Here is a 57671-nt window from a genome sequence, read left to right on the forward strand (position 1 = left end):
CGAATACCTGCGTCGAAAATAAACTCAATGCGTAAAACCGGTTGCGATCCGGCAATCAATTGGAAAAATGGAACACCATTATCCAACGTTCTGCTCTCGGGATGGAGGAGGTCGACTTTATTAATGGATTTTGCTTCGGGAGCAATGGTTCGGTCGATTTTCATATTATTTTTTTGCGAGGTAATACAAAGTGGAGCAATTTTCGGGACGAATCATTTTCTGTGCCGCATTCAGGATTTCTGCCGATGAAACCTTTCTGTATTTTTCAATTTCAAGATTCACCATGGCAGCATCTCCCAATAATTCGAAATAACAAAGTTCCATCGCTTTATCGAGCACTGCCATGTCGTTAAAAACCTTGGTCGTTTCTGCTTTGTTTTTCACTTTTTCCAATTCATCTTCCTGAATGGGTTCTGTGATGATTTCGTTTAAAATCTGATCAATTCCTGCCTCCGCTTTTTCCATAGAAACACCTTCGATAAGCTTACCGGAAATGATGAACAATCCATCATCCAGATCGCCGGAAATAAAGGCGCTGACTTCAGAAAATAATTTCTGTTCGCGAATAAGCGCATGGTATAAACGCGATGATTTCCCTCTGGATAAGATATCCGAAAGCAGATCCACTGCATAAAAATCTGCAGAATTTCTGCTACCCATATGCCATGCTTTGTATATGGCATCGAAAGGGACATCACGTTCAACCGTTAATGTTCTGACTTCTGTTTGAGCAGGTTCTTTCGGAAGATTTCTTTGCTTTTTTGCCTGTGCAGGAATGGAAGAAAACCATTTTTCACATAAGGATTTTACCTCTGCTGTTTCTACATTTCCGGCAACACACAAAATAGCATTTCCAGGGTGATAATGCGTTTTAAAAAATGCTTTTACATCTGCGAGAACAGCGTCTTCAATATGCTTGATTTCTTTGCCAATAGTCGCCCATTTGTAGGGATGCACTTTATAGGCGAGCGGACGAAGCAATAGCCACACGTCACCATAAGGTTGATTGAGGTAGCGTTGTTTGAATTCCTCAATAACAACACTGCGTTGCACTTCTAAACTTTTTTCAGAAAATGCCAGCGATAACATGCGGTCGGAATCCAGCCAAAAAGCTGTTTCCAGATTATCGGTGGGTAAAGTGACGTAGTAATTGGTGATGTCGTTATTCGTAAACGCATTGCTGCTGCCTCCAACGGCTTGTAAAGGTTTATCGAAATCGGGAATGTTAACAGATCCGCCAAACATTAAATGCTCGAATAAATGCGCAAATCCGGTTCTCGATTCATCTTCATCTCTTGCTCCAACATCATAGAGAATGTTAAACGCAACAATGGGTGTGGAATCGTCGTGATGAACAATCACTTTTAGTCCGTTGTCTAACTGAAAACGATCAAATTTTATCATACTGTTAATGGTTCAGATTCTTTCAATTTTAATAAAGCCTGGTTGTATTCGGTCAACATCTCCATAACAATTTCGGCAGCTGGTTGAATGCGATCAAACAAAGCAGATACTTGTCCGATTTCCAATTCTCCTTCTACCATATCTCCTTCGAACATTCCTTTTTTTGCCCGGCCTTTTCCCAATAGCGTTTTTAAATCTTCAAGCGAAGCACCTTTTTCATAGGCCGACATCACCTGTTGGTAAAAAGGATTTTTTATCAATCGCACCGGTGTAATTTCTTTCAAGGTTAAAGCCGTATCGCCCTCCTTCGTGTTGATCACTGCTTCTTTAAAATGCAAATGCGCCGAAGATTCATGCGATGCCACAAATCGACTCCCCACCTGCACGGCATCTGCTCCCAAAGCCATGGCCGCAAGCATTTGTTGTCCCGTTCCAATTCCACCTGCAGCTATCAAAGGAATTTGTATCGCTTTTTTCACGGCTGGGATTAGGCAAAGTGTAGTGGTTTCTTCGCGACCATTATGTCCGCCCGCTTCAAATCCTTCGGCAACAACGGCATCTACTCCTGCTTCCTGTGCTTTTAATGCAAATTTTGAACTGGAGACTACATGGACCACAATTTTTCCATGTTCCTTCAGCATCGAAGTATAGGTTTTCGGATTTCCAGCAGAGGTAAATACGATGGGGACATTTTCATCAATGATGGTTTGTATATGCTTGTCAATATCCGGATACAACATCGGAAGGTTCACCGCGAAGGGTTTATTGGTGGCCGCTTTACATTTTTTTACCTGCTCACGAAGGATTTCCGGGTACATGGATCCGGATCCGATAATGCCGAGTCCACCCGCATTGCTCACCGCAGAAGCGAGCTCCCATCCCGAGCACCAAATCATACCTGCCTGAATGATAGGGTATTGAATGCCAAAAAGTTCGGTGATTCTATTGTTGTTCATTGAAAATGATTTTATGCGAATCTAATGGTTTTTCGGGCTATTCCTCATTTAGGGAATGGCTTGACTGATTTCCTTTTTTATTCTATATTTGAGGTTCGAATAGCTATGAAATGTTAAAACGTCTCGCCATATTTTCTTTGTCGTTGCTGGCTCTGCCGGTGATGTCGCAGATGAGTACATTTTACCGTTTGGATGTTGGTGGAGGGTTTGGAGTATCCAATTATCTTGGAGAAATAGGAGGGAAAGAAAAAACCGAGCGTCCATTCGTGTGGGATATGAAACTGAACCAAACCCGTTGGAATGTGGGAGGTTTCGCCCGTTTTAAAATGAACAATTATTACTCTCTGCGTGCTGATCTTGTTTACGGTCGAATTCAAGGTGCCGATAGCTTGTCCACCAATCGTGGTCGCGTTGGAAGAAACCTGAGTTTCCGCAATGATATGCTCGAACTTTCTGCCCGTGCAGAAGTGTATTTGTATAATACCAACGACGTAGGTAACCGCGGTTGGTACCGTGTCGATTTTAAATCTTATGCCTTTGCAGGTGTAGGTGGATTGTTGCATGGACCTAAAGCGCTCTATAACGGCGAATGGGTGAAGCTTCGTCCCCTCGAAACCGAAGGCGTGAAGTATGGAAAAATTACAGCTGTTGTTCCTGTTGGTGTTGGATTCTTCTTCACCTATAAACGTCAGCATCGATTTGGTTGGGAAGCCGGATGGAGATTAACCTTTACCGATTATCTCGATGATATCAGTACGGTTTATGCCGATCCGAGTATTTTCGGCGGTAATCAAACAGCCATCGATCTTGCTAACCGTTCTGGCGAATTAACCGATCAGCAACGTCCGAGTATGGCTAACTATGCTCCGGGTCAAAAACGTGGTGATTCAAACGATAACGATACCTATTTCTACAGCACCTTTACTTATAGTTATGTGTTCCGTGGTAAAAATCCTTTCTACACACAACACTATTCCTGGTTGGGTGGGAGAAAAGGTAGAAGAACACTTGCCCGTGTGAAATTCTGATTCGATTATACCGAACTATAAAAAGGCCGTTGATTCAACGGCCTTTTTTTATGAATTGAAATAGTTTAGAAAGTGGTTTGCGAATGAGGGTAAAAGGACCCGGTTTTAGTCCATTAATCAGCCATGCCTTTTTATCTTCACGATTAGCTTTGATGCGGTTTTTCAGGGTGACATTGCTTTGTCCGCCCGCTCTCATTTTAACAATGACTCTGGGCAGATAACTGATTTTTATTTTATGCTTGTGAATAAAACGCAACATGATTTCGTAATCGGCTGCGCTTTTTAAATCGAGATTAAAATATCCGTATTGCTCGTAAATTTTTCTGCGCACAAAAAAAGTTGGGTGAGGTGGCATCCATCCTTTTTTAAAATCACCTTCGTGATACGCTTTTGCTTTCCAGTAACGGATGGTTTTATTTAAATCGTGACGGTCCACATATACCAGATCGGCATATACCGCATCGCAGTTATCTTTTTCAAAGAGAGCGACAATATCTTGTATGACTTCCCTATCCGCATATACGTCATCAGAATTCAGAATACCAATGATATCCCCGCTGGCCAGTTGAAGTCCCTTGTTCATTCCATCGTAAATGCCCTTATCGGCCTCGCTGATGTGTTTGTGGATGTAAGCGGAGTGATCGGAAATGATGTTTAATGTAGCGTCCTTTGAAGCACCATCAACCACGATATATTCGATATCGGAATAAGATTGTGAAGCAACCGATTGAATGGTGTCGGAAATGGTATCCGCGCTGTTGTAGCTTATGGTGATCAGCGAAACTTTCATTCCATTTTACGTTCTCTGATTTTTTGTGCAGGATTTCCCGCATACACCGAATAAGCTTCCAGTGTTCCGCTGCACACAGATCCCGCACTTAACACGGCATGCGATTTTAACACGGATCCGGGTCCAACCACAGCTTTCGCTCCCACCCACGCACCTTGTTCCAGTGTGATCGGCGAAACGATCAAATCGAACGTTTTTTTCTTGTAATTATGATTACCGCATAGCAATAATGCACCTTGTGATAAGCAGCAATGCGAACCGATTACTACTTCGTCAAGATTATCGATCCACACCTTCTCCCCAATCCACACATGATCTCCAATTTTTAGTTTCCAGGGGTATTTAATATTCACCGCTGGTTTAATAACCACGCCTTTACCTACTTTGGCACCGAAGAGACGGAGCATTCCTTTTTTTATTCCTGAAAAAGGGAAAAAGGGATTGAGAAAAAAAGCGGCGTTAAAAAAATACCATAGGGCACGTTTAAACGGATTTCCCGGTTTATACCATTTATTGGAATAAAGCGACAGATCCGTTTTTACCTGATCACTCATGCCATTAAATGCGTTAAGGATGATTTTTTTTCAGCCGGAATAAATAAAACATCACCGGTGTGAAATGTTTCTTTACCGGTAAGACGATGTATTTTTCCTTTTAAAACATAATGCGCTTCGTACGACAAATCCGAAAGCATGGCAATGATTTTTGCTCTGTTTTCTCCATCCGTTTCCATTTGGATCAATGGTAAATGTTTGCGAAGAACAGAAAGCAATTCAGGCACAATGTGAATTTCATAACCTTCAACATCGCATTTGATGTAGTGCAATTGTTCAAGATTACCGAAAAGTGTATCCGGACGCATCATGGTTTCCTGGAATTCCATGTCGTTGGCATTTCCCGGTTGTTCCATCACTTTGGTGAGACCGTGACGAAAATGTTTATTTCCGGAAGGGACACCCAGCGTGATTTTTTTATTGTCTTCAGAACCTAAAGCAAAAGGAACAATCTGAACCGTTTTTTCAAGCCGGCGTTTGCGGATATTTCGCTCTAACACTTTACGGAAAAGAGTGACGGGTTCCACTGTAAGGACTTTTCCATTTGGACCCACAATTTTACCGAATGAAATGGCATAATAACCCAGATTGCCTCCGATGTCGAGCACCGTGTTTCCGGGTTTTACCAATTGGCGAATGAAATAATGGAATTCAAATTTTTCTTTTCGTTTCAGCAATCCACTGAAATAGGCAAAGAAAAAAAGACTGCTCACGAGTTTGAGGTAGCCCTCAACACTGAGCAGTCGGAATAATATTCGTTTTATAAACATACTTCTGAAGCGTTCCGGAAAAATTATTCTTCCAGCACTTCAGCTTTAATGCTGAGTACAGTTTCAGAAGGTTGAGTGTTGGCCGTAACAGTAACTTTTTTCTCTTGCTGACCTTTTTGTAATCCGGGTTTGTACTCTACATCAATAGCAGCAGTAGCACCGGGAGCGATGGGCTCTTTCGGATAATTCGGTACGGTACAACCACAAGATCCTACAGCATTGGAAATAATTAAAGGTTCATCACCCGTATTGGTAAATTTAAAAGAGAATTTATTGGTAGAATTTTGTTTGATTTTACCGAAGTCGTGATTATAGGTTCCAAAGGAAATGCGTGTGCTTTTCTGATTGGAAGGTGGAGTGATGGCGTTATTTTCCTGACCGATGGTAGTAGCGATGGTCGGGTTTGGACTAGGATTCGGATTTGGGGTTAAGGCATTTTCGGTAGCCGGGCTTGCAATAGCAGCAGAATTGGCTACAGGAACTGCCGATGAAATAGCGCCTGATTTTTTAGATGCCGCAAAATAGGTATTCACCACCAGCGTAAGCGCAATTACACCCAGTAATCCCACTTTCAGGTTTTCTCTCATATCGTTGTTCATAGTTGAATTTTTAGTGAATCAAAATTAAGAAAAATCCCTTGCAATTATTTCCAGGTCAATTTAAGATTCTCGTAGGTACCGTCTTTAATTGCTTCCAGACCTTTGCGGTAGGTTGGGTTAAGCGGATTTACAATCTCATAAAACATAGGATAATCCCAGAGGTTTTGAGCGATTCCCGCTTTTATACGGATATCAATTACCATTTTGGAAGTGGCATAACCGGCCGGATCGAATTTTACGCCTTCTTTTTCTGCATAAGCTGTAAACTCATCCATGAGTTTTTTGTCGACCACAAAGCCTTTTTTAAACTTCTGAAAATCGGGGAACGATTTTTTTAACGCTTTGCGGTTGTTGTCAACATAAGTCAAACAGAAATTATTAAACACACCACCACGAAGCAAACCGGATAAATAATCGCTGTTCATAGAAGTGTCGATAGGAACAAACACGTCCGGAATAATTCCACCGGCACCATATACGGTACGCTTATTAATGCGGGTTTCGAAATGGAGTGAATCCGGAATTTTAATACTGTCTTTCGAAATCATTTCGCCGCTGAGGTAACGCTGATATTTTTCTTTGTGGTATTCTTCACTACCGTCTTCATAAGGTTTTTGAATACATCTTCCGGTGGGAGTGTAATACCGTTGTGTAGTTAAACGAACCTGAGATCCGTCGGGAAGGTTGACCGGTTTTTGCACCAGCCCTTTTCCGAATGAGCGTCTGCCTACAATTAAACCACGGTCCCAATCCTGAATGGCACCCGATACAATTTCACTGGCAGAAGCAGAACTCTCGTCAATAAGCACCACTAATTTTCCGGTTTCAAATTTACCAAGCTTCCGGGCGTAGGTGTCTTTACGACTAAAGGCTCTACCTTCGGTGTAAACAATCAATTTTGTTCCCGATAAAAATTCATCGCAAAGATCAATTGCTGTGTTCAGGTATCCGCCGCCGTTTCCTTGTAAATCCAGAATGAGGTGTTTCATTCCGAGTCCCTTTAAACTATCAATGGCACGGTTAAATTCTTCCATGGTGTGTTCACCAAAATTATTCAGCTTAATATATCCTGTTTCCGGATCAGCCATGTATGCGGCATCAACACTATACAAAGGAATTTTATCACGAGTGATGGTGAATTTTAATAATTTTTTCTCTCCTCTGCGGGCAATTTCAACTGTCACCTTGGTGCCTTTTATGCCTAAAAGTTTTTCGCGGACCTGATTATTTTTTATGCCCACACCGGCTACGGTCTGACCATCTACGGTGATGATTTTATCTCCTGCTTTAATACCCAGTTTTTCGGAGGGACCACCCGGTACCGGGTTTACCACCATAATGGTATCCTTCATGATTTGAAAACGAACCCCGATTCCGTCGAAGCCTCCTTTTAAAGGAGCATTCATTTCTTCCACTTCTTCTTTGGGGATGTAAATGGAGTGCGGATCAAGTTGTTCCAGCATCGTAATGATGGCCTGTTCTACCAATTGGTCCTCCTGCACACTATCCACATACATCTGCGAAATATAATTTAGCAGCGTATTGAATTTATCGGTAGTGGCGGAACGATTATTGTGGGGAATCTGAGCCTGGGTTCCAAAGGAAATCAGAACAAAAAAGAGGAGCGTCCAGCTAGCAAGGTGTTGCTTCATGATGTTAAGTATTTGTTTAAATATACGTAAAAAAAGATCAAGAGAAAGTGGCATTACACCAGCGTTCGCTTTAGTGTATGAACGGAAAATTTGTAGTTTGGGTACAGAAATGAAAAACACGATTTTATTTTTAGCATTTATTATTCATCTATCCATGGCACAAGCACAGGATGTTAAACGTTCACTACAAATCCAGTACCCCCGGGTGCGTGAGGCGTTCGATTTACACGAAAAGGAATTGTTAAAAGATCTTAATATCCCCAAAAGCGGAAATGCTTTTTCACAGGTAATAGTGGCCTATAAACTGGAGAAGGTGCTTGAGGTCTGGGTTTCTCCTGCCAAATCTTCGGCGCATCGTTTGTTTCGTACCTACGATTTTTGTGTGTTGTCCGGACAGCCCGGTCCAAAACGGAAAGAGGGAGACGGACAAGTTCCGGAGGGTTTGTATCATATCGACCGCTTTAATCCTTCCAGTACATTTCATCTTTCGCTGGGAATAAATTATCCCAATGCATCCGATAAAGTCCTTTCCGATAAGAAAAAGCCGGGTGGAGAAATTTTCATTCACGGAAACTGTGTTTCGGTAGGGTGTATTCCCATTACCGATGATTTAATAAAGGAATTATATGTTACCTGCGTACTTGCTGCCGATGGAGGAGAGAAAAAAATTCCGGTCTATATTTTTCCCTGCAAAATGGATGGAATGAATATGCGTGTCCTCAACTCCAATGCACCGGAAAATACGCGCGAATTCTGGAAAAACGTACAAACGTTTTATGAGATGTGGAACAAGAATCATTTACCCCTTAAGTTTAAAGTGGACGCCAAGGGGAATTATATTCCCTCTTAAAAACTAAAACTCGATTTGAAGGTGCTGAGCACTTCTTTCAGGGTGCGGACAGGAATATCAATATGGGAGTTGACAATCGGGTTTGGACGAACCTTTAAATCGCGCAAGGCCATGTGTTGATTAACAAACAACATTTCAAGCCCGGGATATAAATCCATCAACGTATCTGCAATGTAGTTCACCGACAAATTATCCTCCACTACATCGTATCGTCCGGGTTTTAATCCGTCTTTTAAAATGATATTCGATAAGAGATTTGCTGTTTTATCAATATGAATGAATGAACGATGCTGTTCACCGTTTCCATTGATGGAAATGCGACGGTGGAAATTGGCATCAAACATAAAGCGATTGATCACTGCATCGAAACGCATGCTTTTGGAATAACCGTAAACATTTCCAAAACGCAGAAGGTAGGTGGGCATTTTGTTAAACATGCGGGTTACATGTTCCTCACCACGTAGTTTAGAAATTCCGTAAAATGTTTTCGGGTTAATCGGAGAATCGATGTCCACCATTTCCGATGAAGATCCGTACACTGAAACAGAACTGGAATAGATGAATTTTTTTACCGGTTCATCTTCCAGTGCATACACTAATTCGGCTGTTCCCCAGTTGTTAACCTGCTCAAACAAATGCGGATTTTCATCAGCAAACGGAGTAGTAACTTTCGCAGCCAGATGAACAACCACATCAATTCCTTTTAACGCTTTTCTCAGCTTGCGGGTATCGAGCAGATCACCCTGAACAAAGCGGATTTTATCTGCAGGAAGTTTTGTTTGTCCAATGAACAAATTGTAATTCCCCCGCGATAAATTATCGTAAATAATTATTTCTTCAATCGAGGAAAGGTGTTTGCACAACTCGTATGTAAGTTCAGTGCCAATATATCCTGCACCTCCGGTGATTAGAATTCGCATCTTATTTTGATATTAAATCTGTATGTAATCCGCATTCGGTTTTATTCAATCCAAACCATCGGCCGCTGCGGTCGTTGTTAAGGTCCACTTTCCGTGTACAAGGTTCGCAGCCGATGCTGAGGTAGCCCTGGTTTTCGAGTGGGTGACGGGGTAAATTGTTCTCGCGGATGTAATCGTAAATCATTTTTGAGCTCCAGTCGAGCATGGGATGAAATCGCTTGGAACCGAATGGAGCATCCTGCTCAATTTTCATGTTTCTGCGATTGGCATTTTGATCGCCCCGAATCCCATTGATCCATACATCGTATTCGGCAAGAAAAGGTTCTACCGGTTGTGTTTTATTCATAAAACAACAATAATCCGGATCGCTGGTAAAATAGAATTGTCCTTTACCATCTTTTTGCAAATTACGCGCAACGGCAGAATGTACATCAATGATTTTAATTCCTAATAATGAAGCAATCTGATCTCTGAATACCAGGGTCTCCGGAAAGTGAAATCCGGTATTGATAAATAAAACCGGAATTTCAGGATCAATCGTGCTGAGAATATGAAGCATGGGAATGGAATGGGTCTGAAAAGAAGAGGTTGCAAACAACTTTTTTCCTTCTTTTTTGTAATTCCTTATATGAAGCTCAATTTCTGCGGGTGTCATGATGCAAATATATTAGCAAAACTGAATATGTCTTGCAAAAGAAAGTGGATTTGCCTCATGCATTTTTGCGGATTTCCGGGTTCTGCCGTTCATTTTCCTCCTTTGGATTTTCGGCTTTGTTTTTAATGTATTTTTGCAATGCGAAACGACCCTTTTTCACGATGAAAATTCAGCTCGATATGCTTCCGATGAGTCAGTGGTTTCAAGGTTTGCCTCATCCCTTGTTCATGGCCGGACCATGCAGTGCTGAGTCGGAAGAGCAAATGATGGAGGTGGCACAGGGAATTGCGGCGAGCGGAAAAGTCACCGTGCTTCGTGCGGGAATCTGGAAACCGAGGACTCGTCCCGACACCTTCGAAGGCCGTGGTGAACAAGCCTTGCCATGGTTAAATGCGGCTGCAAAACAAAATGGATTACTTAGTTTAACGGAAGTGGCCAATGCCGCTCATGTGGAAGCAGCGTTAAAAGCTGAAATCGACATGTTATGGGTGGGGGCGCGGACTACCGTAAATCCATTTTCGGTTCAGGAAATAGCAGATGCTTTGCAAGGGGTCGACATTCCCGTTTTGGTGAAAAATCCGATTCATCCGGAGCTTCAGTTGTGGATTGGTGCTTTGGAGCGGATCAATAAAGCGGGAATTAAAAAATTGGCTGCTATTCATCGTGGCTTTTCCACCTACGAAAAAACGCCTTTCCGAAATGCTCCCATGTGGGAAATCCCCATCGAGTTAAAACGACTGATTCCGCAATTACCGATAATATGCGATCCGAGTCACATTTCCGGTACACGCGAACTTATCGAAATGGTATCGCAAAAGGCGCTGGATTTGGATATGGCGGGACTCATCATCGAAACCCATCCGGATCCTGAACACGCTTTGAGTGATGCGCAACAGCAAATTACGCCGGCGCGATTGAACGAGTTATTAAATGGACTTTCCATTCGTAATCCGGAGGTGAGCAATCACGAATTTCAGACTGCATTGGAGGAGTTGCGGACAAAAATTGATGATCTGGATCTGGAAATTCTGCAAAAGTTCGCGGCGCGAATGGATATTGCCGAAAAAATAGGGGAGTATAAAAAAGAAAATCAAGTAACCATTTTGCAATTACAGCGCTGGGAAGAAATTATCCGCAAGCGAAAAATGCAAGGGGAAGCCATGGGTTTGAGTGATGCTTTTTTGCGGAAATTACTTGAGATTATCCACGAGGAATCCATTCGCAGGCAGAATGGGGTAATGAACAATTCCTCTAAATGAAAAATCCCCCTAAAAAGGAGGATTTTTACAACAAAAAACATTCGATTAGTTTTCGGTCAACGTAAAGCGATAGCTTTCCATAATGGGATTGTGCAATAATTTTTTGCAGGCTTCGTCCACCAATTTTCCGGCTTCTTCTTTGTTCGCTGCCTCAACGTGAAGGGTCATATGTTTACCGATGCGCACATTGGTAATTTGTGATAGGTTCAGGTTTTTCATGCTGTTGCTTACGGCTTTCCCCTGGGGGTCGAGCAGTGCTTCCAGTGGCATTACATCGATCTCGGCTTTAAATTTCATGACTTGAAAATAAGTGGTTTCAATATGGATATTAAGATGTACAAAAGTATAATAATTGGGATTGCTACAAACTGAAATATTATCAACAATGCAGCAGCCACCGCTAAAAATGAAAAACGAATTTCATTGCCCTTCCATCCAAAAGATTTGAATTTGAGTGCAAATAGCGGTATTTCGGCAATGAGTAAAAAGGACATAATCACCGCGGTGATGCTTAAAAAATAGCGATTCAGCAGGATTCCCGACCATTCGTTGTTTTCAAAGGGATTAAAGGAAAACCACATCTGAGGCATGAAATTGGAGTAAACTTCATCACCAATGTGCATATGCCGAACCAATTCGCCATCCCATTCCAGCATAAGCGGGAAGGCTATAAAAAAGAGTGTATTGGCTGGAGTAGGTACGCCAATAAACGAATCCGATTGCCGGGTGTCGATGTTGAATTTGGCCAGGCGGTATGCCGAAAGCAATGGAATAATGAGGGGAATAAAAAGGAAGGGGTTCCAGCTTAAAACAAAGGTTGGATTTTCGAGAAACAGCGTAAGTTTCATGAGTTGAAAAACAATAATTCCGGGTACCACTCCAAATGAAACCATATCGGCAAGGGAGTCGAGCTGTTTTCCCATGTCGCCACTCACCTTAAGCAAACGCGCCAGAAAACCGTCGAAAAAATCGAGCACCGCTGCCAGGAGTACGAGGTAGGCCGAAATGGATAGCTCCCATTGAAAGGCGTAAATGATAGCGAGGATTCCGCAAAACAGATTACCAAGGGTAAAGAGATTGGGGATTTGAGATCGAATTTGCATCATGGTGCAAAATAATGGAAAATAAAAGGCAATACGTCCGATTTTTTTGAGTTTTATCCGGAGGTTTCAACTCTACTTTTTTTTATCTTTATCCAACATGAAAAATTCTTTTTTCACTTTCTGTTTGTTGCTTGCCGGTGGAGCTGTTTCGTTAAAGGCTCAAACGGCCAAATATTCCAATGAATTTTTATCGATCGGTGTAGGTGCCCGTGCCCTGGGGATGTCCAACTCAGTTATCGCCACAGGTGATGATGTTACGGCTGGATATTGGAATCCGGCAGGTTTAACCGGGATTCGCGGCGATATGCAAGTGGGACTGATGCACTCTGAACAGTTTGGCGGAATTGCCAAATTCGATTATGGAGGATTGGCAAAAGTACTCGATTCCAATAGCGCATTTGCAGTTTCTATCATTCGCTTTGGTATTGATGATATTCCCAATACCACCGAGTTAATTGATCAGGCAGGAAATATAGATTATAGTCGCATTTCAACTTTTTCTGCGGCAGATTATGCCTTTATTGGTTCTTATGCACGCAAAACCAAAATTCCCGGCTTACGCATTGGGGCCAACGTAAAAATCATTCACCGTAAAATTGGTGATTTCGGAAAGTCATGGGGATTTGGATTGGATGCTTCTGCGCAATACAACTACAAGAAATGGCAATTCGGAGCGATGGCCCGGGATATTACGACCACGTTCAATGCCTGGAGTTATTCACTCACTTCCGAAATGATCAACACGTTTATTGCAACAGGAAATGATATTCCGACCAATTCGGTGGAATTGACTTTACCCAAATTGTTATTGGGTGGTGGACGAAAATTTGAAATCAAAGACCGCTTTAGTGTCCTAACGGAATTGGATGTGGATATGAGTTTCGACGGAATGCGTAATACGTTAATCAAATCCAATTCCGTGAGTATCGATCCGCATTTCGGATTTGAAGCAGGATACAAAAACATTGTTTTTCTCCGCGGTGGAGTAGGTAATTTTCAGAAATCGAAAAAAATAGATGGCACAGGTGATGAGTGGACCTTCCAACCTAACATTGGAGTAGGCGTTCGCATTCGTCAGTTTACCATCGATTATGCGCTGACCGATGTCGGCAACCAATCGGCTGTCATTTATTCCAACGTATTTTCACTCCGATTCGACATCAGCAAACCCGGTTCATGAAAAAAGTAATACTGATAGCAGTTTGTATATTGAATTCCATTCTGGGAATAGGTCAGGGTAATTCCTGGATTCAATATGGAGGCGCATCCCGGTATTACACGATAAAAATTCCCGCAACCGGAATTTATCATTTAGATCATGCAGTTTTAGTCGCAGCGGGTATCGATCCGAGTACTATCGATCCGCGCAATTTCCAGATTTTCGGTTGGGAAAAAGAAGTTCCCATTTATATTTCCGGAGCGCAGGATCTCAGTTTTGATCCCGGAGATTATATTGAGTTTTATGCCGAGGCCAATGATGGAAGAAATGATACCTCGCTCTATATTGGAGGCGAGGAGTCCATGCCCGATTTACATTTTTCATTGTATAACGATACCATTTGTTATTTTCTAACCTGGAATAATTCAGTCAATAATTTACGGATTCAGGATTTAATGGATACCGTGATTTCAACGCATACTCCGCTTGATTGGGTGTGGACTGAATCTCATCTAAAATCGAACGTTCGTTATTTGCTCGGCTATCAGGAATCCGGCGCTTCTTCCAGTTATTATACGGCAGGAGAAGGATGGTTTGGCGATTATATTGATGGTTATTATTCACAAGCGCAAACCGATGCCGTTCCCACTCCATTTCCGTATCAGGGTCCTGGAGCTCCGGATGCGAAATCGAGCATATCATTTGCAAGCGCATCCAATTCACTCATCTACACAGGAGCGGGAAATCACCATACCAAAGTACAGATCGGTTCATCCTTTCAGGATGTAATGGATACTGTTTTTATGGGGTATAAACTGATCCGATATGATTTCCTTTATGCCAATTCGCTATTGGAAAACGGAAGCAGTAAAATACGCTATCAAACCGTTAATGATTTAGGCGCGCTCAGCGATTATCAGAATGTAGGAAATTCATCCATTACCTATCCGCGAATTCCCAATTTAAACGGCGCATCTACATTTCGTTTTACCACGCCCTATAACATCAGTGATTTTATCTCGCGCATTGATTTTACTAATTACGCTGCAGGGAATTTGTGGATGTATATTTTGGGCGACTCCGTTTACCGCATGCCGGCGATTATGAATGGAGCATCCCGTTCGTTTTTGGTTCCGAATGAAATAAATGGAAACGACAGGGAATGTGTTGTGATTTCTGATAACGCATTTATGAATGTATCGGTGATTAGTCCCGTAAACGGAACAGGAATTTTTACCGATTACGCATCGCTCAATGTTCAAAATGCATACCTGATTATCACTCATCCTAAATTGTGGAATGCAGCACAACAATATGCATCGTATCGCTCGTCGGTAAGTGGCGGAGCATACAATACGCTGGTGGTAGATGTGAATGAATTGTATTTGCAATACGGACATGGCGTTGAGAAACACATCGACGGAATAAGAAATTTTTTAAAAGATATTTCCGTTGACTGGAACACACATCCGGGACATTTATTGCTCATGGGTAAAGCCATTCGTGAAGCAACGGAATCTTCCAATGGAACCTTTCACGGAACACGAAAAGATACTGCGGCATTTCGTAAAAATTTAGTTCCTTCTTATGGTTATCCCTCTTCCGATGTATTGATCAGTGCCGGATTATTCGGAGCGCAAATGGAACCGGGAATCGCTACGGGACGTATCGCTGCGCAGGATGAACAAACCGTTCTCGATTATTTAGCAAAAGTGCAGGAATTTGAAACAGCACAAGATCCCAATTCACTCTACACCATTGAAGAAAAAGAATGGATGAAACACATTCTCCATTTTGGAGGTGGATCTACTACTCAGGAGCAATCGGATTTTGCTTATTATCTTTCCACATTCGAAAGCATCATTGAAGACACCTTATTCGGTGCTTACGTTCATTCCTATTACAAACAATCTTCCGATCCCATCGATCCGATTGAATTTGATGAAGTAATGACACGACTGGAAGAAGGGGTAAGCATCATGAATTTTTTCGGACATTCAAGTGTGAATGGATTCGATCAGAATATTGATGAACCTTCCAACTGGACCAATCAGGGAAAATATCCCTTGCTAATTGGTAACGCCTGTTATTCCGGCGATATTTTTCAGCCAGATGCCGTATCCGCTTCCGAAGATTTTGTATTCCAGCCTCAGAAAGGAGTAATTGGATTTTTATCTTCTTCCAAGCAAGGATTTATTTCTCCACTGTATGGATTCACCAGCACCTTTTACGGAAATCTATCGCGATTTCATTATGGAGAAACCATTGGTAAACTGGTTCAGTATTCAATACAGAGTACACAGCCCGGACAAATTGCCACCTTTATTCCCTATGAAAATGCGTGTACACAAATGACGCTTCATGGTGATCCCGCATTACGTTTAAATCCACACAACCGACCCGAACTCGTGGTGCGCCAGCAAGATGTTTATTTCGAACCAAACACGGTAACCTTAGCAGATGATTCGGTAAATGTAAACGTGATCATCAGTAATATTGGCCGCTCCGTTTCCGATACGGTCATTGTAGAATTAAAACGCCATTTACCCAGCGGATCGGAACTTACCTATATAGCCTATTTACCGAAAAGCAATTTCCGCGATACCGTTGTTTTTCGTATTCCCGTTCTCCATAATGTGGCTGTGGGAATCAACTTTTTTGATGTAGCCGTAGATATTCCCAGTTTTATTCCCGAACAACAGGATGAATTAAGCAACAACCAAACCACTGCTACATTATTTATTTTTTCCAATGGCATTTTTCCGGTTTTCCCTTATGAGTATGCCATCGTTCCGGATTCCATTATGGATTTAAAAGCTTCCACCTATGATCCGTTAATTGGTGTTAAAACCTATCGTTTCGAAATTGACACTACCGATCAATTTAATTCTCCTGCATTGCATTTTCAAATGGTCACCGCAGGTGGAGGAGTAGTAATTGCTCGTCAAACAGATTGGCTCAATGCTTCCGGAAATCCGGATCCGTTTATTTTTTCAGATTCCACCGTTTATTTTTGGCGCGTTTCACCGGATAGTGTCACTTATAGCTGGCACGAGAGTTCGTTTCAGTATATACCCGGATTAACGGGGTGGGGACAAGCCCATTTTTACCAGTTCGAGGCCAATGAGGAAATTACGATGCATTATGATCGTGCTCAACATGGCTGGTATTGGGATCCGAATATTCGTCGCATAGGTTGTGATGTGTATACCTATGCTTCCAACTCGAATGAATTTTTCGGGACATTGTGGACCATTGATGGTAGTCTGCAAGATTATTCCGGATGCGGTGTTGATCCTGCCATTCACGTTGCCGTGATTGATCCGCTCACTCTGGAACCATGGGGTACCTACGGTTGCGATCCTTCCATAGGAGGAAGTTGTCCGGGTTGTACCATGATCAATTCCAATCACAGTTTTGGAAACATCAATGATGGATGTGCGTGCAGAAACCGGGTGGAATATTATTTTAATTTCAGACATACTTCTCCTGCAGAAATGGATTCACTCGTGAGTATGGTGAACAATAAGATTCCTGCGGGTCACTATGTGTTATTATACACCTGGCGATTTGCCGATTACAATGCATGGACTCCGGCCACTTATGCGATGATAAATTCACTCGGTGCAGGCGATAGTATTTATCCCGGCCGACCCAATGAATCGTGGATTGTACTTGCTAAAAAAGGAGATCCTTCCTTTACCAAAGTTTTTATGGGAGGAAGTACTCCCGGTACATTACTTAGCATGAACGATACCTTATTTGGATTCGATTTTGCAGGAAGTATGAAATCCGTATTGGCAGGTCCTGCCACCCATTGGGGATCACTGTATTGGCAGCGACGATCACTGGAATCTCCTTCTACCGACAGCGCCCGTATTTATGTTTATGGTGTGGATGTAAATGGAGCAGAAACCTTGTTGCTGGATACCAATTTTACCACCGTTGATTCGATTGTGAATTTATCTTCCATTGTGGATGCACAGCAATATCCTTATATCCGATTAAAAGGTTGGTATTCCGACACTGCATTTTTTACACCCGCACAAACTACGCGCTGGCAATTGGTGTACACACCTGTACCGGATGCTGCAGTAAATGGAAATCGCGGATTTTATATTAGTCGGACCGATACCCTGCAGGAAGGAGAATCATTGGAATTAGCTATTGCTGTAGAAAACATCACACCGTGGCCGATGGATTCTTTGCTGGTGCATTATTGGGTGGAAGATCAGAATAGGGTAAGACATTATCAAACTTATGCACGCCAGGATTCGTTGCGTGATTTCGCCTTGTTGTACGATACCATCAGCATCAATACGCAAGGATTTGGAGGATACAATTCACTTTGGATGGAAGTGAATCCCATACCATTAATTCCCGGTGCTACAGCTTACGATCAGTTGGAAGAAAGTCATATCAACAATTTTGCGCAGGTTCCTTTTTATGTGCAGCCAGATATTACCAATCCGATATTGGATGTAACATTCGACGGAACACATATTTTAAATGGCGATATCATTTCGGCGAAACCTCAAATATTGATCACGCTCAATGATGAAAACCAATACCTGATAATGAATGAAGAAAGTGATACTGCATTTTTCGCAGTGTACCTCACCGATCCTGCCGGACAACAACAACGGGTATACTTTAACAATGGAGTAATCCCTGTAATGAACTGGTATCCCTCTTCCGGCCCTTCCGGTAAATTTAAAATAGAGTATCAACCTACCTTGTTAACGGATGGAGTTTACACCTTATTGATTCAGGCAACGGATAAATCTGGAAATGCATCGGGTGATGTGGATTACCGGATTTCATTTGAAGTAGTGAATAAGCAAACCATTACTGAGGTAATGAATTATCCGAATCCATTTTCAACCAAAACACATTTTGTATTTACGCTCACCGGATCTGAAATTCCCGATCAAATGAAAATTCAGATTTTAACCGTTAGCGGTAAAATTGTACGCGAAATCATGATGGAAGAATTGGGACCTATCCGTATTGGAAAAAACATCACGGAATATTATTGGGATGGAAGAGATGAATACGGCGATCAATTGGCTAATGGGGTTTACCTGTATCGGGTAATTACCAAAAGCAATGGTGAGGATGTAGAAAAACGAAGCACTGGTGCAGATCCGTATTTTAAACATGGATTCGGTAAAATGTACCTGATGCGTTAATTGAAAAAAAATGATTAGAACAGAATTAATAGTACTTCATTCGGACAAAGGTTTTCCGCTGGAAAAAGAAGTCTCCGATTTTTTTATGCCTTCATTTTGGAATGCACCCGATTTTAAATCCTGGGGTAGTGATTATTATTTCAATTATGAAGATCCTTCCTTATGGACCACCATCGAATTGGAGCGTGTAACTGAATCGGGAGAAACCGATGCTGTTTTTTATTTACATGCATTGCGCAAAAGAAACGCTCCGCAGTCGGCCCGTTTTTCCGATTTACCCATGAACGAATACATCCGGGCCTTTGAATCGGGGAATTTTTCGCCTTATTCCGAAGCAAGGTCTATTGAAGATTGGTGTGTAACATCTCTAATTCTGGATACCGAAGATCCGAGGTACAAAAAAGAATTTTTACAAACGGCAGAACGCTTTTTGCGGCATGTAAACGGACTCGTCATTTTCCCGGAAGTGATGAGTGCAGAAGAATTCAGATCTTTTTATTCCTTAAGTCCCGATCGTCCGGAAGAAGAAATTGAACCGGAGTTCGATGAGAACGATTAATGAAGTAATTGCAGAAAGGTGTACTTGGCCATTGACCAGGTTTTATCCAGACGAATTAATTTTTTGGAGAAAAAATCAAAAGCATCCGGCCAGGTTTCCTTGTCGAATAAATTGCTTTCGGGATGTGTGATGCTTATTCTTGAAATGAGGTTTCCTTCTTCCGTTTCAAATTCCTCCTGCCAATCGAGTGCGCCAATGTGTTTTTCAAGCACTGGTTTCATTTCGAGAAACTGATCGAAAATTAATTTACGTATTCCTGCATCTTTATGTTGAATGTCGATACACAAACGCGCGCCTGCATGATCGATTTCGCAACGAAAAAAAAGTTTATCGATACCGGTCGGATATTTCATCCAATTGATGCGGGTTCGTTCCGACGATAATTTTTTCCCCATTTTCAGTTTGAGGAAACCAAAGAATTCTGTTCGGTATTGCGATGCGTGTCCTTTTGGATACATGCTGCAATTTAACCATAGTTTCAAAACGATTCCGATATTTGAGCATGATCTCCTGGATTGAATCGGAATTAATTTCTTGTCCCCACGCATTTTTTAAGCGTCACGGAGGTGTATCACAAGGTGCCTGTACTTCGCTTAATTTTAGCGGATCGCTGGATTCGGTGGAGAATATCGCCGAAAACCGCAAACGCGCTTTAAATGTGGTTAAAATGCCTTTTGATGAGGTCGCATATCTAAGGCAGATCCATAGTGATATCGTTTGTATGGCTCAAGCCGGATGGCAGGAAGGTGATGCATTGGTAACGCGTGAAAAATACAGACCCTTGGCAGTGAGTGGGGCAGATTGTTATCCGCTGCTTTTTCATGATCCGGAAAACCATGTTATTGGTGCAGCCCATTGCGGATGGAAAGGCACATTGGCAAAACTCGCTGCGAAAACAATAGATGAAATGGTGCATTTAGGAGCAGAGCGTAATGAAGTGAGGGTAGTGGTAGGACCTGGAATTTGCAAATCGCATTATGAAGTGAGCGAGGAACTAATCCAACATTTTGTTCAGGCAGGTTTTTCTCCGGCTTGTTATGAAGGACGACATTTAGATCTTGCCGCCTGCAACCGGGAGGTTTTATTGAATGCCGGTATTCCTGAAAATCACATTGAACTTTGCGGAAATTGCACCTACGAAAGCGATTTTTTTTCCCACCGTCGTGATGAAGGTCAAACCGGTCGCACCTGGTCGGTGATCATGCTAAGTTGATAATGTGTTTTTCAATTAGTTGATTATAAATATTTTAACTCTGAAATTTTATGCAATCCGACTTAAATTTTAAGGAAGATTTCTGCATTTTTTCACGCTTTTGTTGTTTGTGTCAAACTTCTTTTTATTTTTGCAGTCCCAACAAGAATAGGTTCGGTAGTTCAGTTGGTTAGAATACGTGCCTGTCACGCACGGGGTCGCGGGTTCGAGTCCCGTCCGGACCGCAAAAGCTCTTCAGCAATGAGGGGCTTTTTTGTTTTTAGTGAAATTTAGATGTCAGTATACGTTTATATTTTGTGCTCCGAAAGAAATTCTCAATACTATATCGGGCAAACATCTGATCTTTTTGAGCGAATAAATCGCCATAATTCTGGCTATGTTCCAGCAACCAGAAATGCATTACCGTGGAAGATGATTTGGGCTTGTGAAAAAAACAATCGCTCAGAAGCCATGACGCTGGAGCGGAAACTCAAAAATCTCAATAGAAGTCGCCTGGGGATTTGAAATAAGATTCGAATTATATTTCAAAAATTGGAATATATTTAATAAAGGATTGGAATGTTTTATTTGAACCATTTTAACGTTTTTGCGTATTCGATAATTCATAAAAACTATTCTTAACTTCAGTACGGATATTTGACATGACAGGTAAAGTAATATACGATCAACAAGTGAATATTCAGGCAGGAAGCATTCGTGAGTTCAGTTTGAATATTAATTCGGGTATTTACTTTGCTGAAATATCAGATGAAACCGGAAGCATACAAATTATCAAAATCAATATAACAGAATAATAATAAATTCAATAAATACTCCTCCCAAAAAAAAAGGGAGGAGTATTTTTACAAATGAAAAAAAACATTTACATATTAATTTTATTTCTTACAAGCCTTTCGGCCAGCAGTCAGGTAGAAAGGTTCAACCAATCGTATGATATGTATGGTTGGGGAGATTATTGTTCTAATGTGTTTGAAACCAATTATGGATACTTAGTTTGTGGATATACAAAAGACATGTCTGGGAATCCAGGTCTTGGTTTTTTGAGAATAGACTTTCAAGGAAATGAATTGGAAAAAAAATTTTTCGCAGGGCCAAATCAAATGAATTATCAGATATATGATGGTTTTGCAAATTACAATGATAGTACAATATATTTTGCAGGAATAGGACAATTTCCTAATCTTGATATTTCAGCCATAGTTGTAAAAACAAATATGAAAGGCGATACGATTTGGTCAAAATTCGTTTTTGATACAACTTATAATTCCCAAGGCGGAGCAATTTATCGAGAAATTAATGGTGATTTATTAATCGTTGGCTCAACAGATAGAACAGACCCTAATGTAAATATTTTGTTAGTCAAAACAGATAGTCTTGGCAATTTTATTTGGGATAAGGAATACGGTGTAATGGGAACTTATGATACTGGATGGAGTATCGATAAATGCGATAATGATAATGGTTATGTTATAGGAGGAGGTAAGTATTATTTTGGCCCACAAATTGGAAGATCGTATATAATAAACGTAGATTCATCAGGTAATTTTCAATGGCAATACGAATACGGAAGTACAATATATCAAAATTGGTCTGCTATGGTTTTATATACTCAAAACAATCAAATTATCTCCGCGGCAGCAAAAGGATTTTATAAGGATATTACAGATAATTTTTGGTCAAAACCCAATATTCAATGGCTTGATGAAAATGGTGGATTTATTAATTACAGAGAATATGCCATTGATTCATTTCCATCCATTGCGTTTGATGATTTATATGAGATAAATGCAAATGAATATTTGTTTACCGGCACATTCTTAACTTATCCCGATCAAAGAATGGGATTATTTAAAACCAATGGTGTTGGCGATACTATTTTTGGCCATACCTATCAGGGTGTAAACCAATGGGAGTTTTCTAATGATGTTAAACCCACTTCAGATGGTGGTTATATCATTGCAGGATTCAATTATCCCGGACTCAATGGCGTTTCACAGAATTATCGCGTAATAAAAGTTGATAGTTTAGGCTGTGATACATTGGGATGCGAAACCGTAGGAATTATGGAGTATGAAAACTCATGGAACGAAAATGAAAATCTACTTGTATTTCCGAATCCTTCTACCGGCAAGTTTTATATCGAGATAAAAAATATTCCGATCAGCCCGTTTTTTGAAACTAAAATCGAGGTGTATGATTTATTAGGAAATTTGGTTTTTCAGTCAGGAAATAAACTTTTTCAAAACCTAACTGAAATTGACATATCAAATAATTCGCAGGGCATTTATTTCGTAAAAGTCTATTTTAATGATGCTTCGGTGGGAAGTATTGGGGTAATTAAACAATGATGAAAAGGGAAGAAAAAATATTAATTTACTCGGAGCTTCCGAATATGCAGGCTGGAAGTACGAGAGACTTCAAGCTCATGATACCTTCGGGAATTTATATTGCTGAGATTGAAGACGAACTTGGAAGCAAACAAATAATCAAAATTAGTATAACTGAATAAAACAAATTTCACTCCTCCCGAATTTAAATTCGGGAGGGTTTTTCTTTTATGAAAAAAATTACTCACATATTAATTTTATTTTTCATAAGCGTTTCAGTTAATGCTCAAATCGAAAGGTTTAATAGAGCGTATGATATGTATGGCTGGGGTGATTATTGTTCTAATGTATTTGAAACCAATTATGGTTATCTTGTATGTGGAAATGTAAAAGATTCTTTGGGAAACCCAGGCCTTGGTTTTTTGAGAATAGATTTTCAGGGTAATGAAATAGATAAGAAATTCTTTGCGGGGCCAAATCAAATGAATTATCAAATATTAAATGGGGTTGCGAATTACACTGATAGTACGATATATTTTGCAGGAATAGGACAATTTCCTAATCTTGATATTTCAGCCATAGTTGTAAAAACAAATATGAAAGGCGATACGATTTGGTCAAAATTCGTTTTTGATACAACTTATAATTCCCAAGGCGGAGCAATTTATCGAGAAATTAATGGTGATTTATTAATCGTTGGCTCAACAGATAGAACAGACCCTAATGTAAATATTTTGTTAGTCAAAACAGATAGTCTTGGCAATTTTATTTGGGATAAGGAATACGGTGTAATGGGAACTTATGATACTGGATGGAGTATCGATAAATGCGATAATGATAATGGTTATGTTATAGGAGGAGGTAAGTATTATTTTGGCCCACAAATTGGAAGATCGTATATAATAAACGTAGATTCATCAGGTAATTTTCAATGGCAATACGAATACGGAAGTACAATATATCAAAATTGGTCTGCTATGGTTTTATATACTCAAAACAATCAAATTATCTCCGCGGCAGCAAAAGGATTTTATAAGGATATTACAGATAATTTTTGGTCAAAACCCAATATTCAATGGCTTGATGAAAATGGTGGATTTATTAATTACAGAGAATATGCCATTGATTCATTTCCATCCATTGCGTTTGATGATTTATATGAGATAAATGCAAATGAATATTTGTTTACCGGCACATTCTTAACTTATCCCGATCAAAGAATGGGATTACTTAAAACCAATGCGGGTGGCGATACCATTTTTGGCAGAACGTATCAGGGTATAAACCAATGGGAGTTTTCTAAAGATGTTAAACCAACATCTGATGGCGGATATATTATTGCAGGATTTAATTATCCGGGTCTTAATGGCGTTTCGCAAAATTACCGCGTAATAAAAGTTGATAGTTTAGGCTGTGATACATTGGGATGCGAAACCGTAGGAATTATGGAGTATGAAAACTCATGGAACGAAAATGAAAATTTGCTTGCATTCCCAAATCCCTCAATCGGTAAGTTTTATATTGAGATAAAAAATGTTCCGATAAGCCCGTTTTTTGAAACTAAAGTTGAAGTTTACGATTTAGTGGGAAATATGATTTTTCAGTCGGGGAACCGGTTGTTTCAAAATTTAACAGAGATTGATATCTCCAATGCTTCACCGGGAATTTATTTGGTGAAGGTTTTTTTTAATAAGAATTCTGTCGGTAGCATTCGAATTATTAAAGAGTAAGGAAATAAGAATGGTATTGTCCTTAAATAATACAAAATGAAAAATGTTTCACCCTTGTTTCAGAACTTAAGTTTGATTGGATGAAATTGTTTGGAATTGAGTTATCTATTTAGAAGGGTTCGAGTCCCGTACGGACCGCAAAAGCTCTTCAGTAATGAGGGGCTTTTTTGTTTTGTTTTAAAATGAAAATGTAACTGAATTAAAAAAGCCACTCCAAACAGGAATGGCTTTTCTTTAATTGATTATTTTTTATTTGATATTGATCAAAGGAGTACCGCCACCTAATACTGTACTTGGGTATTTTCCGTCCCATTTCTGAATACGCATATATTCGATATAGAGATTTGTCAATTGCAATTGTTTTAAACGCGTAGCTTCTGCTTCTGCACGGGCTTCAATCAGCATCGATTCGGCTCTACCGGAAGCGCTGATTACAGCCTGGGCGGAGTCGGCTTTTGCAATGGCAATTCGTTTTTTACCATCAGCCTCTGCCACCAGTGCTTCCTGCATTTTGGCTTGTGCCTGTTGTACGGCTTTCGTTTTATCTTCAATGGCCTGGGCAAGGGCAGGAGGGGGCACGATATTGGTTCGGAGCTGACTCACAATAAACCATTTTTCTACCCGCTTATTACATTCCGCAATAATAGCGTTTTCGAATTGCTCGCGGTTATTAAAAATCGCATCCACTTCCCATTTATTGGCAACGTCGTTAACCGAACTGATAATGGCCGTTTTTAACCAACCTTGTTCAATCTGACGAATATCCAATCGTAGTTCACGAAACATGTCCACCACCGCTTCTGCTTTTAGGGCATAGTTAAATGTGGGTTTAATTGTAGTGGCAAATCCCCCTTTAAGAATTACTTGCTGATCGTCGTATTCAATATGCTGCTGAAAGGTGGGGAATTCATGCACGGTATAAAACCAGGTGTTGTAAGTTACCCATCCGGTTTGGTAGGTAATATCATCTGCACCGCGTGAACTGCCGGTGAGGTTGACTTTTACACCCACATAACCCGCATCAATCCGTTCGAGGGTCCAGGGTTGGATCATGGCGGCTAAAATACCAAGGGTGAAAATAATGGCAGGACGAACAATCCAGTATAAATTAAATTTCCGGTGATTGATCCGGATGGATTCTTCCGTTTCAATGAACATTTTTTTTCGGGTAGAAATTGCAACAGCAATAGCCACCAGGGTGAAGACTAGAAATACTATCCAGGAAATCATTGTTCTTTAAAATTTAAAAGTTTAGCAATTAGGTTTACAAGGTAACGTCCGTAATAGAACAATCCCACCACCAGAATTAAGCCGAGCGGAAGAGAAAGCCATAAAGGACAAGGCGCATTTATACAATAATCTGTATAAAGAGTCACCCCCAATACTACAATTGTTGTAGAAAGGAGAAATACAATTAAGGTTTTCATTGAATGATTGGAAATTGTTTTGGAATCTAGCGGTTAATTTAATTCGAATAAGATACAATTTATTAACCTGTAAAGCGAATGATTTTTCAAGTGGAAAAGGATTCGTAAGGTTTGTACGGTAAATAAGAAAAAAGGTTAGACAGCCTGAAGAATTTAGTTTTAAGCTAATATTAATTCAACTCCAGAATCCTCGCATTAATCGGTTTAAGAATTTCGGGTAATGCTTTCCCGGAATATTGCAGGATTAACCAGTATTTTCCTGCCGACATCTTATTAAGATGACTGAATGTTTCCCAATCAAAATCCAGAGGAATAATGCTGAACCGGAATCGGTGATGATCCAATTTTAACTGTTCAACAATTTGGTTGCGGAGCGATTTGTCCGGTTCGGGAAGGACGATTGGTTTGGGTCTGACCTTATGTTGCAAATGGTAATCCACCTCGCATAACTGGAGTAGAAGACCTGAATTTTTTTCTGTTTTAATTTCTTCAATCAACACTTCAAATACATCTTTCAGACCGTATTGTCGTCCCCCGAATTGTTCATGAAACCGATTTCCTAACCGCAATAAAATGTCGAAAACGGAATCTTGTTCCGACCAATACCTGAGGGTATGTTTTGCTCTTCCGGCATTCCAGTAAATTTCCAGTGCTTCCTCTACACGAATTATTTTTTCGATTTCCTCTTCCGATAAAAAATCACTGCGGATAATTTGGTAGGGTGGCTGTTCATCGAAAATATAATGAAACTCCGGATGCTTTTCGCGCATGGGAGTGCCTTTAAGGAATTTTAAAAATCCTAATTGAAATTCGGGAGGATACAAATGAAAAACCTGGTCTATTCCATTTCTAATGTCACTAAAGTAGTCGTGGGGAAGTCCAACAATTAAATCGAGATGCAGCTCCACTTTGTGGCGGACTTGTTCAATAATCGATTTCGTTTTTTCAAAATCCTGTTTTCGGCTTACGGCAAGATTCGATTCTTTTTTTACGGATTGAATCCCGATTTCAAAACGGAATAATCCTTCAGGAACTTTTTCATTGATAAAACGAATAATGTCCGGATGAAGAATGTCTGCCGTTATTTCGAATTGGAAAATATTCCACGGTTGGTGATGATCCAGAATAAACTGAAAAATCTCCAGCGTAAAATCCTTTTTTATATTAAATGTGCGGTCTAGAAACTTAATCACTTTTCCATGTTGCATCAGGTACAACAATGTACGTTTGATCGATTCCATCGGAAGGTAGCGTACTTTATTATCAAGACTCGCCAGGCAGAATTCGCATTTGTACGGACAACCTCTCGATGTTTCCAGATAAAGCACCTTGTTGCGCAATGATTCTGCATCGTCGAATTGATAGGGCATGGAATCGGCGAATTCGCGAATATCGTAGTTTGGTGCAGGTGGATTACTGAGAATATTTCCGTCTTTTTTATAAACTAATCCGGGAACCAGTTCCGGTTGATTCATATGATCAAGAAAAGAGCGAAATGCAATTTCTCCTTCGCCGGAAATAATAAAATCAATTTCCGGACGAGAAATAATAGTGTCGTAATCGTAACTGACTTCCGGTCCACCAAGTAAAGTTTTGGTCTGCGGATTTTTTTCTTTAATCATCCGGATACATTCCAGCGTTGGAACGATATTCCAGATGTAACAACTAAAGGCAACCACATCGAATGCGGAACAGAAATCAGCAATTTTTTCTTTATCCTCCTTAATAACAAATTCCTTCCATTCTAATCCTTCACGCTCTGCATTCATTTCATAAAGAATGCGAATAGCCAGATTGGTATGAATGTATTTAGCGTTAAGGGTTGTTAGTAGGACTCTCATGTTCGTTGGTGTCCGAAAAATACGAAATCAAAAGGAAACGATTCTGTCCAATTTACGGAATAGCTAATATTGAACATGGGATTCCATCACCCGGTGATATGGACCGTTTATGGTATAATAGCGCAAGGAATTTCTTTTCCAAAATGACATTGTTGTGACTTGATATTGTGTGTTTTGACTTAGTTATAGGTGTTTGGTAGTTTGGATATTTAATTTATATTTGATTAGAACCAAAACCAACGCTATGAAGTTATTGTCCTCAATAATTTTTGTCCTTTCATTAGCCTCTCTTTCTGCTCAGATTCCCTCCTATATTCCGCAAAATGGATTGGCAGGTTGGTATCCTTTTAACGGAAACACCAATGATGAATCGGGCAATGGATATGATTTAGTAAATAATAATGCTTTGCTAACCGCGGATAGGTACAATGTGGCCAATTCAGCTTATTATTTCAATGGCACCAGCGCATACCTTATGGGAACGGGCTATGCATTTGGATCAGATCGTACCATTTCTTTTTGGTATTCTTCGAATGGACCATCAGCCAGTAATCAGGTTTTAGTCGATGGAACCGGTGATCTTTCCGTTTATCTAAATAACAGCGGATATCTGGTTTTGGAGCAGTTTCCGGTGTGGGGAGAATTATTGGCAACTGAAGTTCCGGGAATCTGGCACCATGTGGCCGTTTCATTTTCCTCTTCATCTACCATTACGGTATATTTTGATGGACTTTACCTCACAAGTTATTCGCATGGATATACGGCATCATGGAATGATTTGATTTTTGGACGAGATTTCAGCGCCGGCTCTTTTTTAAACGGTCGTTTAGATGATATCGCGATTTGGGATCGGACGCTTACTAACTCTGAAGTGATGCAATTGTACCAACGGAGTAATTGTTTAATTGCTGAATATCCTCTCAATGGAAATACCTTCGACATGAGTGGATATGGAAATAACTCTACCTCCGGCCTGAATAGTTATGGAAGTGATCGTTTTGGAAATCCAAATTCCGCTGCAAGTTTTAATGGCGTAGATCAATTTATAGAAGGTTCTACCATTGGTTGGCCCATTTCTAATGCGTCGCGTTCCATTGAATTGTGGTTTAAGGCAGGCACTACTCTTGTAGGCGGTGGTTATGAACGGCTGTTTTCCTATGGAGGAACAGGAACCGGTACTGGTCAGTATATTCAACCCGTTGCAGCAGCAAATGGTGATTTAACAATGATGTCCTATGGAGGATCATATAATGATCTGGATTTAAATTATGCGATGAACTACGGACAATGGTATCACATTGTAACTACCTACGATGGAGCTACGGCCTCCATTTACGTGAATGGAACACATATTGGATCCGGAAATTATTCCTGGTTTACAGATGCAGGAACATCCTTTGTTATGGGAGCATTCGACGATGGTAGTGGTCCGCAAGGTTTCTATTCCGGTATGCTGGATGATATTCGTGTTTATTCCTGCGTATTAACCAATGCACAAATTGATTCTTTGTTTCACATGGGTGGAATTACCCCTTGTAATTTTGGTGTAAGCAGTGTAATCACTTCTCCACTGTGTGAAGGCGGAATGGAAGGTGGCATTGATCAAACCATCACCGGAGGTGCAGCACCTTACAATTTTAATTGGAATAACGGTGAATTAATGGAAGATCTCATTAATGTTACACCAGGCAATTACACCGTGGTGATATCCGATGCGAATGGATGCGATACGACCATCAATTATTTTATTACCGACGCAGTAGCGATGGACCTGTTGGTTTTCCCTACCAATCCGAATTGTGGTGCTAATGATGGTTCAGCTTCAGTTGCTGTAACCAATGGAACTTTTCCTTTTGAATATTATTGGAGCAATGGTGATACAACCATCGTAGCTGATACACTTTCTGCAGGAACATATATGGTGGTGGTGAATGATGCCAATGGTTGTTCTGTTTCGAAAACATTTGGATTAAACAGCGCGAATGCACCAACGCTAAGCGCGAATGTTACCAATGCAAGTTGTTCCGGAATTTTTAATGGTGCAATTGATATCACCGCAAGTGGCGGAGTGGCACCTTACACTTACCTCTGGGCACATAATGGAAGTGCCAATGAAGATTTAATCAATCTCAAACCCGGCTCCTATATGGTGCAGGTAACCGATGCCAATGGCTGTGCCGGATTTATGAGTGTGGATGTTGGTGTGAGTAGTATTGATTTAAGTAATATTCTTGTTACACAACCTTCGTGCGGAAATAGCGATGGAGAAATTGTTGTTAATCCAAATGGAATCGGACCGTTTACCTATTCCTGGTCCGCCAATGCCGGTGGTGCAACAGGTAATACCGTGAGTAATATTCCTGCTGATGTTTATTTTCTTACCGTAACCGACGCCAATAATTGCAGTGCAAATACAGTGATTGCAGTAAGTGATTTATCAGCACCTGTTGTTTCATTGATTGCTGCAATTCCTACTTCATGTATGAGCAGCAATGGTAGTATTAACATTGGTGTAAGTGGTGGTACTCCTCCTTATTCTTACAACTGGAATACAGGCGATATTTCGCAGGATTTAACTTCATTAACGCAGGGAGATTATCATGTTATCGTCACCGATGGTGATGGTTGTAATGCAGCATTTAATGTAGAACTTCCGGGTATCACACCGAATCCGATTAGCTTGTGTATGTCAACGGTTGACAGTACCTCCGGTAAAGTGCTTTGTGTTTGGGAAAAAGGTTCATTAAGCCACATTTCTCATTTTAATGTGTACCGCGAAAATTCAATTGCGGGTCAATATGATTTTTGGTTTTCGCAACCTTACGACAGCTTAAGTGAGTGGGTCGATCAAACCGCAAATCCGATTGTTCACGGTTGGAGATATAAAGTGACCTTAGTAGATAGCTGCGGAAATGAATCGCCATTCGGACAAAACCACAAAACGCTGCACTTATCGGCAAATTTGGGCATCAGTGGTGAAGTGAATTTGATTTGGGATAATTATGAAGGATTTACCTATCCCACTGTTTGGATTAACCGCTATCACCCTTCTACCGGTTGGGAAGTAATAGATAGTGTTTCTTCCAATTTGCATTCGTATGTCGATTTAAATCCTCCGGGATTAAACGGATTAAAATACATTCTTGAAATACGTCCGCCATCTACCTGTACAAGTACCCGTGCAGTAAACCACAATTCCACCAGAAGTAATCGCGGAACAGTAGCACCTCCTGTTGGAATTTCGGAAGCAGATGCGAAATGGACTGCGCTTGTATTTCCAAATCCAACCAAAGGAATAGTAAATATTGAACTGGAAGGAATTAGTGCGAATCAATTTAATGTATTCGTTTACGATATTTTTGGAAAGCAAATTATGCAGCAAAAATTATGGAGTGGACGTTCCTCGATTGATTTAAGTGCATTTGAATCCGGAATCTATATTATAGAAATAGAGGCAGGAGGAAAAAAAATCCGCCAGCGCGTTATAAAATTGTAATTCAAAACTTTTAGAAGTCCGTCCTTCAGTTTTGGAGGACGGATTTTTTATTTCCGGCAAATTCTAAACGAATGACCGCTTTGAATTGAAACTTTACCTTCCCCGAGGTTCCATCTATCAACTTTCAGAAAGTTTAAAGGCTGCTTCAGAAGATTTAAAATTCCTTCTGAAAAAGATTCCATTCCGAAATTTTACCGCTGTATAGATTTGTTTCAAAATAAATGAAATGAAGAAGACAGTTATTTTGATCTGGCTTATGGTAGCAGCGTTGGATTTATTTTCTCAGAGTCAGTCGCAATTATTAAAAGGATTTTCTGCGAAGGAATTATGGCCTGGCGGTGTGGTTGGCGGGAAGGTGGAAGTGAAGAATAAAGTTTGGCCCATTACGATAGAATGGAGTGGAAACGATATTTCAAAAATAGTCTTACTGCGAGCCGGTGTACTTGAAGAAATTCACGCACCAAATATTCCGGGTTATCCATCTTATTTCTACAATGGCGCAAATCGCATTTGTTTTATCGATGGAGTGTTCGTGTACTATACCACCCAATCGAACGAAATCCTCATCAGTTATGTTTTGTCGCCCGATAAGGACAAACTGAGTTCCGTTGATCCTTCAGCATTACGACAAAAATTGAGTGAATATTTTCTCCAGGTAAGTTCACAACAAAACACTGCGCGTGAAGAATATAAATCGGATATCAATGCAGAAAAGGAAAAAGAAAAACTCGCTCATTCATTAAAAGGAAAAAGTATTAAATCGATGGAGATCGTGTGGCTGACGAACGAATCGCAAACAGGGATGCAGTCACAGATTTCCTTCGGTGTTAAAGCTATAGATGCCAATGGAAAAGTTTTTTCTACCGATAATATCGGAGGTAAAACGCCCTGGGACGATTTTGAAATTACCTGCACCGGTGCAGTACCGGGGGATGGTAAATTAACCGTGGATACCGATGCGTCAAAAATTCCCGGCGACAAAGCCACGGTGCGTGTAAAAAGCAAACATCATGCGAGTCTGGTTGCCAGTTCATCCATCAATATTGCATTCAACACCCCCGTTAAATTATCCTATGCAGGCAAACATGGTTGTCCCCCATTAACCAGCGGAACAGGTACAGGTGGCGGACGCGGTTCGGATGCCATGCTTAATGTGTGTAATAGTGCAGACGGAATTTGTGTGCTCATTGAAGTTTACATCAATGGTGTTTCCGTTCACAAAGTGAAGCTGCAAAAAGGCGTTGCACTGTATCTCGATATCAGTGGCGGACCCGGATGTAGTGGTCGTTCCGAAAAAGGAAAACAAGGCGGCAAAGGTGGAAGCGGAGGAGCTGGGGGAAGTTTAATTATCAATAAAGATCCTTCTACCACAGGTGATAATATTATTTACTATACCAATGGAGGAAGAGGCGGAAAAGGTGGAGACGGAGTAATTAGTGGTGACTCCGGTCGCAATGGCGATGACGGATCTGTAATTGTAAACAGCAAAAGCATAAAACTTAATTTCTAATTCAAATAGCCAATTAATAAAATCATGAAAACAAAAGTTGTAGTAATCGCAATTGCATTGTTAGCAGCGCCACAAGTGAAAGCGCAGAAATTGCTTAAGAAATTAGCAGAATCATCTAAGCCGAAAGAGGAAAAGGTGGACAAAACACCGGTTCAAATTGCCGATATGGAGGGTGATTTTAAAGATGAATTCGGATATTCCGGAAAATATTATTCGCTGGACACGTTGTGGAAAGTTGATATTAATTATGGTCGACCGGTATTGGATGAAAAAGGCAGAAAACAATTTACGAAAGTTCAAACCTGGAAATTTATCCGTGAAGAAAACGGACAAATCATTAATCGTCTTGATCGCTTCACCGGCGTTGAAATTGCTGACCGTGGTTATGGAAATTTCCGTTTGGTTGAACGTATGCTTGAAAAGGGAAATATTGTTTGCTTTAGCAAAGATGGTGGAAGCAACGGGAATTCTTATTTGCTGCAATTGGAAAAAGATGTTTATGGTCTTGCAAAGGTCGATATTCACAAAAATTTAGTTCTTGAATACCAAAATACCTACGCCAAAGATCCGGCAAAATTAGAAGCCTACGATAAGGAAATCGGAGCTGCGAAAATGCAACAGATCATGAATCAATACAAACAAAAAGAGTTTGATATTCTTCGTGAAAAATGGATGAAGAATCCAACTTATGCGGCCATGGCTGGTAAAATCGGATTTATGGATGATTACCGTAAGGTAGCCTACAACAGAAATGAAATCACTGAGAAAACAGATGCTTTTGCTACTTCATTCGAAATCGGAAAACAATCGATTTTCTACCGTGCTTATTTTAAAACACCGGGTGCTGCACTTTGTCCCGGTTGCGAATTAAACAATACGTACGAAATGGAAGGATTTAAAATCTCCCGTATCGAATTGCGTAAGAAAGCTTCTAAATGGTCGAGAATGATCAAGCAGAAATTTGTAGAGGAAGACTTCTTTACTGCGGCTCCGATTCTGGTAAGTTTCTCTGAGAATATTGCGGATTATGCATTCCTGTATTGCATCTATCAAAACAAAGACAAGTTTGTTCACGGTAAAGCACTCAAATTAAAAGTTACCATGACCTCCAATCAGGATGGAGTGGATAAGGATGTCCTCGCCGAAGGAACCATCTCATTACTTTACAAAAACGAAAACAAGGACGGATTTGATAAAATGATGAAATGGGTAGAAGATGTTATCAATGAATAACAGTAGGTTTATGATGCATGCAGAAAGCCCCGTTGATGAGACGGGGCTTTCTGTTTTTATTCTAATGGGAATTACCTGCTTTTATTTTAGACTATCCGTTTCTGCAGGAGTCACTTTCAAATCGGATTTTATTTTTTGTATGAGTTCATCGGTGCCGGGGTCTTTTCCTAATTCAAATGCTCTTTCTGCATAGGGAAGAGCTTCATTCGCCCGGTTTAACTTATAGAGCAAGGCCGCATAGGTATCGAGATTCTGCCATGAATCCGGTGACATATCCATGGATGTTTTACTCCAGTTTAAAGCGGCATTTAATAGAAGTTCATTGGATGATACAGTATAAACATCCCATGCCATGGAATTAAAAAAGTCGTGATCACCAGCTTGAATCATGTACTCAAAATCGCGATTAAAATTTTCGATTTCTAAGGCCAATTGTTCATTCTCTTCTTTCGATTTAGCATTGCATAATCCGCCTTCTTCTACGGGGAAAAGAAATACACTATGATAATGATCGAGTTTACTCGAAATCTTATAAGCAGAATAATTTAGCGATAATTGCTTTACAGCCCAATTGGTAAATGGAAACAGCATTAAAAAGGCAATGGCCGACATGATCATGACCGACTTCCTGACAAAAGGCAGAATTACATTTTTATTTCTAAAAATAATCAACATGCTTATTCCTAAAAAGAATATTGAAATCAAATACAATTGAAAAGACCCTTTCCAATGCATCATTCCAAATAATATTGCTAAAAATGAAAATGAAAGACCAATGCTAATTATTCGGTCGAGCCACACATTCCCGTTTTTACTTTTTTTAAGGAATGAAAAATAGAAAAACAGAAGTGCCAGACCGAATATGATAAAGATACTTGCAGCTGGCCAATGCAAGGTTTTAAAGACATAACCTAAAAAGAAAAAGGATAGTCCTACTTTAAATGAAGTCTCCAGTAATTTATGAAAAGCAAGTGTTGCTCCAAATACATCCCCTTTTGGTTTTTCAATCCAATAAATGTGTACGGGGACAAATATGCTCATCATGTTATGCAAAAATAAAATCAGAAATCCGATCAGCATCAATGGAACTCCAATCCAAATATTGATTGATTTCAAAATAAAGGAGACAATAATAATTCCCCATGCTACCCAGTACACATGTTTATTTATTTTATAATAAAATTCCTGAATGGCAATCTGAATATTCTTTAGCCGTTCTCCTGCATCTTTCAACTTAAAAAATACCAGGGAAAGCACCGAAATAAATAACAGGATGGCCGACAATTCAACCGAAATAAACATTCCCGCAGTGATCAAAATAATAAAGAAAGATCCGATTCCTAGTGTTCGGAAAAATTTCATGTAGTCAATGATGGGATACAATTCATCTTTCTTCTGAATGGATTGCTTTAAATACGCTTTTATCCGCTCATTGTATTCAGCAAATTTTGATCCCGGTGCATCGGAATTTGCAATTTCAGCTTCCTCCTTTTCATTATAAGCTCTGGCTAACTGAAGTAATTTATCAATTTGATCGCCCAGATAACTGAATCGTAATCGTGATGCAATTACAGAAAGGAAAAATACAGAACAGAATAAGGATTGATAGGCTAATAAAATTAATAAACCGCTTTTATTGAACATCAAGGCAGAGGCCGATGAAAATTCGGCTATTCCTTTCATTTGAATGATGTCGGAAATAATTTGGGATAGTCCACTGTTAAAGAGCGACATGTTTTCCTGACTAAAATCGGAGGAAGATATAATCGTTAAAAATCCTCCAAATGCTAATGCGCCGAATAATGCTGCTTCTATCACATAAGCATTCATTTTTTCATTGTCCGATTTTAATGCCACTTCCATATCCACAATCAATTCATCATTCTCATCGTGAGAAAGAATGCCCTCCATTTCTTTTTTTGTGCGGATTTCCAATTGCTCCTTTACCTCCTTGTATTGAGGAGCCTTTTTAGAAAAATGACGCAGAATCATCAGGAAATAAAATGAACTTGCAATGGTGATGATGAGTAATGCAAATCCTGGAATATCAGGAGCCAGATAGTTTTGAATAATGATGCCTTGTACTACCATAAAAAAGACAAGGACATAATTCCAGGCACTGTTTTTTGTTTTGAATTTTAAATCATGGATTTCTTTGGTGTTTAAAATCTTATAGGTCGATTTTAAAATGATGTTTTCCCTGAAAATTGCCGTGAGTATTACAAAAATGGGGATTAATGCATATTGACATAAAAGAAAAAATCCGGGTTCATCTACACCAAATAATTCTGCAGCAGAATTTAAATTTCCGGTGTTATGCAGAAACAGGAATATCCAGCGAAGAGTAAAATCGAACAATAAAGGACTTAAACTGGCAGAAACAAAAATGGAAAAGGATAAGGAGCCTTGTTCTTTTTTTTCAATCCATTTTTTAGAAAGAACATCCGCCGATTCAATTTGATTTGGGCTAAATTGAATAGTTGATTTTAACTGTTCAATAAAATCGGTATTCGTTCGTCCGGGAATGTATTTTGGATGCTTTTCCTGTAAATGGATAAATGCCAAAAATAATGCGAGTGCATTTTCTTTTTCATTTGGATTTAAGGGTTCATAAAGCGAAAAGTGTTTACTGATGCTGTCCCCTTTTTTTACCTTCGATTTACCTTCATTAATGCATTGATCAATCAAGGCAACTTCCAGGTCCGAATCATATAAGTCTTGTGCAAGTTCACGCCATTCTATCCAAACGGAAACGGGAATGGAATGTGTTTCGTTTTTGTAAATAGAAATCAGAGATGAAACAAAAGTCAGGATTTTAATATTCTCTTGTTCCATAATTTTAAGCTTAAATTTTAACTCCGATTACACACACATCATCCAGCTGTTCAAATTCACCTTTCCAGGTGTTGAAGGTTTCTGAAATAATGGTCATTTGCTTTTGAATACTCTCTGTAGAAATAGCGCACAACAATTTTTCGAAATTCGACGATTTAAATTTCTTTCCTTTTTCTCCTCCGAATTGATCGCTATATCCATCTGAGCTTTGATAAATGATATCGCCTTTTTCTAGTTGAATTTCGTGAAGTGTAAACGGTTTATCGTCGCCAATATGTATACCGATAGGTTGTTTGTCGGCTTTCAATTCAAGAATCTGACCGTTTCTTACTATAAATACGGAATTATTGGCTCCCGCAAATTGCAATTTCATTTCATTGTGAAGTAAGCGGCAGAATGAAATATCCATTCCATCTCTGTTCTCTCCCTCTTTGCCGGTTTGTCGCAATGCAATGATCACGCGGTGACGAAGCTGATTTAAAATCTGATCTGGTTGAAATTCTTTTTCTTCGTTTACAATCTGATTCAATAATCCTGCACCCAACATGCTCATAAAGCCACCGGGGACCCCATGTCCTGTGCAATCCACCACCGACCACAAAATGGAATTGTTGTGATGCGCATGCCAGTAAAAATCGCCGCTTACAATATCTTTGGGTTTAAAAAAGACAAAATGTTCGGGTAAACTTTTTTTCATCATTACATCCGAAGGCAAAATGGATTGTTGAATGCGCTGTGCGTAATGAATACTATCGGTAAGTTCTTTGTTTTTAATTTCAATAATATCTTTCTGCAGAGAAATTTCTTTAGCTTTTTCAACCACTTCTGCCGTCCGTTCTTCTACTTTTTTCTCAAGAATCAGTTGACGCTCCAAATGAATACGTTCTCTGTATTTAATATAAATCCAAACCAATACAGCGGCAAAAGCAACTACCAAAACATAGAACCACCAGGCTAACCAAAAGGGACGTTGAATGGTAAATGGAATTTGCAGAATCTCACTTTCTATATCGTAGGCATTGGTCGTTTTAACTTCTAAAACATAATTACCGTGTGGAATATTATTTAAACGAATATGATTCGATAATTGATGGTTGATCCAACTGCTATCCAGTCCCACTACACGATAACTAAAAGTTAGAGCACGCGGTGAAGCAAGGATGTCGGTATAAAAATCGAATTCAAGATTATTCTGATTCCATTTCAAATCGCTGAGTTGTTGAACATAATGAAGAGAATCTTCTATGTTTAGAGTGTCTGAACCGACCGAAATTCCGGATAAAAATAAGCGTGGTTTTTCATCGGGAATATTAAACGATTTCGGATCAAAACTCAATATGCCACTTAATGAGGCAATATAAATTCTTCCTTTTTCATCCATTTGTGCAATGGATGGAAGGAATTGACCGACACGAATTCCCCAGTCCTTTTTAATGAGGTAGGATTTATCATTTTTTCTGTCCCAACGCAGCAATTCTTCTTTTAAGGCAATCCAATATATTCCGCTACGGTCGCGGATCATGGCGTTAGCGGGACCGTTTTCAATTCCGAATTTTTCATTCAGCAATTCTGATTTTCCTGTTTTATGGTCGAAAGAATAAATTCCGTTTTCAGTCAGAATCCAGATGTTATCGGCTTCATCTCGGTAAGCCATTGTAATGGTGCTGTCGGGGAAGTGGTACTTTTGTTTCGGACCATAAATTTTCGATTCTTTACTTGCCGGATCAAAAATCATAAAGGCGGTTGGACCGCATGGCAATAACCATTGCTTATCATTAAGCACGTACGAATATTGGTTCTGTAATGAAATAGAATCCTTAAAAATATGAAAGGTGTCTAATGTGTTGTTTTTCGGATTGAAAACGGCAATCAAACTTTTTCCGGTGTGATAGGAAATGCAATGATATTGATGATCGGGTTTTTCGGGGTTGTGCCTGAAAAATAAAAAGTATCCCCTTCTCGCGTTTTTTTCTCTTACTTCAATAACCCGTTTATCTTTCTCCGTGAAATAGCCGTTCATCGCACTGGTGGTGAAATAAACGGTATCGTTACGAAAAGCGAAATCTCCGACTTTACTGTTATCCATTCTGTTTCCTCCGGGGAAATCAAATGGACTAAATCGCAGTGATACATTTTCCAATTCCGGATCGTAAACAACAAATCCGTAATTGTGCGATAAATAAATTTCACGGCTGTTTTTTACAACCATCATATTTACCGGAATAATTTGTGCAGAGCGATTGGAATATTCAAGTCCCATTTCTTCCCAGGGATAAAAACGGAATTGATTGATGATAGGAATGTAAATATTAAAGCTTCCATGTCCGGTAGAAACCCAGATATTTCCTTTGCTGTCTTTTTTTAGTGTTCGGATTCGGTTATCGTTCAAGCTGGTTGCAATGCGAGGATTATGCCGGATGTATTTTACTAATTTGGTTTCGGGATTTACCACCATTATTCCCGTGTTGGAAGTAGCTACCCATAAATTCCCAAATTCATCTTCAATAATTCCTCGGGCATTTTCCAGATTTAAAATGGTTTCCTTTCCCGAAATTCCGGAAACACGTTCTGCCGTTTTTTTCTCATTGTCGAGATAAATTAATCCGCTGTACGAACTCCACCACCAATTCCCCTTTTTATCCATGTAAAAAGAATTGATGATGTTACTGGCGCTTCGTATAAAATGAGCTTCTCCTGGATCTGTTTCTTTCAGATAATCTTCAAGCGGAAAGGGATAAAATTCTTCGGTATCCGGATTAAAATAGGAGGGAATATTACTGGGGGCTCCACCTCCGAAATAACCCAATAGAAAAGTTCCGTCTTCCAATTCCCAGAATCCTTTTATTCTATTGGAAAAAGGTTGATGTCCGTCGTGCGGCTGATCGTATTTTCTAATGTAATTGGTGCAATGTCCGGTTTGAGTATTGAATTTAACCAAACCACCATCCCAGGTGAGAATCCAGAATCTTCCTTTGCTGTCTTCTTTAAATGTAACGACTAATGCATAGGGTAAACTGTTTTTTTTGCTGCTGTCGGGAAGGAAATGCTTGAATTCATTTTTCTCCGGATTAAATCTCGTAATGCCCAGCGTATCTAAATACGCAATCCACATTTCACCTTTTTTGTCAACGTAAATCGTCTGGATGGTATTCGATAAAATGGAGTTTGCATCTTTATCGTCGTGCGACCAGGTATGGGTCTGGTATCCGTTAAAGCAGGCGATCCCTTTATCGCAGGCCATCCAAAGTCGGCCTTTATCATCCCAGAATTGGTTGTAGGTATTTTGTACACCGATTTGTTCCTTTCCTAATTCATGGAAAACCGGTTGCCAAAGGTGTTGTGCATTCACCACCAGGTGAAGCATAAAAGAAAAAACAAGCAGGAGCCTTTTCATAAGGGCTTCTAATATAGAGCAAAAGATCTTTGGATGAGAAGGAGAATGAAAAAATTAAGGTGAATTACACCATTTTTGAACGTTTAATCAGGTATTCCATCAATACCTTGTCAAAGCCTTCACGAATATCGGCTTCCACCAGTTCAATATTTAATTGAGCGCATTTTAAAACGAGGTCGTTTTTAAATTTCGACATCGCCTCCAAATATTTTTCCCGTACTCCGGAGGGGTTGAGTTTAATTTCTTCGCCACTTTCCATATCGATGAAGGTGTAGGGACGATTCTCGAAATTGAATTCAAGTTCCAGTTTTTTATCACTTACGTGAAAAAGAATAACCTCATGTTTATTGTGACGCAAATGCTGTAGTGCAGAAAATAATTCTTCCGATTCTTCTGAATTATCAAGCATATCTGAGAAAATAACCACCAGTGATCTGCGATGAACAGCTTCGGCTATACGGTGTAAGCATTGTGCTGCGCGTGTAGTGTGTGGATTCCCTGCGCTGAATAGTTGCAAATGTTTCTCCAGTTCGCTGTACAGGAATTTCTGATGTGTAATACTGGATTTGCTTGGCGTGTGGAGTTCTATTTGTTCGGAAAATAAGCTTAAGCCACAAGCATCGCGCTGTCGTTTTAATAATTCCATTAATGCAGCTGCGGCGTGAATGGAAAATCCGATTTTATTGTAAAATCCTTTTTCGGGTGTTTCGGGAAAAAACATCGAAGAAGAAGTGTCGATGATAATCTGACATCTCAGGTTTGTTTCTTCCTCGTAACGTTTAATGAATAATTTGTCGGTACGCGCAAATAATTTCCAATCGATATGCCGGGTAGATTCTCCGGTATTGTAGAGGCGGTGTTCCGCAAATTCAACCGAAAAACCATGAAAGGGACTTTTATGTAATCCCGTAATAAATCCTTCCACTACCTGGCGGGCAAGAAATTCGAGATTGCCGAAGGGCTCCGTTTTATGTTTGTCGATTTTATTCAAAACATCGTTTTAAAAAGAAGAATTCCGGGCAGCAGTACCCGGAATTCTAGAACAACTTTACTCAGGAGGGAGGTAGCTTAAAGTTGTTTGTTAAGTTTATCGGTAAGCTGACTTTTCGGAACAGCTCCTACAGATTTGTCAACAATTTCTCCGTTTTTCAAAAAGAGAATCGTTGGAATGTTACGGATTCCAAATTTCGATGCTATTCCCGGATTGTGGTCTACATTCACTTTTCCGATCAATGCTTTTCCATCGTATTCTTTCGACATTTCCTCAACCACTGGTCCGATCATGCGGCATGGTCCACACCATTCTGCCCAAAAGTCAATCATTACAGGTTGATCTGATTTTAGAACCAGTTCTTCGAAGTTTGCGTCGGTAATTTCAGTTGCCATTGTTTTATATTTTTTATTCAGTTTAAAAATAAATGTTTTAGTTCCATTGCCAAAATCCTGCCGTTTAAAATAATGCGACAGATTGTCATCCTAATCCTTATTGAAACAACTTTTGGACTTCATTTTTGGCGAAATTGATGGCCTGGTCAGAAGGCATTTTGTCAATTTTTTGTCCGATTTCAAAAATCGCCGCACTTAACTCCAATCCCGTTGCATCATTACCCAGATTTGCTCCTGCAATATTGATCATGCGAATGGTTTCTTCTTTGGCATTTTTTAACAAGATCCAGCAGTTGTGCGATACGTAAACCTGTTGGGTCATGTTGTGTTCGTATTCTTCTCGAATTACACGAACAAGTTCAGCCTGAAAAAGTTTAGCACTCATTCCGGGCTTGTAGGTTCTCATTAGCAAATTATTCGGTGAAATCCGCTCCAGAAATAAAACCACGCGCTCGTAAGCCTGAAGTCGTAAAGGAAGAACTGTTTTTTGCGTTTCTGCCTGTATTTCTTTTAACTGACGTTCCGCGCTTTTTTCGAGGTATTGCTTAAATAAAAGGTAGGCTGTGAGAAATACGATAGCACTGGGCAAAATGATCTTCAGCAGATCCAAAAAATCCTCCATATCCGGTTGTTGTTTATGCAAAGATGCCAAAAAAGCACCGATCACCGGTGATGAAAGGCTGATAAAAATGCTAACAATTCGATCTGATAATGTTTGTAATTATTTGTTTTTCAGCGTCCTGAATTATTCTTTCAACATTTAACCCTTTTTCCTCTTCTTTTCCCCGTATTTTCTAGGCTTTGGGCTTGATTTTGTCTACATTTGCACCCGCAATTATGCAGGCCTTTCCGGTAAGGCTTTCGTTTAACTTCTCTTGTTGGCCGGACAACGAGATACAAGTAAAAAGCCACAATGGCAGAAAAATCGACCGCAACAAACGTTGCACCAGACCCAAATTTCGACTGGGTTGCTTACGCAGACAAAGGTTATGTGTACACTTCCGATGAAAAAGACAAAGTTGGAAAGATGTATGATGACACGCTTACTTCAATCGTGGAGAAAGCAGTAACTGAAGGTTCTGTTGTAGCTATCACTAAAAAAGAGGTAGTAATCAACATCGGTTACAAATCAGAAGGTGTAGTTCCTCTTTCAGAGTTCCGCTACAATCCAAATCTGAAAATCGGAGAAAAAGTAGTTGTATTCGTTGAGTCTACCGAAGACAAAAACGGTCAGCTGATCATCTCTCACAAAAAAGCGCGCATGTTCCACGCATGGGAACGTGTAAACGAAGCGCTTACAAAAGACGAAATCATCACAGGTTATGTGAAATGTCGTACTAAAGGTGGACTTATCGTTGACGTATTCGGATTGGAAGCATTCCTTCCAGGTTCGCAAATCGATGTTAAGCCAATCCGCGATTACGATATTTTCGTTGGTAAAAACATGGAGTTCAAAGTGGTTAAAATCAATCACGAATTCAAAAACGTTGTTGTATCGCACAAAGCGCTTATTGAAGCTGAACTCGAAGAGCAGAAAAAACAAATCATCAGCGGACTTGAAAAAGGTCAGGTTCTTGAAGGAACCGTTAAAAACATTACATCATACGGTGTATTCGTTGACCTTGGTGGTGTTGATGGTCTTATTCACATTACAGACCTTAGCTGGGGTCGTGTTAATCATCCTGAAGAAATCGTTAAACTCGATGAGAAAATCAACGTGGTTATTCTTGATTTCGATGATGATAAAAAACGTATCGCACTTGGTCTTAAACAACTTACTTCACATCCTTGGGATGCCCTTGATGCTAACATCAAAGTGGGTGATACCATCAAAGGAAAAGTGGTTGTTCTTGCCGACTACGGAGCATTCATTGAAATTGCACCGGGCGTAGAAGGATTGATCCACGTTTCTGAAATGAGCTGGAGCCAACACCTTCGTTCAGCGCAGGACTTCCTGAAAGTTGGAGATGAAGTTGAAGCAGTAGTTCTTACCCTCGATCGCGATGAGCGTAAAATGTCGCTGGGTATGAAACAACTTAAACCAGATCCATGGGCTGAAATTGAAGCAAAATATCCTACCAATTCCCGTCACACTGCCACTGTACGTAACTTCACCAACTTTGGTGTGTTTGTAGAGCTGGAAGAAGGAATCGATGGATTGATTCACATCTCAGACTTAAGCTGGAGCAAAAAAGTAAAACACCCTTCTGAATTCTGCAAAATCGGAGATAAAATCGATGTTGTTGTACTCGAACTCGACAAAGAAAACCGTCGCTTAAGTCTCGGTCACAAACAACTCGAAGAAAATCCATGGGATGTATTCGAAACCATCTTTACCGAAGGTTCAGTACACGAAGGAACTGTTGTTACTGTTAATGATAAATCAGCTACAGTTGCTCTTCCTTATGGTGTTGAAGGTTATGCGCCTGCAAAACACATCCGTAAAGAAGATGGTTCCAATGCTAAAGTTGAAGACAAACTTCAATTCATGGTAACCGAATTCAATAAAGAAGGTAAGAAAATCGTTGTTTCTCACACTGCAACTTTCGATTCTTCAGTAGTTGAAGAGAAAGTGAAAAATGCAGCTCGCGGTGGTGCTAAAAAAGGTGCCGCAGCAGGGAACACGACTTCTAAAGCCGTTAAGGAAATCAATTCCAACATCGAAAAAACCACACTTGGTGACCTCGATGCTTTGGCAAACCTGAAATCTGAAATGGAAAAAGGAGAAAAGAAATAATCCTTTAACTGAATACTAAAAAGTCCGCTCTAATTTATGGAGCGGACTTTTTTTTTGACCAAAAATGGTTATATTGTATGGCCAAACCATGAAGGAAAAGTTCAAAATAGCCATTTTAGAAGAGGGTATTCTGGAAAATACTGTCCTCGAAGATTGCCACATCGATGCCGAAGATATTCATGCCATTAAGGCGGAGAATATGCGGTTGATGAAGGACAAACTTTATGGTATTTTAGTGGTTTCGGAACCTGGAACTACTATTTCTGCAGAAGCACGACGCCTCTCGGCTTCTTCCGATTTTCAATTGAACACGGTAGCAAAAGCCATTTTGGTTCGCGATTTACCCCAACGAATCATTGGGAATTTTTACCTCACATTTAACAAGCCTGCCATTCGCACAAAAGTCTTTAGTGATCGGGAAAAGGCGATGGAATGGCTTCGGTCCGAATTGAAATCGACCAACCGTAAACCGGTATTGGGTGCCGTTTGTTTATAATTTTAAAGTGCTGGAGTAGGACAATTTCTCTTATATTTGTCCAACCTTCTTTCCGATGAAGCCTAACGAAATAGTCAACAGTCAGCTTTTTTCTTTACTCATCAACAGGCTTTGTTTTCAATTAATCGAAAATCACGGAGATTTTTCTGATTCTGTAATCATCGGTTTGCAACCACGCGGTATTTATTTGGCCAATCGCATAAAACATCGTTTAGAAGAAATTACAGGAACACAAATTCAAACCGGAGCGCTCGATATTACATTCTACCGCGACGATTTTCGCAGAAGGGACATTCCTTTATTACCCAGTGTAACGAATATCGATTTTATCATCGAAGGCAAAAAAGTGATTTTGGTGGACGATGTGTTGTATACCGGAAGAACCGTTCGTTCCGGATTGGATGCGCTAATTGCTTATGGTAGACCTAAAAAAGTAGAGCTACTAACATTGATTGATCGCAGGTTTACACGGCAGATTCCCATTCAGGCAGATTATGTGGGGAAATGGGTCGACTCACTTCATTCGGAACGTGTTTCGGTAGAGTGGGCAGAAACGGAAGGAGCAGATAAAGTGATTTTATATACAGAGAAAGAAAATGAATAAGCACTTAAGCGTTGATCATTTACTCGGCATCAAAGATCTTCTACCGGAAGATATTGAAATCATATTTCAAACGGCCGACAGTTTTAAACAGGTGATCAATCGTCCGATTAAAAAAGTGCCATCACTTCGTGACATTACCATTGCGAATCTCTTTTTCGAAAATTCAACCCGTACAAAACTTTCGTTTGAACTTGCAGAAAAACGCTTGTCGGCCGACATTGTCAATTTCTCTGCATCCGGATCATCGGTAAAAAAGGGCGAAACTTTAATTGATACGGTAAATAATATTCTGGCCATGAAAGTGGATATGGTGGTGATGCGCCACGCCACTCCGGGGGCTGCACTGTTCCTTTCTAAACATGTGGATGCACGCATTGTGAATGCCGGCGACGGTACGCATGAACATCCAACGCAAGCTTTGCTGGATGCTTATTCCATTCGTGAACGGTTGGGAAGTGTAGCAGGAAAAAAGGTGGTGATTGTGGGTGATATTCTTCACTCTCGGGTGGCCATTTCGAACATTTACTGCCTTCAAAAGTTGGGTGCAGAAGTCATGGTTTGTGGTCCCACCACACTAATTCCCAAATACATTCGCGATCTGGGTGTAAAAGTGGAGCACGACTTGAAAAAGGCCCTGGCCTGGTGCGATGTGGCCAATATGTTACGAATTCAGCTGGAACGACAGGATATCAAGTATTTCCCTTCACTCCGTGAATATTCCATGTTGTTTGGTTTAGATATGACCTTGCTCAAAAGTTTACCGAAGGAAATCGTGGTGATGCACCCGGGACCCATTAACCGGGGAGTGGAAATCACCTCCGAGGTGGCCGACAGCGAGCAATCGGTTATTCTGGATCAGGTAGAAAACGGGGTGGCTATACGAATGGCTGTCATCTACCTCCTGGCCGCAAAAATCAGGAGTTAAGCAGCTTGAGCCACATTATTTTGCTCCACACCCTTTCAATTTCGTAGAATGATTTTTTCTGTCTATATTTAACATTCAAACTTTGGATATGAATTTTGAAGTAAACACCCACGATAAATACGTTTTGATCCGCTCCAAAGTGGAAAAACTCGATACCACGCATGCACCTGAGTTGAAGTCACTCATGGTTTTGCATAACAAAGAAGGTGTACGAAACCTGATTTTGGATCTTGCAGAAACACGCTATTGCGATTCATCCGGATTGAGTGCTATTTTGGTGGCCAATCGTTTATGTAAAGGTTCCGAAGGATCTTTTGTTTTAACCGGCTTACAAGAACCGGTAATGAAATTGATTACCATTTCCCAATTGCACAATGTACTCAGTATAACTCCCACCGTAAGTGAAGCGTCTGATTTAATTTACATGGAAGAAGTTGAGCGTGATTTAAATAATGAAAACTAATCGTTACATGAAGAAAATTTTACTTTTCGTTTCGTTTATTGCTGCCGGTTTTAGTGCTTCTGCACAATGTACTCCGGATATGAGCGTAGCCGGTGATGCCGGAATTCATCCAGACAGCGCACAGAATTTTGCAGTGGCTTATGTGGGCACTCCTTACGGACAAACCGTAACTGCCGTTGTACCTGCAGATACCTGTGCACAGGTTTTACCTTTGCCATTGCCATGCACTACGTTGTCGTTCGACAGTATCGTAGTAACTTCAGTAACCGGATTACCTCCGGGATTTGTTTTCACATGTGCTGTTCCTAACTGCGCATTTCCGGGTAATTCCATCAATTGTGCGATTATTACCGGTACCGCACAACCAGGTGATGAAGGCGTATATAACTTAACCATTGCATTGGATGCATACGTTGGTGGTTTCGGAGTTCCGAATAGCTTCACACTCGATTATTATAAAATCGTAGTGTTGCCTGCCAATAGTGTAGATGAAGTTGCTGCTTCTACATTTTCTATCAGCCAGAATCAACCTAATCCATTCGATGAAACAACTTCCATTGTACTGGAAACCGGAATTTCAGGTAATGTTCAATTGGAAGTATTCAATCTGTTGGGTCAACCTGTTTACAACAAACAGATCGCCGTTAACAAAGGGAAAAATACAATTACAATCAATGGTTCAGGTATTCCTTCAGGAACGTATATGTACAAAATTTCCGATGGAAAACGCACCCTCACCAAGCGCATGATTATCGCACATTAATCCATAAAATTATAGGAAGACCGTTCGAAATGAACGGTCTTTTTTTTTCATGAAGTTTGAAGTCACCATACTCGGATCCGGTTCATCGACTCCTTCACTGCGAAGGAATCCGGCCTCTCAATTGGTCAATATCCAGGAGAATTATTTTCTGGTAGATTGTGGCGAAGGAACACAACTGCAAATGCGCAAATACAAAGTCAAATTTCAGCGCATTAATCACGTTTTTATTTCCCATTTGCATGGCGACCACTACCTAGGTTTAATCGGATTGTTGCAGAGTATGCATTTGCTCGGAAGGAAAAACGAACTGCATATCTATGCGCATCCCGATCTTAAGGAGATGATTGATTTGCATATGAAAATATCGCATACACGTTTGACCTATACCATACAATTTCATCCGCTGAGCTACGATCAACCCCAGGTTATTTTTGATAATAAAATGCTGGAGGTTTCTACGGTTATTCTTAAGCATCGTATTCCTACCTGCGGATTTGTTTTTCGTGAAAAGCAAAAGCTTTTACCCATTAGTTCCGAAGCATTAAAAACCTACAGCATTCCGGTTTATGCATTACCCGGAATAAAAGAGGGGAAAGATTTTATTACCGGTGAGGGAAAAGTAATTCCGAATAAAGAACTCACGCTGGCACGACCGGCATCGTATTCCTATGCTTATTGTTCCGATACCATTTATCACGAAAAAATAATTGATTCAATTCAAGGTGTGGATGTGTTATTTCATGAAAGCACATTTACTTCGGAACTGAATGATCGGGCAAAAGAAACATTTCATTCAACGGCTGCACAAGCTGCAACGATAGCTTTAAAGGCGGGAGTAAAACGATTGGTGCTTGGACATTTTTCCGTGCGCTATCATGATATGGATCGCTTTATTACGGAGGCCAGGGAAGTATTTCCCGCAACGGAGATTGCAGAAGATGGATTAACCATTACAATTTATCCTTAATCAACATAAAGTAGAAGCGTGATCTATTTTAGTTCCTCGCAAAAATTCTTCAATGGTCATTTTCTTTTTACCGGCTTGCTGTAATTCTTTTAACAGCAAGGAACCATCTGAAGTGAATACACGCAAATAGCTTTTATCATCGGTTTCAATACTGCCCGGTTTTCCGCATTTCGAATCTTTTTCGCTGCTGAAAATTTTTAACGTATTGTCTTCTTTGTTGACTTGCTTCCAAATGGAAAAAGCAGCAGGGTAGGGGGAGAGTCCTCGGATTAAATTATATACTTCCGTTGTAGAACGATTCCAATTGATATGGCAATCCTCTTTAAAAATTTTAGAAGCAGATTTAAGTGTAGTTCCTTCCGTTATTAAGGATTCCTGTGGTGTGGAAGAACTCTTGCCATCCCGAATAGCCGTAACGGTTTTTACGAGTAATTCTGCACCGGTTACCATGAGTTTATCGTGAAGTATTCCGGCTGTATCTGTATCGGAAATTTCTACTTTTCGTTGTTCAATGATATGTCCCGTATCAATTTCCTGGCGAATAAAAAAAGTGGTGACTCCACTTTCCTTTTCGCCATTGATTACTGCCCAGTTGATCGGAGCAGCGCCACGGTATTGCGGAAGTAAAGAGGCGTGTAAATTGATGGTTCCGTATTTCGGCATATTCCAAACCATTTCGGGAAGCATACGAAAGGCAACCACTACAAATAAATCGGCATTTATTTCTTTTAATGCAGCAATGAATTCCGGGTCTTTTAATTTTTCCGGTTGCAATACGGGAATATGATTTTCAAGTGCAAATTCCTTAACAGCAGAAGGAGTGAGTTTTTGTCCACGTCCCGCAGGTTTATCCGTTGCAGTTACAACCGCAGCAATTTCGATTCCTGAATTTTTTAAACTACGCAATCCCTCTACTGCAAATTCAGGAGTGCCCATATATACAATCTTAAAGCCCATCAGATTTTAATGTTTTTCCAGTTACCTTTTTGTATGTAATATAAACAAGCAAACAACATCATTCCGAAATAAACATATTCCAGGCACCATACAATGGTGATGGGTTGCGGATATTGAACGGCAAGTAACCATGCTCCAAATAAATAAATACCAATCGAAATGGCCTCAATACGAAATGCTGTTTTCGAATCGCCTGCTCCTGAAATGAGATTCAATAAGGGAGAAGTAACTGCCAGTAGAAACATTGCACCCGTTACAACCTGTAAAGTGTAGGCAGCGTCTCCAAGTATTGCGTTGTTTTCGGATATAAACGGAATCACCAGTGCAGGGAAAAAGATATTGGAGAAGGTGAAAAGAAAGGAGGCGATTAAATTAAGAATGACAATTTTTCGCACGGTCGGAATCACTTCATTGGTTTTTCCTTCTGCAATTAAATGCGAAACAAAGGTTCGGGTTGCCGATCCAATTCCTAAAACCGGAATTAATGCAATGAGATAAAACATCCGGATGATTTGCGAAATTTCTAAATCGTGCGGCCCCATTTGCTCAATGAAAAAGAAAAAAATGGTCCAGGTTCCTGTACTGATCGCTCCCTGCAACATCAAAGGCCACGATAAAATCATGATTTCACGAATGCGTTGCCACTGGATATGAAATGGACGAATCAACAAATAGGTTTTGGCCTGTTTATCGTTGATGGTATAAAGAATGACAAATACAAGAGCAAGAATTTCCGAAAGAACAGTGGCTAGTGCAGCACCTTTTAATCCCATTGGTTCAAATCCGAAATTCCCAAAGATCATTCCATAATCCAGCAACACATTTCCAATAGCAGTGATCAGTGTGTAATACATAATCATTCGCGTTTTGGCAATGCCTGAATAAAAAGACTGGAAGGCTAATGTTGGAATGGCAACTATAAATCCATAAGAGCGAACCGATAAGAATTCCTGCATTTTTATCAGGGTCGACGGATCATTTACAATGGGAGGAAGAAATAAAACGTTAACCAGTAAAAGCAATACGGTAAAAATCACACCAGTGATGGCGAGTAAGAAAAAGGTCTGACGAAAAAGATCTCCGGCTTCAGTAAAATGTTTTTCTCCATCGCGACGCGCAATCAAAACCTGAGCACCGTTGGAAATTCCGGTGGCGAGCATAAAGAGGGTGACATACAACATTCCTGCATTTCCACTCGCGTTGAAATCGATGGAACCTACACGATTAAGAAAAGCGGAGTCGGTAATAAGGACCGTAAACTGAACAAAAACGCCAATCATAATCGGTGATGCAACCGACAAAATTTTGCTATATGATAAACTGCTTTTCTCCATCAGTCAATAGCAATCACTAAGCCTTTTAAATATTCTCCTTCGGGATGGAAAATGGAAACCGGGTGATCGGCGGGTTGATGCATACGATGAAGTATTCTCACGTTTCTTCCTGCGTTAATGGCTGCCGACATCACCGCTCCGGTGAATAATTCCATATCGATAACTTGCGAACAGGAAAAAGTAAAAATTAATCCGCCCGGTTTAATCTGACGGATGGCTTCTTCGTTGAGTCGACGATAGCCCTGAATGGCGTTATGTTTTGCCGATAAATGTTTTGCAAAAGCAGGTGGATCCAAAACAATGATGTCGTAATCCTTTTCAATATTTCTTAAATAGGGAATAGCATCTGCAACGATGGATTTGTGTTGTGCTCCTTTATTCGTTAATGCAATATTGGTTTCGGTTAATTCAATCGCTTTTTTAGATGAATCGAGCGAGTGAACTTCCTTTGCATTGTTTTGTAGTGCATAAACTGAAAATCCTCCTGAATAGCAAAACGTGTTCAGGATTTTTTTTCCATTGGAATATTCGCCTAATAATTTTCGGTTTTCACGCTGGTCGATAAAAAATCCGGTTTTTTGTCCGCTTACCCAATCCACCGCAAAACGATGTCCGTTCTCCATTACCTCTTTTCCCGAAATCTCATCGCCAAATAAAAATTCATTTTTTTCCGATACCCCTTTGGATAAGGTTTCACTGCTTTTATCGTAAACCGAAATTAATTTTTCTCCAAATGCGGCCTTCAGTGCATTAACGATATGTTCCCTTTCACGAAACATGCCGGTGGAGTGACATTGCACCACGCAAACACCGTCGTAATAATCGATCACTAATCCAGGTAATCCATCGCCCTCGCCGTGTACCAGTCGAAATACATTGGTAGATCCACCCGGAAACAATCCAATTCGCTTGCGAACCTCTAATGCAGCAGCTATTTTTTCGTTCCAGAAGTCACGATCCGGAAACAAATTCCCAAAACGGAGCATACGAACCGTAATACTTCCGGTTTGGAAATGACCATATCCCAGCGTTTTTCCACTCTTTTCTCTCACTTCAACGATGTCGCCTTCAGAAGGCTGTCCTTTAGTGTCGGAAATGGCTCCGGAAAACACCCAGGGGTGAAATCTCAGTAAGGATCTTTCCTTACCGGCTTTTAAGGTGATAATGGCATGCATATTGAAGTGCAAAACTAAACAATTGCGCGACATTCTGTTTTTACTAATCGATTTAGAATCCTTATGTTTGCAACCCCGAAATGAAACTGCTTGCGTCCATAACCGTTTTCTCACTGGTAACATTATTCTATTCCTGCAGCGGAGAGGATAATTCCGGGACTAATCCGTCGAATACCATCAAGTTGACCGACACCACCCTGGCAACCGACGAAGTAGTGGTAGATTCTGCACTATTTTCAGACCGGCCATCAACCGAAGAAATGTTGGAATCCTTTGAATACTGCAAGGAAAATGCAGAGAATTCTATGACCTGCAAATATTTTATTGCGAAAGCTATTTGCTGGTACTACGATATCACCGATTTTGAAACGGAAGACGGAAGATATGTCGATTTCGAAGAGATTCGTCCGATTGTATTGTCCTCCAAAGCATGGCACCTGGCCGGACCCGCATCCAGTCAGTCGGCTCTCGATGCTGCCATGAATGCTGCGAATGAAGGAAAGGCTGCAATTGCTATCAGCGAAAGAGATAAATACGGTCACGTTGTTTTAATTCTTCCCGGTAAAGGAGAAAAAGCACCTGCATGGGGCGGTTTAACCTGTCCGAATGTTGCCAGCTTCTTTATGGTTCCCGGTTTGGAGCCGTTTGTGGATAAATCCATGGCCTATGCATGGAATTCACCCGACGGAATTCAGGTTTATGTTCGCGATTGATTTGCCTATCTTGGCAAAAAAAATCAAATGAAAACAGAAGCTCAGGTTTTAGCAGAAATGCTGGATTACAACCGTAAACAAACCATCGGTTATTTTAATAAAATTTCTCCGGATCAGTATACGCGTTCTTTTGAAGTGAACGGTAAAACACTCAATTCACCATTGTGGATCATCGGACATCTGGCGGTTACTGAAAATTATCTATGTCTTCGCTCAACGGGTGCAGAAATTGTGCGCTTCTCCTGGGCAAAACAATTCGGACTTGGCGCTGCCTTACCATCAGAATCAGAATATCCTGCCGCTTCAGAAATCCTTGAAATATTTCACGCAGTGCACGAAGCATCCATGAGAAAAATCATGTCACTGAGTGATGAAGAACTTCTTCAGGTAAATGCTTCAGGGATGAAGTTTGGAGGAGATGATTCTGTCCGGACCATTGTACGTCACGCCATTGCACATGAAGGTCAGCATGCAGGTCATTTAGGTTGGTTGTGTAAGTTAAATGGTGTAAAAACCATATAAAAGTGATAAAAGTCGTATTGCACTTTTGCAAGCTTGTCTATTTTGCAGCCATTAACCCAAGATTCTTTTTATGTTTAATCGAATAGTTGTTACTCTTTTTGCCAGTGGAATTTTTCTGTTTTCCTGCGGCGAAAAAGAGAAGGGTATTCATCCCGAACGAAAAGCACTCACCGAGTTTGTTTATGGAAGCGGAAGCATTCGTGCTGCGGAAGAATACAAAGTATATTCCACTGTTTCCGGTATCGTTGATGAGATTTTTCCTGAAGAAGGGGATACGCTTCAATTGGATCAACTCATTGCCAGAATTAAGAGTGATAATACCGGGTTAAATGAGATGAATTCCAAAATTGCCTGGGATTTTGCGCGCGAAAATTATGATCCTAATTCTTCTGCAATGCAAGAATTAAAACTGGCCATTGTTACAGCCGAAACCAGGTTCAAACGCGACTCGGTTAATTTTATCCGCTTTAAAAATCTGAAAGAAAATGATGCCGTTTCCGAAAATGATTTTGAGCAGGCTAAACTCGCTTTCGATTTATCGGCGAATACATTGATTTCTGCACGCAAACGATATGAAACAGCATTGCGTCAGTCGAAAACGGAAATGCAACGTGCAGAGAATGTCTATAAGATGAGTGCGAATAATAAGAAGGATTTCGAATTGCGCAGTAGAATGAATGGTCGGGTGTATGCGATTTACAAGCAAAAAGGAGAATTGGTCCTGCCTCAGGAACCCATTGCATTGATCGGTGAAAGTTCCAATTTTCTGGTTCAGCTTCTGATTGATGAAATGGATATTGCTAAGATTAGAATCGGACAAGAAGTTTTAGTCAGCATCGACACCTACGGCGATGAAGTTTTTCATTGCAGAATCTCGAAAATTTATCCCATGCTTGATGAACGTTCGCAAACATTTAAGGTGGAAGCTCAATTTGAAAAAGCACCTGAAGTCCTTTATCCGGGATTAAGTCTGGAAGGAAATATTTTAGTGAATGAGAAAAAAGATGCACTCGTTATACCTAAATCTTACCTCATCAATAAAAAGTTTGTTCGTCTGGAATCCGGCGAAGAAAAAGAAATAAAAACGGGATTATCGAACATGGAATATGTCGAAGTACTGGAAGGCCTCGATGAGCAATCGACCATTCTTAAACCTGTGGTGGAATAATGAGGTATAAACTTATTTTTCTGATTGCCCGAACTCATTTAATGTCGCGGATTAAACAATCGCTTATTGCGGCGTTGGGTGTGACATTCGGTATTGGTGTTTACATCGGCATGATCGGGTTTATGACCGGACTCAATAAGTTAATGGACGATTTGATGTTGAATAACACACCACACATTCGTTTGTATAATGATTTAAAAGTTGAACGTTCTGCAATCGGAGCGCGGGTTGCAGATTTTGAAAAGAGTGTTTTGGTTGTACATCATCAGCGTCCTAAAGATGCGAAGCGGAATATCCGGAACTCATTAGAGATTATTTCCGAATTAAGAAAAGATCCCCGTGTTTTAGGCGTTGCACCGCGATTAAGTACGCAAGTGTTTTATGATTTTGGATCGGTTCAGTTAAACGGATCTATATTAGGAATAGAAGTGTATGAAGAAAATAAACTGTTTAATCTTTCAGATAATCTGCTGGAGGGAGAATTATCTTCTCTGGCTACCGAAAATAATGGCGCAGTGATTGGGGTTGGACTCGCTAAAAAATTATCGGTTGGAGTGGGGGATCGGATCAATTTGACTTCTTCCACCGGTGTTCAGTTTCAATTAAAAGTGGTTGGTATTTTTCAAATTGGAATTTCTGCCATTGATGATGTACAAGGATACTCAACACTTAAAACGGCGCAAAAATTATTGGGGAAAAACAAAGATTATATTTCCGATATCAACATTAAGTTGCACGACATCACCAAAGCGAAAGAATTAGCCGCCGAATATGCACGTCGGTTTGAAGTTACAGCTGTCGACTATAAAACCGCCAATGCGCAAATGGAGTTGGGGATGAATGTGCGGAATATTATGACCTATGTAGTTGGCGTAGCATTGTTGATTGTAGCAGGATTTGGGATTTACAATATTCTAAATATGTTTATTTTCGAAAAAATGGATGATATCGCCATTCTGAAAGCTACCGGGTTTTCGACCAGCGATATTCATAGGATTTTTATTTCGGAAGCTTTAATAACAGGATTGGTTGGAGGAGTATTGGGATTGCTGGTTGGATTTTTAATTTCCTATGGTATCGACAATATTCCATTTGAACAGGATTTTATGCCTACACTTAAAACCTTCCCCGTGAATTACGATCCGAAATATTATATTATTGGAATTGTATTTGCGCTGGCTACTACTTTTCTTGCAGGATACTTGCCTGCACGTAAAGCAGGAAAAATTGATCCGGTAGAAATAATCAGAGGAAAATGAGTTTGGTACTTGAAGCAAAAAATATCGTCAAATATTTTCATGATCCTGCCGATTTTCAGGTGCTGAAAAATGTATCGCTCGATGTGAAAAAGGGAGAGTTCGTTTCCATCATGGGGAAATCCGGTTGTGGGAAATCTACCTTGTTGTATATTTTGTCGACCATGGATACCGATTATCAGGGTGAATTGCGATTGGATGGCGAATTGGTGTCGGGGAAAACGGTGGACGAATTAGCAAAAATCAGAGGTCAGAAAATTGGATTCGTTTTTCAGTTTCATTATTTATTACCGGAATTTTCAGTATTGCATAATGTCATGATGCCCGCCATGAAACTGAATCTGAAATCGGAAGAAGAAATCAGAATGGATGCATTAAATAAACTGGATTTATTGGGGATAAAAGAACAAGCCGATAAAAAATCGTATCGATTATCGGGCGGACAAAAACAGCGTGTTGCCATTGCACGTGCCTTGATCAATGATCCAATGATTATAATGGGCGATGAGCCAACAGGAAATCTTGATTCGAAAAATGCCAATGTGGTTTTTGAAATTTTGCGCGAACTTTCAACTACCCGCGGACAATCCATGATCATTGTAACGCATGATCCCGACTTCGCTGCAAAAACAGATCGGATTATCGATATGGCCGACGGTGAAATTGTAAAATAAAAAAGCCCCGAAATTTTCGGGGCTTTTTTATGAATGCGGATTTCTTATTTCAACAGACTAACATGTCCGTAATATGTTTTTTGTTGTCCGGTTAACTGATCAACCAATTTGATTTTCCAAACATAAACATCTTGTTTCGACATTTTCCCTTTGTAAGTTCCGTTCCAACCTACAGTTGGTGTATGTCCTTCGTGAATTAATTCACCCCAACGGTCGAAGATGTAGAAATCATATTTATTCGGATCAGGATCTACACCGTTAATAATCGGTAAGAAGATATCGTTGATTCCATCACCATCCGGTGTAAATGCATTTGGAACGTAGATGAGAAGCTCATCATAAATGGTTACAAACTGACAAGCGGTATCTGTACATCCGAATTGTGAAATGGCAACCTGACAAACTTCGTATACTCCAGGGAATCCACCAGGGAAGGTAAAGCTTGGATTTTGATCGGTGCTTGTTCCCAACGTATCGAATGTCCATAAGAAAGTACTTGCACCAGAACTTTGATCGGTAAAGTTAACGCTTGGAGAAAGTACAGTTGGTTGTAATGGAGCGTAACTGAAATCGGCCACAGGTATATCGTAAACACAAACTGCATCTACAATGGTTGTATCCGAAATACATCCGTCCGGAGAAGTAATTTGAAGTGTTACATCATAGCAACCAGGCGTGTTGAATGTTTGAGTTACACTTGCACAGTTGTTGGATGTTCCAAGTGCTCCTAAATCCCAAAGACAGTTGCCGCCAATTTGACCAACAGGTGTTGTATTTACCAATGTAGTTGTAAATGGTGCACAACCTGCAGCCGGTGTAGCAACGAAGTTAACGCTTGCTGGCGTATAGAAACCAACGTTAACCGACATGTAAAGTGTATCGTTACAAACGTCGAACGACATTACATCATAGGTGGTAGGAACAGTTGGAGTAACGGTAGTTGTTTGTGTAGAATCTCCGGATGACCATACGTAGAAATATCCGGGTAAACCTTGCGAACCTTGTGCGCCCAATGTTACCGATGAGCCGGGACAAATCAATGTATCCGGACTAACGGTTAATGTGTAGAGCGGAT

General features: G+C 40.2%; 50 protein-coding genes and 1 tRNA gene (1 of these 51 running past the window's edge). 27 read left to right on the forward strand and 24 right to left on the reverse strand.

The features are described 5' to 3' along the window. Positions 1 to 165: 165 nt before the first annotated feature. Together K1X56_03090 and K1X56_03095 are read right to left on the reverse strand one after the other, a co-directional pair. Positions 166 to 1404, reverse strand: a complete 1239-nt coding sequence (locus tag K1X56_03090) for an insulinase family protein (GenBank protein MBX7093682.1) — start codon at positions 1402 to 1404, stop codon at positions 166 to 168. Further along, the gene (locus K1X56_03095) at positions 1401 to 2360 is read right to left on the reverse strand and encodes a nitronate monooxygenase (protein ID MBX7093683.1); all 960 of its coding nucleotides are present in this window, start codon (positions 2358 to 2360) and stop codon (positions 1401 to 1403) included. The genes K1X56_03090 and K1X56_03095 overlap by 4 nt, the downstream gene beginning before the upstream one ends. A gap of 110 nt (positions 2361 to 2470) precedes the next feature. Here K1X56_03095 and K1X56_03100 point away from each other — a divergent pair, with 110 nt between their 5' ends. Further along, positions 2471 to 3388 carry a hypothetical protein gene (locus K1X56_03100; GenBank protein MBX7093684.1) on the forward strand — a complete coding sequence of 306 codons (918 nt, stop codon included), beginning with the start codon at positions 2471 to 2473 and terminating at the stop codon, positions 3386 to 3388. 34 nt (positions 3389 to 3422) lie between these two features. On the opposite strand, the gene K1X56_03105 is transcribed toward K1X56_03100, so the two are convergent. The 5 genes from K1X56_03105 to K1X56_03125 all read right to left on the reverse strand — a co-directional run bounded on the left by K1X56_03105 (position 3423) and on the right by K1X56_03125 (position 7753). Then, positions 3423 to 4178 carry a glycosyltransferase gene (locus K1X56_03105; GenBank protein ID MBX7093685.1) on the reverse strand — a complete coding sequence of 252 codons (756 nt, stop codon included), beginning with the start codon at positions 4176 to 4178 and terminating at the stop codon, positions 3423 to 3425. Continuing rightward, entirely contained in the window at positions 4175 to 4732 is a 558-nt protein-coding gene (locus K1X56_03110; protein ID MBX7093686.1) for a WcaF family extracellular polysaccharide biosynthesis acetyltransferase, read from the reverse strand. Before K1X56_03110 ends, K1X56_03105 begins: the two co-directional genes overlap by 4 nt. Further along, positions 4729 to 5445, reverse strand: coding sequence for an FkbM family methyltransferase (locus K1X56_03115; protein ID MBX7093687.1), 717 nt, complete (start codon positions 5443 to 5445; stop codon positions 4729 to 4731). The genes K1X56_03110 and K1X56_03115 overlap by 4 nt, the downstream gene beginning before the upstream one ends. Before the next feature lie 80 nt (positions 5446 to 5525). Further along, positions 5526 to 6089, reverse strand: a complete 564-nt coding sequence (locus tag K1X56_03120; protein ID MBX7093688.1) for a DUF1573 domain-containing protein — start codon at positions 6087 to 6089, stop codon at positions 5526 to 5528. Positions 6090 to 6145: 56 nt separating this feature from the next. Then, entirely contained in the window at positions 6146 to 7753 is a 1608-nt protein-coding gene (locus tag K1X56_03125; GenBank protein MBX7093689.1) for a S41 family peptidase, read from the reverse strand. Positions 7754 to 7850: 97 nt separating this feature from the next. Here K1X56_03125 and K1X56_03130 point away from each other — a divergent pair, with 97 nt between their 5' ends. Next, on the forward strand, positions 7851 to 8603 hold the full coding sequence (locus K1X56_03130) for a L,D-transpeptidase family protein (protein ID MBX7093690.1): 753 nt from the start codon (positions 7851 to 7853) through the stop codon (positions 8601 to 8603). Here K1X56_03130 and K1X56_03135 read toward each other — a convergent pair. After that, positions 8600 to 9523: an SDR family oxidoreductase gene (locus K1X56_03135; protein ID MBX7093691.1), complete on the reverse strand. Its 924-nt coding sequence runs from the start codon at positions 9521 to 9523 to the stop codon at positions 8600 to 8602. The two genes, K1X56_03130 and K1X56_03135, sit on opposite strands and share 4 nt — an antisense overlap. Before the next feature lies 1 nt (position 9524). After that, positions 9525 to 10178: a phosphoadenylyl-sulfate reductase gene (locus K1X56_03140; protein ID MBX7093692.1), complete on the reverse strand. Its 654-nt coding sequence runs from the start codon at positions 10176 to 10178 to the stop codon at positions 9525 to 9527. 188 nt (positions 10179 to 10366) lie between these two features. On the opposite strand from K1X56_03140, the gene K1X56_03145 reads away from it, so the two are divergent. Continuing rightward, complete coding sequence (locus K1X56_03145) at positions 10367 to 11437, forward strand: bifunctional 3-deoxy-7-phosphoheptulonate synthase/chorismate mutase type II (protein MBX7093693.1); 1071 nt, start codon at positions 10367 to 10369, stop codon at positions 11435 to 11437. 45 nt (positions 11438 to 11482) lie between these two features. Here K1X56_03145 and purS read toward each other — a convergent pair whose 3' ends face one another. Then, positions 11483 to 11734 carry a phosphoribosylformylglycinamidine synthase subunit PurS gene (purS, locus tag K1X56_03150; GenBank protein ID MBX7093694.1) on the reverse strand — a complete coding sequence of 84 codons (252 nt, stop codon included), beginning with the start codon at positions 11732 to 11734 and terminating at the stop codon, positions 11483 to 11485. After that, on the reverse strand, positions 11731 to 12540 hold the full coding sequence (pssA, locus tag K1X56_03155; protein ID MBX7093695.1) for a CDP-diacylglycerol--serine O-phosphatidyltransferase: 810 nt from the start codon (positions 12538 to 12540) through the stop codon (positions 11731 to 11733). The genes purS and pssA overlap by 4 nt, the downstream gene beginning before the upstream one ends. A gap of 97 nt (positions 12541 to 12637) precedes the next feature. Here pssA and K1X56_03160 point away from each other — a divergent pair, with 97 nt between their 5' ends. The 3 genes from K1X56_03160 to K1X56_03170 are packed head-to-tail and all read left to right on the forward strand — an operon-like array spanning position 12638 to position 19450. Beyond that, entirely contained in the window at positions 12638 to 13720 is a 1083-nt protein-coding gene (locus K1X56_03160) for a PorV/PorQ family protein (protein MBX7093696.1), read from the forward strand. Continuing rightward, positions 13717 to 18891, forward strand: coding sequence for a hypothetical protein (locus K1X56_03165; protein ID MBX7093697.1), 5175 nt, complete (start codon positions 13717 to 13719; stop codon positions 18889 to 18891). Before K1X56_03160 ends, K1X56_03165 begins: the two co-directional genes overlap by 4 nt. Positions 18892 to 18901: 10 nt before the next feature. Then, on the forward strand, positions 18902 to 19450 hold the full coding sequence (locus K1X56_03170; GenBank protein MBX7093698.1) for a hypothetical protein: 549 nt from the start codon (positions 18902 to 18904) through the stop codon (positions 19448 to 19450). Here the strand turns inward: K1X56_03170 and K1X56_03175 are convergent. Beyond that, positions 19447 to 19908, reverse strand: coding sequence for a DUF4268 domain-containing protein (locus K1X56_03175; protein ID MBX7093699.1), 462 nt, complete (start codon positions 19906 to 19908; stop codon positions 19447 to 19449). The genes K1X56_03170 and K1X56_03175 overlap by 4 nt on opposite strands. Positions 19909 to 19952: 44 nt before the next feature. Here K1X56_03175 and pgeF point away from each other — a divergent pair, with 44 nt between their 5' ends. The 6 genes from pgeF (at position 19953) to K1X56_03205 (ending at position 24720) form a co-directional block, all read left to right on the forward strand. Continuing rightward, a complete protein-coding gene (gene pgeF, locus K1X56_03180; protein ID MBX7093700.1) occupies positions 19953 to 20663 on the forward strand; it encodes a peptidoglycan editing factor PgeF in 711 nt (236 codons plus the stop codon). 150 nt (positions 20664 to 20813) lie between these two features. Continuing rightward, positions 20814 to 20887 (forward strand) — tRNA-Asp (locus K1X56_03185). A gap of 49 nt (positions 20888 to 20936) precedes the next feature. Beyond that, positions 20937 to 21167: a GIY-YIG nuclease family protein gene (locus K1X56_03190; GenBank protein MBX7093701.1), complete on the forward strand. Its 231-nt coding sequence runs from the start codon at positions 20937 to 20939 to the stop codon at positions 21165 to 21167. A gap of 137 nt (positions 21168 to 21304) precedes the next feature. Beyond that, entirely contained in the window at positions 21305 to 21457 is a 153-nt protein-coding gene (locus tag K1X56_03195) for a T9SS type A sorting domain-containing protein (GenBank protein MBX7093702.1), read from the forward strand. A 54-nt stretch (positions 21458 to 21511) separates the two neighbouring features. Further along, positions 21512 to 23011 carry a T9SS type A sorting domain-containing protein gene (locus K1X56_03200; GenBank protein ID MBX7093703.1) on the forward strand — a complete coding sequence of 500 codons (1500 nt, stop codon included), beginning with the start codon at positions 21512 to 21514 and terminating at the stop codon, positions 23009 to 23011. Between the two features lie 209 nt (positions 23012 to 23220). Then, positions 23221 to 24720, forward strand: a complete 1500-nt coding sequence (locus K1X56_03205) for a T9SS type A sorting domain-containing protein (GenBank protein MBX7093704.1) — start codon at positions 23221 to 23223, stop codon at positions 24718 to 24720. Between the two features lie 249 nt (positions 24721 to 24969). On the opposite strand, the gene K1X56_03210 is transcribed toward K1X56_03205, so the two are convergent. From K1X56_03210 to K1X56_03220, 3 genes are all read right to left on the reverse strand, one after another. Further along, positions 24970 to 25950 carry a hypothetical protein gene (locus K1X56_03210; GenBank protein MBX7093705.1) on the reverse strand — a complete coding sequence of 327 codons (981 nt, stop codon included), beginning with the start codon at positions 25948 to 25950 and terminating at the stop codon, positions 24970 to 24972. After that, positions 25947 to 26147: a hypothetical protein gene (locus K1X56_03215; GenBank protein MBX7093706.1), complete on the reverse strand. Its 201-nt coding sequence runs from the start codon at positions 26145 to 26147 to the stop codon at positions 25947 to 25949. The genes K1X56_03210 and K1X56_03215 overlap by 4 nt, the downstream gene beginning before the upstream one ends. Positions 26148 to 26317: 170 nt before the next feature. Continuing rightward, positions 26318 to 27988, reverse strand: a complete 1671-nt coding sequence (locus K1X56_03220) for a B12-binding domain-containing radical SAM protein (protein ID MBX7093707.1) — start codon at positions 27986 to 27988, stop codon at positions 26318 to 26320. A 244-nt stretch (positions 27989 to 28232) separates the two neighbouring features. Here K1X56_03220 and K1X56_03225 point away from each other — a divergent pair, with 244 nt between their 5' ends. The 3 genes from K1X56_03225 to K1X56_03235 all read left to right on the forward strand — a co-directional run bounded on the left by K1X56_03225 (position 28233) and on the right by K1X56_03235 (position 34227). Beyond that, the gene (locus tag K1X56_03225; protein ID MBX7093708.1) at positions 28233 to 31484 is read left to right on the forward strand and encodes a T9SS type A sorting domain-containing protein; all 3252 of its coding nucleotides are present in this window, start codon (positions 28233 to 28235) and stop codon (positions 31482 to 31484) included. A 226-nt stretch (positions 31485 to 31710) separates the two neighbouring features. After that, a complete protein-coding gene (locus K1X56_03230) occupies positions 31711 to 32994 on the forward strand; it encodes a hypothetical protein (GenBank protein MBX7093709.1) in 1284 nt (427 codons plus the stop codon). A 24-nt stretch (positions 32995 to 33018) separates the two neighbouring features. After that, the gene (locus K1X56_03235) at positions 33019 to 34227 is read left to right on the forward strand and encodes a hypothetical protein (GenBank protein MBX7093710.1); all 1209 of its coding nucleotides are present in this window, start codon (positions 33019 to 33021) and stop codon (positions 34225 to 34227) included. Positions 34228 to 34308: 81 nt separating this feature from the next. On the opposite strand, the gene K1X56_03240 is transcribed toward K1X56_03235, so the two are convergent. The 5 genes from K1X56_03240 to K1X56_03260 form a co-directional block, all read right to left on the reverse strand. Continuing rightward, positions 34309 to 37062: a hypothetical protein gene (locus K1X56_03240; protein MBX7093711.1), complete on the reverse strand. Its 2754-nt coding sequence runs from the start codon at positions 37060 to 37062 to the stop codon at positions 34309 to 34311. Positions 37063 to 37072: 10 nt separating this feature from the next. After that, a complete protein-coding gene (locus K1X56_03245; GenBank protein MBX7093712.1) occupies positions 37073 to 40456 on the reverse strand; it encodes a SpoIIE family protein phosphatase in 3384 nt (1127 codons plus the stop codon). Positions 40457 to 40520: 64 nt separating this feature from the next. Beyond that, entirely contained in the window at positions 40521 to 41447 is a 927-nt protein-coding gene (locus K1X56_03250) for a DUF58 domain-containing protein (protein ID MBX7093713.1), read from the reverse strand. Between the two features lie 77 nt (positions 41448 to 41524). After that, positions 41525 to 41842 carry a thioredoxin gene (trxA, locus tag K1X56_03255; protein MBX7093714.1) on the reverse strand — a complete coding sequence of 106 codons (318 nt, stop codon included), beginning with the start codon at positions 41840 to 41842 and terminating at the stop codon, positions 41525 to 41527. Between the two features lie 97 nt (positions 41843 to 41939). Beyond that, complete coding sequence (locus K1X56_03260; protein ID MBX7093715.1) at positions 41940 to 42464, reverse strand: hypothetical protein; 525 nt, start codon at positions 42462 to 42464, stop codon at positions 41940 to 41942. 291 nt (positions 42465 to 42755) lie between these two features. Between K1X56_03260 and rpsA the strand changes: the two genes are divergently transcribed. The 7 genes from rpsA to K1X56_03295 all read left to right on the forward strand — a co-directional run bounded on the left by rpsA (position 42756) and on the right by K1X56_03295 (position 48797). Next, a complete protein-coding gene (gene rpsA, locus K1X56_03265; GenBank protein MBX7093716.1) occupies positions 42756 to 44579 on the forward strand; it encodes a 30S ribosomal protein S1 in 1824 nt (607 codons plus the stop codon). 88 nt (positions 44580 to 44667) lie between these two features. Further along, on the forward strand, positions 44668 to 45075 hold the full coding sequence (locus K1X56_03270) for a hypothetical protein (GenBank protein ID MBX7093717.1): 408 nt from the start codon (positions 44668 to 44670) through the stop codon (positions 45073 to 45075). A 55-nt stretch (positions 45076 to 45130) separates the two neighbouring features. Then, the gene (pyrR, locus tag K1X56_03275) at positions 45131 to 45679 is read left to right on the forward strand and encodes a bifunctional pyr operon transcriptional regulator/uracil phosphoribosyltransferase PyrR (protein MBX7093718.1); all 549 of its coding nucleotides are present in this window, start codon (positions 45131 to 45133) and stop codon (positions 45677 to 45679) included. Then, positions 45672 to 46604 (forward strand): aspartate carbamoyltransferase catalytic subunit, encoded by a 933-nt coding sequence (locus K1X56_03280; GenBank protein ID MBX7093719.1) that lies wholly within the window; start codon positions 45672 to 45674, stop codon positions 46602 to 46604. Before pyrR ends, K1X56_03280 begins: the two co-directional genes overlap by 8 nt. Before the next feature lie 88 nt (positions 46605 to 46692). Then, positions 46693 to 47067: an STAS domain-containing protein gene (locus tag K1X56_03285; GenBank protein ID MBX7093720.1), complete on the forward strand. Its 375-nt coding sequence runs from the start codon at positions 46693 to 46695 to the stop codon at positions 47065 to 47067. A 7-nt stretch (positions 47068 to 47074) separates the two neighbouring features. After that, entirely contained in the window at positions 47075 to 47830 is a 756-nt protein-coding gene (locus tag K1X56_03290) for a T9SS type A sorting domain-containing protein (GenBank protein MBX7093721.1), read from the forward strand. A gap of 49 nt (positions 47831 to 47879) precedes the next feature. Further along, on the forward strand, positions 47880 to 48797 hold the full coding sequence (locus K1X56_03295) for a ribonuclease Z (protein ID MBX7093722.1): 918 nt from the start codon (positions 47880 to 47882) through the stop codon (positions 48795 to 48797). On the opposite strand, the gene fmt is transcribed toward K1X56_03295, so the two are convergent. Genes fmt through K1X56_03310 form a run of 3 tightly spaced genes read right to left on the reverse strand, consistent with a single transcriptional unit; the run spans position 48798 to position 52263 of the window. Next, positions 48798 to 49757, reverse strand: coding sequence for a methionyl-tRNA formyltransferase (fmt, locus tag K1X56_03300; GenBank protein MBX7093723.1), 960 nt, complete (start codon positions 49755 to 49757; stop codon positions 48798 to 48800). It abuts the gene before it with no gap. Then, the gene (locus tag K1X56_03305; protein ID MBX7093724.1) at positions 49754 to 51055 is read right to left on the reverse strand and encodes an MATE family efflux transporter; all 1302 of its coding nucleotides are present in this window, start codon (positions 51053 to 51055) and stop codon (positions 49754 to 49756) included. The genes fmt and K1X56_03305 overlap by 4 nt, the downstream gene beginning before the upstream one ends. 32 nt (positions 51056 to 51087) lie before the next feature. Beyond that, complete coding sequence (locus tag K1X56_03310) at positions 51088 to 52263, reverse strand: class I SAM-dependent rRNA methyltransferase (GenBank protein ID MBX7093725.1); 1176 nt, start codon at positions 52261 to 52263, stop codon at positions 51088 to 51090. A gap of 80 nt (positions 52264 to 52343) precedes the next feature. Between K1X56_03310 and K1X56_03315 the strand changes: the two genes are divergently transcribed. From K1X56_03315 to K1X56_03335, 5 genes are all read left to right on the forward strand, one after another. Continuing rightward, entirely contained in the window at positions 52344 to 52976 is a 633-nt protein-coding gene (locus K1X56_03315; GenBank protein ID MBX7093726.1) for a hypothetical protein, read from the forward strand. Positions 52977 to 53003: 27 nt separating this feature from the next. Further along, complete coding sequence (locus K1X56_03320; protein ID MBX7093727.1) at positions 53004 to 53498, forward strand: DinB family protein; 495 nt, start codon at positions 53004 to 53006, stop codon at positions 53496 to 53498. A 70-nt stretch (positions 53499 to 53568) separates the two neighbouring features. Next, entirely contained in the window at positions 53569 to 54666 is a 1098-nt protein-coding gene (locus K1X56_03325; GenBank protein MBX7093728.1) for an efflux RND transporter periplasmic adaptor subunit, read from the forward strand. Further along, entirely contained in the window at positions 54663 to 55925 is a 1263-nt protein-coding gene (locus tag K1X56_03330) for an ABC transporter permease (protein MBX7093729.1), read from the forward strand. Before K1X56_03325 ends, K1X56_03330 begins: the two co-directional genes overlap by 4 nt. After that, complete coding sequence (locus K1X56_03335; GenBank protein MBX7093730.1) at positions 55922 to 56596, forward strand: ABC transporter ATP-binding protein; 675 nt, start codon at positions 55922 to 55924, stop codon at positions 56594 to 56596. The genes K1X56_03330 and K1X56_03335 overlap by 4 nt, the downstream gene beginning before the upstream one ends. 44 nt (positions 56597 to 56640) lie before the next feature. Here K1X56_03335 and K1X56_03340 read toward each other — a convergent pair whose 3' ends face one another. Continuing rightward, positions 56641 to 57671, reverse strand: partial view of a choice-of-anchor L domain-containing protein gene (locus K1X56_03340; GenBank protein ID MBX7093731.1) — the end only. The gene runs 5221 nt beyond the window's last position; 1031 of the gene's 6252 nt are visible here — the last part of the coding sequence; the start codon falls outside the window, past its right edge — the gene reads right to left on this strand; the stop codon is at positions 56641 to 56643.

The organism is Flavobacteriales bacterium (assembly GCA_019694795.1).
Taxonomy (GTDB): Bacteria; Bacteroidota; Bacteroidia; order Flavobacteriales_D; family UBA2798; genus UBA2798.

Bases quoted from the DNA above. Each gene is read 5' to 3' on its own strand.
- K1X56_03090 (MBX7093682.1), bottom strand. From the start codon at position 1,404: ATGATAAAATTTGATCGTTTTCAGTTAGACAACGGACTAAAAGTGATT.
- K1X56_03145 (MBX7093693.1), top strand. From the start codon at position 10,367: ATGAGTCAGTGGTTTCAAGGTTTGCCTCATCCCTTGTTCATGGCCGGA.
- K1X56_03280 (MBX7093719.1), top strand. From the start codon at position 45,672: ATGAATAAGCACTTAAGCGTTGATCATTTACTCGGCATCAAAGATCTT.
- K1X56_03230 (MBX7093709.1), top strand. From the start codon at position 31,711: ATGAAGAAGACAGTTATTTTGATCTGGCTTATGGTAGCAGCGTTGGAT.
- K1X56_03205 (MBX7093704.1), top strand. From the start codon at position 23,221: ATGAAAAAAATTACTCACATATTAATTTTATTTTTCATAAGCGTTTCA.
- K1X56_03135 (MBX7093691.1), bottom strand. From the start codon at position 9,523: ATGCGAATTCTAATCACCGGAGGTGCAGGATATATTGGCACTGAACTT.
- K1X56_03125 (MBX7093689.1), bottom strand. From the start codon at position 7,753: ATGAAGCAACACCTTGCTAGCTGGACGCTCCTCTTTTTTGTTCTGATT.
- K1X56_03195 (MBX7093702.1), top strand. From the start codon at position 21,305: ATGACAGGTAAAGTAATATACGATCAACAAGTGAATATTCAGGCAGGA.
- pyrR (MBX7093718.1), top strand. From the start codon at position 45,131: ATGAAGCCTAACGAAATAGTCAACAGTCAGCTTTTTTCTTTACTCATC.
- K1X56_03290 (MBX7093721.1), top strand. From the start codon at position 47,075: ATGAAGAAAATTTTACTTTTCGTTTCGTTTATTGCTGCCGGTTTTAGT.
- K1X56_03325 (MBX7093728.1), top strand. From the start codon at position 53,569: ATGTTTAATCGAATAGTTGTTACTCTTTTTGCCAGTGGAATTTTTCTG.
- rpsA (MBX7093716.1), top strand. From the start codon at position 42,756: ATGGCAGAAAAATCGACCGCAACAAACGTTGCACCAGACCCAAATTTC.
- K1X56_03240 (MBX7093711.1), bottom strand. From the start codon at position 37,062: ATGGAACAAGAGAATATTAAAATCCTGACTTTTGTTTCATCTCTGATT.
- K1X56_03220 (MBX7093707.1), bottom strand. From the start codon at position 27,988: ATGAGAGTCCTACTAACAACCCTTAACGCTAAATACATTCATACCAAT.
- K1X56_03320 (MBX7093727.1), top strand. From the start codon at position 53,004: ATGAAAACAGAAGCTCAGGTTTTAGCAGAAATGCTGGATTACAACCGT.
- K1X56_03235 (MBX7093710.1), top strand. From the start codon at position 33,019: ATGAAAACAAAAGTTGTAGTAATCGCAATTGCATTGTTAGCAGCGCCA.
- K1X56_03200 (MBX7093703.1), top strand. From the start codon at position 21,512: ATGAAAAAAAACATTTACATATTAATTTTATTTCTTACAAGCCTTTCG.
- purS (MBX7093694.1), bottom strand. From the start codon at position 11,734: ATGAAATTTAAAGCCGAGATCGATGTAATGCCACTGGAAGCACTGCTC.
- K1X56_03215 (MBX7093706.1), bottom strand. From the start codon at position 26,147: ATGAAAACCTTAATTGTATTTCTCCTTTCTACAACAATTGTAGTATTG.
- K1X56_03225 (MBX7093708.1), top strand. From the start codon at position 28,233: ATGAAGTTATTGTCCTCAATAATTTTTGTCCTTTCATTAGCCTCTCTT.
- K1X56_03100 (MBX7093684.1), top strand. From the start codon at position 2,471: ATGTTAAAACGTCTCGCCATATTTTCTTTGTCGTTGCTGGCTCTGCCG.
- trxA (MBX7093714.1), bottom strand. From the start codon at position 41,842: ATGGCAACTGAAATTACCGACGCAAACTTCGAAGAACTGGTTCTAAAA.
- K1X56_03175 (MBX7093699.1), bottom strand. From the start codon at position 19,908: ATGTATCCAAAAGGACACGCATCGCAATACCGAACAGAATTCTTTGGT.
- K1X56_03270 (MBX7093717.1), top strand. From the start codon at position 44,668: ATGAAGGAAAAGTTCAAAATAGCCATTTTAGAAGAGGGTATTCTGGAA.
- K1X56_03285 (MBX7093720.1), top strand. From the start codon at position 46,693: ATGAATTTTGAAGTAAACACCCACGATAAATACGTTTTGATCCGCTCC.
- K1X56_03210 (MBX7093705.1), bottom strand. From the start codon at position 25,950: ATGATTTCCTGGATAGTATTTCTAGTCTTCACCCTGGTGGCTATTGCT.
- K1X56_03335 (MBX7093730.1), top strand. From the start codon at position 55,922: ATGAGTTTGGTACTTGAAGCAAAAAATATCGTCAAATATTTTCATGAT.
- K1X56_03120 (MBX7093688.1), bottom strand. From the start codon at position 6,089: ATGAGAGAAAACCTGAAAGTGGGATTACTGGGTGTAATTGCGCTTACG.
- pssA (MBX7093695.1), bottom strand. From the start codon at position 12,540: ATGCAAATTCGATCTCAAATCCCCAATCTCTTTACCCTTGGTAATCTG.
- K1X56_03170 (MBX7093698.1), top strand. From the start codon at position 18,902: ATGATTAGAACAGAATTAATAGTACTTCATTCGGACAAAGGTTTTCCG.
- K1X56_03110 (MBX7093686.1), bottom strand. From the start codon at position 4,732: ATGAGTGATCAGGTAAAAACGGATCTGTCGCTTTATTCCAATAAATGG.
- K1X56_03310 (MBX7093725.1), bottom strand. From the start codon at position 52,263: ATGCATGCCATTATCACCTTAAAAGCCGGTAAGGAAAGATCCTTACTG.
- K1X56_03315 (MBX7093726.1), top strand. From the start codon at position 52,344: ATGAAACTGCTTGCGTCCATAACCGTTTTCTCACTGGTAACATTATTC.
- K1X56_03140 (MBX7093692.1), bottom strand. From the start codon at position 10,178: ATGACACCCGCAGAAATTGAGCTTCATATAAGGAATTACAAAAAAGAA.
- K1X56_03260 (MBX7093715.1), bottom strand. From the start codon at position 42,464: ATGGAGGATTTTTTGGATCTGCTGAAGATCATTTTGCCCAGTGCTATC.
- K1X56_03105 (MBX7093685.1), bottom strand. From the start codon at position 4,178: ATGAAAGTTTCGCTGATCACCATAAGCTACAACAGCGCGGATACCATT.
- K1X56_03160 (MBX7093696.1), top strand. From the start codon at position 12,638: ATGAAAAATTCTTTTTTCACTTTCTGTTTGTTGCTTGCCGGTGGAGCT.
- K1X56_03295 (MBX7093722.1), top strand. From the start codon at position 47,880: ATGAAGTTTGAAGTCACCATACTCGGATCCGGTTCATCGACTCCTTCA.
- K1X56_03165 (MBX7093697.1), top strand. From the start codon at position 13,717: ATGAAAAAAGTAATACTGATAGCAGTTTGTATATTGAATTCCATTCTG.
- pgeF (MBX7093700.1), top strand. From the start codon at position 19,953: ATGATCTCCTGGATTGAATCGGAATTAATTTCTTGTCCCCACGCATTT.
- K1X56_03245 (MBX7093712.1), bottom strand. From the start codon at position 40,456: ATGAAAAGGCTCCTGCTTGTTTTTTCTTTTATGCTTCACCTGGTGGTG.
- K1X56_03190 (MBX7093701.1), top strand. From the start codon at position 20,937: ATGTCAGTATACGTTTATATTTTGTGCTCCGAAAGAAATTCTCAATAC.
- K1X56_03095 (MBX7093683.1), bottom strand. From the start codon at position 2,360: ATGAACAACAATAGAATCACCGAACTTTTTGGCATTCAATACCCTATC.